Origin of the sequence: Pseudoalteromonas sp. AS84 (assembly GCF_038900255.1) — a bacterium.
GTDB lineage: Bacteria > Pseudomonadota > Gammaproteobacteria > Enterobacterales > Alteromonadaceae > Pseudoalteromonas.
This window is the reverse complement of the sequence record NZ_JBBMQY010000021.1, coordinates 1-57,671: the sequence shown is the minus strand read 5'-3', so window position 1 is coordinate 57,671 and position 57,671 is coordinate 1. Positions and strand designations below refer to the sequence as shown.

Sequence of the window (57,671 nt, the reverse complement as noted above, 5' to 3'; positions counted from 1 at the left end):
CCAATTTTCAGGTATTTTCTTCGAAGATGATCCAGTAGCAAACCCAGGCTCTGTATTTGATGCGGTAAGCCCGTTTTTATCTTCATTCCCACCACAAGGTCGTTTTAGCGCAGGGGATGAAACATTTACGTTTAATGATGCAAACAACCTACAAAACTCATTTAGTACTAATGGTGGCGATGGCGTAGATGCAAATGGTTTTAACCGAAGCGGCGTACGTACAATAGCAATACCTACAGAGCGCTACTTATTCGCATCAAATGGTAGCTATGAGTTAAGTGACAAGCATAGCTTTTTTTATGAAGGCACTTACGCTGCAACAACAACTGTTTCTGAATTAGAGCCGTTCCCTTTTGCTTCTGATGATATTTATGCAAATGGCCAAGTACCGATTGAATTTAATGTAAACGGTGAAATATTACGTAATGCATTTGTACCAGACGATATATATAACGCAGCAACCGACACCGATGGTGATGGTATGCGTGATATCTTTTTTGCAAAACGTTTGAGTGACATTGGTAACCGTGGAGCACGAGCAGAGCGTGATACATTCCGTTTAGCGCTTGGTTTTCAAGGTGAAATAGCAGATGGTTGGTTTTACGATACTTACTACGTATATGGTAAAACAAAAGAGCAGCAAGTTTCTGGTGGTTTAGTCAACGTGCAAAGCTTCCGTCAAGGTTTAGAAGCTGTTATTGATAGCCAAGATTTAGATGGTGATGGTATTACTGACGAGGCTATCTGTATCGATGCGACAGCTCGCGGCTTTAACTGTGCGCCTGTAGACATTTATGGTTTTAATTCGTTATCACAAGGAGCTATTGATTTTGTAAGTGCACCTAGCTCTCTTTCAACGTCAGTTGAGCAAGAGATCATTGGTGGTAATATCTCAGGTGATTTATTTGATTTACCAGCAGGTACGGTGGGTATTGCTGCTGGTTTTGAATACCGCGAAGAATTTTCACGCAGTGAATTTGATGCACTACAGCAAGCCGGTCTTAATGCAGGTAATGCAATCCCAGCAACAGAAGGCTCGTTTGACGTAACAGAGTACTATGTAGAAGCAAACATCCCAGTACTTGATACTGTAACGATGAATGCAGCAGTTCGTTTATCTGATTATTCAACAGTCGGTAACACCGAAAGTTGGAATGTGGGTGTTGATTGGGAAGTAATGGATAGCTTACGTTTACGTGCTACTCGTGCTCGTTCAACGCGTGCTCCAAATATCGATGAACTATTTTCTCCGCCTTCACAAACGTTCCCAAGTGGTTTAAACGATCCATGTTTAGGTGTTACTAATAGTGGCGGTGGTGCTGCTGGTGATGCTTGTCGTACAGATGGTGGTGTTACAACTAATATCGCTTCAAATGGTGAGTTCACGCTTAACCAGTCTGACTTACAAGGTATTAGTGGCTTTAACCGTGGCAACCAAGATTTAAAAGAAGAAGTTGGTGACTCTGTAACAGTAGGTTTAGTATTTACACCAGAAAACCTAATTTCAGGACTAGACATTACGCTTGATTACTTTGATATCGAAATTACAGATGCAATAGTATCAACCCCTCGTCAGTTTATTCTTGACCAATGTTATGGCGGCGGCGATACAAGCTTTTGTGACTTTGTAACTCGTCGTAGTGCGCCATCAGGTAATAATAGTGCTGGTTCACTAGAATTTATCGACAGTGGTGTATCTAACAGTGGTGGTTTAGGCACAGAAGGTGTTGATTTAACACTAACGTACTCTACTGATATTGGTCCAGGTGCGTTTAGAACTCGCCTTGCTTATACTTACCTAATCGATGGTTATAGCATTCCACTTCCAGGCGCTGATAAAGATGAGTTTGCTGGAGAAATTGGTGCATCAGAGCATAAAGCTAACTGGAACTTTGGTTATAAACTTAACGACTTTGATTTTAACTGGAGCTTAACTTACATTGGCGCTGCAGACTTTGATGATCAATTCTTAAGTGGTTTTGGTATTGCTCCAGGTGGAGTAGGGATTGGTTCAGTAACGTATCATGATGTTCAAGCAAGTTACCATATCAGCGATTCAACAGAGCTTTACGCTGGTGCGAGTAACTTATTTGATAAAGAGCCACCGCGCATTTTATCGGGTGTAAGTGGTTCAAGTACTGGTACTGAAACTGATGCAGGTACGTACGACCCAATTGGTCAATCATTCTACATCGGTTTTAGAAGTAAGTTCTAACCAGCAATAACGACACTAATATAGTTACTTAATTAGTTACGTTCACAAAGCCCCAGTATCGCTGGGGCTTTTTTATTGGAAAAAATAATGAGAGCAGTAATGCTCATATATTGTTTATCCCAATATATGAGCATTGTACCCACTTAAACCAAAAACAACGCCACTGGTAACAGGGGCGTTGTTTAGTATTGGGAGCAGGCTAATATAGTAACCGAATCGCTTGATTATTTAACGATTTATCCCTATTTGTGGCCCTCTTCATTGAGGGCTTTTTTTTGCTAGTTTAGTCTAAGTAAGCCTTTAGCATCCAAACCAGTTTTTCTTGCTCTGAGATGTAATCGCTCATTAGTGAGGCAGTACCTTCATCATCTGCATCACCAGCTTGGCTTAAAATATCACGCTGCATGTGAATTAATGTGCTGTAACCAGCAAGTAGGTTTTCTACGGCTGTAACGCCATCACTAATACCTTTAGCTTCTTTAATTTTACTTACTTCAAGGTAATCAGAAAATGCATGTAGAGGCGCACCATCTAACGTTAAAATACGTTCTGCAACTTCGTCTACTTTTAGAAGTAGTAAGTTATAAATTTCTTCAAATTTAACGTGTAGTTCAAAAAAGTTACGGCCTTTAATATTCCAGTGAAAGCCACGCGCGTTCATGTATTGAATCTGGTAGCTACTCAATAATGTATTGAGTGACTTTATGATGTCTTCGCTTTTTGCACTGTTTAGACCAATTGCGTTTACATGTGACATAACTTGCTCCTGAATAACCGTTTGTTTGTGAACTTGTGATAAGTATCGCGGATTTTTATTGTTTAGTAAAATCGTTTAAATATATCTAGTTAATAGCTTTAACCTATTAACTGCTTTTGATATCAATACGCACCTCTAACTATTAATAGAAATGGGTCTGATTAATAAAAATACCACCCCTTAAAAGTAAATAAACTCTAAATAAGTATAAATTATGATCTAAAACAAACTTTATTCAAGGCGATAATTTAGCTATTTTTTTATTGATGCAGGTCAAAAATCATCCACCCTAACGGCGCATAATAAGTGTGTCGAAATAATTAGGAGAGATAACATGCATGCAAAAACAGCAAAACAAAATAAAGCAGAGTTAATAGTGGTAGGTCTTGCAGTCATCGCATTTGTATTAGGGTTAGTAGCCCACTTAGCAGGTGCGAGTTTTGCGAATTCGGATGTTTTTGGCTACATTGCGGCGCCGATTCCGCTTATATTGGCAGTAGTATTTTTAATTAGTTATAAAATAGCAGCCAATGCTGAGGATTAATCGCTTTCGTTTAAGCACTTTAAAATGTAATCGAGTACTTGGCGCGAGTAAATCATACTGGTATGGCTTAAATGAAACACTTTATGTTCGGCCATACCTTTAAGTTTGGTTTCATCTAGTAATACAGTGCCATCTGACTGGCTACCTTTAACTATTAAGGGCATAAGCCCAATAGGTAAATCGCCTGCAATACTGTAAAGCTTAGCTTTAAAAGGCCAATTACCATTTTTAGTGAGTAAAAATTCAACACTATTTTTTAAAAATGATTCAAACCCTTTTTGTTTCATCTTTTGCGCAATATGGCTGCCTTTGTGTGGAGTACCAAGCGTAATTACCTTCGTAACATTCTGGCTAGCAGGGGAGTTTGCCTCTAGGTAAGCACGTGCAATCAGCCCTCCCATAGAGTGGCATACAAGCGCTGCAGGCTCGTTAGAAATACACTCATCAATTTGTGCAAATATGGTATCGCGGTGAGGGTCGAGCGTATTATAGGTAATGTTTAATACTGTCATCCCCGATTCTTCAAGCCGTGAACAAAGTGGGCGCATAACAAAGCCAGACATATACAAGCCATGTAAAACAATAACGTGTTTAACTTTCATATGCTCCCTAATACCAATTTTATTAAAAACATGATCATTCTAGCGTATTAAATAATCCGCTACCTGCGTTAAAAATTATTTATATAGAACAACTATATGTCATAATTTTCGCCTTGTTATCGACTTATTTATTTGTCGCTATAATAGATAACTAATTTAATGCAATTGGTATAACTACCGTAATTACATTAACTGTAGCGGTTTTATTTCAATATTGGTTGTATCGGTATTTACCCATACTTCACCATCTTGAATGGTAATGGCGAGCTTAATTCCACGATCAACTAAAGCAGCAAGTGCTTGTGTTGCTGCATAATCAAGGCTAAAAATACTTAGATTTTTAAATTCATACAATTTAGGTTGATGTTTTTGCCACCAAATTGCTTGATTGTTTTCACCATAAGTATATAGCACTACTTTTTTAGATTTATTACAGGCTTTTTTAAGGCGTTTTTCATCTGGTAAGCCAAGCTCCACCCACAGCTCTATCTCTTCACTATAGCTAACATGCCACAGTTCAGGCTCATCATCAGCGCTTAATCCTTTAGTAAATTCTAGACCATCACAGCTATTTAGAGCAAAAGCGAGTAAGCGAATCATCAACCGTTGATCGGTCTCTGATGGGTGTTGAGCCAAGGTTAAATTAAAATCTTGATAAACGTGGCGGTCCATATCGCTAAGCGATAACTGCACTTTCATAATGGTGGATTTAAGAGCCATAACAACTAATCTGAAAAAATTTGCGTCAGTATAGCGCAATTAAATGAATTGCCAGTTAAAATAGCGGTTAATTATACGTTAGGAGTTAAAAATGGCTATCCAGTGGTTCCCTGGGCACATGAATAAAGCCCGCAATGAAATTAAAGAAATAATGCCACAAATGGATGTGATCATTGAAGTGCTTGATGCGCGCATTCCCTACAGTAGTGAAAACCCGATGGTGGCAACCTTGCGTGAAGGCAAGCCAGTCATCAAAATTTTAAATAAGGCTGATTTAGCTGATCCTAAAATGACTCAAGTCTGGAAAGATTATTTTGAGCAAGAAAACGGTGTTAAAGCTATTTCTTTTGGACATGATAAAGCAGCTGAAGTACACCGTATTAATGAGCTTTGTAAAAAGCTAGTGCCGCATAAAGTGGGCGCCGATAAGCAAATTAAAGCCATGATAATGGGTATTCCTAACGTGGGTAAATCTACGTTAATTAATGTATTGGCTGGACGTATAGTTGCAAAAACAGGTAATGAACCTGCGGTAACGAAAGCACAACAACGCATTAAGCTTGAAGACGGTATTATGCTTTACGATACGCCAGGTATGTTGTGGCCAAAAGTAGAAAACGAAAACTCAGGTTATCGCTTAGGCGCTACCGGTGCTATTCGTGATACTGCGCTTGAGTATGAAGAAGTAGCAAGTTACACCGCTGAGTACTTATTGCGTGCTTACCCTGAGCTTTTAAAAGCGCGTTATAAAATTGCCGAACTGCCTGAAAGTGATTGGGAATTTGTTGAAATGGCGGGTAAAAAACGCGGCTGTATCCGTGGTGGTAATCAAATAGACACATACAAAATGTCTGAAATACTAATCAACGAATTGCGCGATGGTATTATTGGCCGTATTACGATGGAAACTCCGCAAATGCGTGAGGAAGAAGAAGTAATGGTTGCTGGTTTACGCGCCGCTGCAGAAGCTAAAAAAGCAGCTAAAGAAGAAGAAAAGCTTCAACGCCGGGCACGAGCACGTAAAAATCGTCGTTAATTAGTTTAATTTAACCAACTAAATTACAGACATAAAAAAAGCCCGTAAGGGCTTTTTTAGTTTCATATCTACCGTCACCGATATGAGCAATGTAGCAAGTAAAATAGTAGGGCGGTTACTCATCATCAACATCAAGGGGCGTTGCGGTTCATAACAAGTAACCATAGCTGTTTACGTGCGCCACACGTTGTTTCAGGGTCGAGAAACAAATCAATTCATTCCTTAACAAGTGGTATGCAATCCGTCTTGTTGATATTGATTATCAGTTAGATCTAACTGTCTGTCAATACCTAAATGCAAATAATTCTTATTATTGTGGCGCTTGTTTTTTATTCATATATAGATCGGCTAGTTAACACTGCCATTTCATAAAAATACTTATCTTGGTTAAACAATTAAGAATAGGTTTTTAATACTTATTAAATAATTTGATATGGATTTTTAGTATAAAAGCATTGATCTTTCAGAGTTAAAATAAATTCAAGCTAGGAATGATTTTATCGCCTTCCAAGACAGCGACTGCTTTGATATAAAATCAAATAGTCTCTTGTAAAGTCTTAGCCTCCAAAGATCGACAGCCTTTAATTAGTGGCTAAAAATATTCGTACTAATTGGATATTTTAAGCCACTAACGCACTTTATTTGCTGTTATACGTAAATTAATCTGCTCCACTAGTACTTTATCCTGCTTGTTTAGACGCCCTACAATGAGTAAGAAGTCACTACCGTCAGTTTTTATTACTTTTATACTTGTGTTATCAAGCTTGGTTTTACCATACGAGGCTTCTATTTTTTCTATATCTTTAAAGTGACTAAGATCCGATTCAAGCTTACCGTCATCGTTTTTGTAGTAACTAAAAATATAGTTTTCGGTTATTCCGTTACCGTCTTCTCGGTAATCAAATACTGCATCGCTATAAAAATAAAGTATTTCTTCGTTTTCAGGTGTTAGGCGATTACGTTTTAAAAAGTGTACTTGGTAAGGCCATAAACTATCCCCTTTGATAATTGCAGCATTGGGTAAAATATTTACTTCTTGAAGTACGCCCAAAAATAATAGAGGTGCAAACGCAAGCGAGATTAAATACTGTCTAATTCGCCAGTACGAGTTGTAATGTAAGGCTTCTTTACTTGTATCGGTTTGCTCAATGTAACTAACTAGAGGCAACCATAAAAATGGCATTATACAAATCACTATGGTTGCGTATTCGTCCATTCGATAAGCAAAGGCGCTGGCAAGTACCATTAGCCAGAGTGTTAAGGCAGTCCAGTTAGGCATTACTTTATTTTTGTTTAGCTGTTGTTGGCTGTGCTCTGCAAGTGCGAGGTACAAAGGGTAATACCATAAAAATGCAAATATACCTCGAGCAATAGGCATAATACTTGAGTTATCGCGTTCTTTAATGGCTTTAAAGTTACGATAACTCCAATAGTTAACAAATATGCCTAAACTCAAAATACTGTAAATAATAAACTTACTTACAGATACGGCATAAAATGGACTATCTTCAAATTTCACTTTTTTTGCTGACTCTAATCGCCAATCGGCGAAAAAGAATATGAGTACTAAAATATAACCAGCCAACACATATTTAAGCCAGCTATAACCGAAGCTATCTAACACATCAGCTGTTGTTTGAGGCGTTTCGCTCGCCTTTGCATATTTTAGAATAGGGTAATGAGTTGCTGATATTAACTTTTTACGCTGTGCTAAATAATCATCTATTTGAGTGGCTTTTATATGATCTTGTTTTGCGTAATAGCTATAGGTCAGTGTTAAAACGTTATTATTAAATTCAGTGGCTGTTTTTAAATTAAAGTAGTCGTTATCAATTTCTTCTTTTTCGCTATCAAATCCCCAATCTTTTTCTGTAAAATGTAGTTTTATTGTGGTGTTAATTATATTGGGATAGCTGAAGTAAAGCGGGTCAGTTCTGTTTACTTGTTTTGGTTCGTAAACACTGTTTTGTATTTCACTTGCATAAAAACTAGCTTCGTAGCCTTCATCTGTTTTTTCCCAAAATTCATCAATTAAATACGATTCTTTGGTTATTAGTTTACCCGTTTGCTCTTACTCACTAATTGCCATTGTTTCATTTATTGATAAACCATTTAAAAATCCTTGGTAATACTCAAAGTAAGACTTAGCAACGCTATTTAGACCACTGCTGGCTATATTACTTCTTCGGTTAATTGCTTCAAACCCGGCATAAGTGTATTGGGTTTCAAAACGTGATGGCTCAGATACTTTTTCTGCAATAAAAAAGTTATCTTCTACAGATACATTTGTATGTACAGGCTTTTGTGCCATAGAGGTTAAAGCAGTTTCACCTTTATCAATAATTAGGGCATAGCCATAATCAGGTTGTGCTAAATATTCAAGTGTACCTCGTTGGTAGTTCACCGTAGGATCGAGCCAGTAGCGCTTTCCGTCTTGCTTAAGCGTAACAATTACGTGATTAAACACACTTGCAGTAGCCGGTAGTTCTATTAAACGTTTGGTTTCTTCAGTATCGACCAGCGCAGGGAAAGCCTCTATACCCATCGCTTTTAATAACGAAATAAGCAGTACCGTTTTATCTTTACAATCGCCGTATCGTAGCGAAAGCGTTTCTGAAGCTGACGTTGGTTGATGCGAGTTAGTGCCCATTTCAAGCCCTAAATATCGAACTTCGTCTTGGCTAAAGCGCAGTGCTGCGGCAATTTTATCTGATGTTTTTGTGTGTGTTGCTTTTATGTTTTCAGCTACATCCAAAATGCTATTTGGGGTTTCTATGGCTGATTGATAAAGTGGATATGCCCAGTTAACTACCTGACCCCAATCGTCAAACTCAGAAAAGTAAACTTGTGTATATGGGTCATACCACGTTGGGGTTTGAGAATTCTGCTCCAGTAAAGGTTCTTCAAAAAGAGTTATAGAATAATCTTTGCCATATTTATTAAGCGTTTCTTGAATATCGGCTGCGCCGTTTATTGTATTTATATGTAGAGGTGTTTGTTTACCCCAAAGTACACGCATATTTTGTTGCACTACGGGTACCGACCAGTTCAGCGTGCGTCTTGTACTAAATTTATTAGCATATATAGGGTTGCTACCTGTCACTGTGTAGCTGTAGTCAAGTATGTCGCCACTGCGCATATCATCAATAATAATATTGAGTGACAGGCTACCGTTATAAATACGATCTGCTAATTCAGATTCACCTTGTATAACCGTCATTCTCGCGCTACCAAGCTTATCAATGCGCTCGCTATTTCTAATAATTGTTAAGCTGTTTAATGTTAGCGACTCGTAACTTGGATCAAAATCAAGATTAAGCTGGCTTATATAATCAACACCACTTTGATTTAAAGCTTTCATAACTAGGCGGGTATAGCGTTGTTGCTTTTGTTTATTTGGAATATAAGTTTGGTTATCGAGTAACAAATAAAGTGTACCGTCACGCACTTTGGTTATGTCGGAATGCTTGGGTTGCTCAATAATATGTGTATTAACCCAATTAGCTGGTTTATCTATTTTATATTGCTGCGCAAAAATATTATGAGAGAAAATTAATAAGGTAAGTGCAAGTAGCCAAAAGCTGAGTCGAAGAAAGTTCCATTTCATTGTAGGGTCTTATAGTTGTTTTTATAAATACTATCGAGGAAAGAATGTACCAAATTTAGACTTTTTTGACAATGAGATGTTAACAGGCCCGTACGTGAGTAGTTAATTAATAGTATATAAATGAACTGCTATGTAATTGCGAAACGCTTAGCTTCCCCTAAAATGTTCTTGAAATAATTTTTTAGTGGTATTTCCAAACCATAATTAGTTAAACCTACTTTATTACTGGTTTCGTTAGATCTGCAAAAATCCTATCTGTTTATTCGTACGGTAATCATTAAAACCCTTAAAAGTATTTATAAATCAAAATATAACAGCAACTGTTTTTGCTCTTTTTGTTCATGAACTTTATGAGCAAAAAGCACATAACGATCATCAATGCACCTTACCTTCTAAATATTTCGTTAATTTCCCGTTAACAATAAGCTGCGCGTTAGATAGCAGTTTGTCGTCGCTTATCTACCTGACAATAAATATACACACAAGCGTGGAGAAAATAATGAAAGCAAGTAACACACAACTCGCTTTGGCAGTTGCTGCTGCATTAGCAAGTACATCCGTTTTAGCCAATAACGATACGCAAAAACTACAAGAGCAATTAGATGCGCTACAAAAAGAAGTAAGTGCATTAAAAACTACCAGCGGTTTTAATTTAGAGTTTGGTGGACGGGTTCAGCTCGACTACAACTATTTTGACGGTGCTTACAACGCCGATAACGAGGGCTCTGGCGGCAGCGATTTTTTTCCTCGTCGTATTCGTACTTACGTTGAAAGTGAGCACGGAAATTGGGATCACAAGTTATTACTCGAATTTGCTGAAGGCACTGCTGAAATAGTGATGGCGCGTGTTCGTTATGCTTTTGATAGCGGACTTAAAGTTAAAGCAGGTAAAATTCGCGAAGATATATCGCTAAATGCATTAACCAGTTCAAAGCACATTAATACGATTGAGCGTAGTTCGCTAGCCAATACTTTCTCTCCATTTTTTCGTTGGGGCGCTTCTGCTTATCAATATTTTAAAGACTCTGGCTTTCGTTACGCGATAGGCGTTTATAAAAATGATGCATTTGGTGCAACAGGTAGTGATGAAAACGACAAGCTTACTCTTGCTATTACTGGGCGTGCTACATGGTCGAGTGCATCACCTGGCGATGTAATTCATTTAGGCGTGTGGCATTCATATCGCGACATGGGAGGCAATGAATTAGGAGCACGTTTTGCGCGTGGTGAAGTGCGCGAAGCCAATACCCGCCTTGTTGATTATGCCGCCGGTGGTGTAACAAGCCCACTTGATAGCTTATCTCAAACCGGTTTTGAGTTTGCTTATCAGGCGGATTCTTTAACACTTGAGGCTGAATATGCAAGCCGCTCACTTGATGCCGCTAATAGTACTGATTTTTTAGATGGCGAGCGCTTTGATGGTTTTCATGTATCGGCAAGTTACTTTTTAGGGGGCGAGCAGCGCCAATACAAAGCGAGCTCTGCATTATTTGTACAACCTAAAAATATTAAAGATGCATGGGAGTTGGTGGCACGTGTTTCAGAAGTAGACGCTACAAGTAGCTTACAAGGCACAAAAGCAACAACTTATACATTAGGTACATCTTATTACGTAAGTAGTGATATTAAATTTATGGGCAATCTAATTTACAGCGATGTAGAAGGTGCCGGCACTCCAGCACTTGTTGGCGATGAAGACTCTGGCATGGGCTTTAGTGCACGTATGCAGTATTTATTTTAAGGATACACACAATGAAATTATTTAAGTCATTTAAATCGGTAAAAACGACCATAATTGCAGCATCGTTAGTGCTTAGCAGTCCATTGGCAATAGCCGACACTCACTTTTTAATTCCAGGCGGTCCTGGTGGTGGTTGGGATACAACAGCCCGAGGTATAGGTGAAGGTTTAGTTAAGTCGGGTATTGAAGGTAACGCATCTTTTCAAAATATGTCTGGCGGTGGTGGCGGTCGCGCTATTGCATACTTAATCGAGTCGGGTACAAAAAAGGGCGATATTTTAATGGTTAATTCAACGCCTATTGTATTGCGTGCTTTAAGCGGGCGAATTCCTTATAGCTACCGTGATTTAACCCCTGTAGCCAGCATGGTTGCAGATTACGGCGCATTTGTTGTACGTAACGATTCTCCATTTAAAACTTGGGAGGATGTTATTAAATCAATAAAAGAAGATCCAAGTTCGATAAAAGTGGCGGGCGGTTCTGCTCGCGGCAGTATGGATCACTTAGTGGCGGCTCAAGCTGTTAAAGCGGCGGGTATAGATGGTCGACGCTTGCGTTATATTCCTTACGATGCAGGTGGAAAAGCGAAAGCAGGGTTGCTTTCAGGCGAAGTGAATTTACTTTCAACAGGTTTAAGTGAAGCGCTTGAAGTAGCTAACGGTGGTCAAGCACGCATTTTAGCGGTTACATCTGGTAAACCTTTACCTGATTACCCAGAAATCCCTACGCTTAAGTCGCTTGGTTACGATATGGAATTTGTAAATTGGCGTGGTCTTTTTGCTGCGCCTAATTTACCCGCTGAAAAGTTAGCACAGTACACAAAAAAGCTTCGTGAGTTGCAAAGTACTCCTGAGTGGGAGGCTGTGAGAGCTCGTAATGGCTGGCTAAATCTGTTTCAAGAAAAAGATGAATTTATTAAATCACTAGAAGCGCAGGAAGCACAACTTAAAGTGGTTATGGAAGAGCTTGGTTTTATCCGTGCAGCACGTTAATCGAGGTTTAAAATGATGAATCGCGAATTACTAGGGCCAAGTTTATTCTTGGCACTATTTACTTTATATGCCGTGGTTGCATGGCAAATTCCACTATTACCGTTTGAAGAATACGAAACAGTTACCTCAGCGACTCTTCCTAAAGTATATGCTGGGTTTGGTATTGTGGTGTGCTTACTGTCTATTGGTTCAACATTGCTTAAACCAAGAGAAAAAACGAATGCAGGTGATGTTCTTGAAAAATCACACATGCTGCGCACTTTTGGTTTATTAATATTAATGGTGATTTATAGCGCTGCACTTGAGCCAATTGGTTTTTTAATTTCGACTAGTGCATTTTTGCTTGCCGGTTTTTTTGTTATGGGCGAAAGACGTAAGGGAATTTTGCTATTTGCATCGATTCCGGTTGCAGTGGTGTTTTGGTTTTTGATGACTCAAGTATTAGGTATTTACTTGGTTCCGGGCGATTTGTGGAGTTAAGTTATGTTTGATGGAATTATGCTTGGTTTGTCGACCGTGCTCGACTTTAATAATTTAATGTATGTTATTGCGGGTTGCCTTGTTGGCACCTTTATAGGCATGTTACCAGGATTGGGGCCAATTACCGCAATTGCCTTAATGATCCCTATTACTTATAGCATTGGCGCCGACTCGGGCATGATTTTAATGGCGGGTGTTTATTATGGAGCAATTTTTGGTGGCTCTACGTCGTCTATTTTAATTAATGCACCAGGGGTTGCAGGCACTGTGGCTTCTTCCTTTGATGGCTATCCGCTGGCAAAACAAGGTCATGCAGGTAAAGCATTGGCAATTGCTGCTTATTCCTCCTTTATAGGCGGAACAATTGGCGCCATATTATTAATGGTTGCTGCGCCTTTATTAGCAAAGGTGTCATTGAGTTTTCAATCCCCTGATTATGTAGTACTGATGTTTTTAGGCTTAACAGCTATTGCAGCATTTTCAAATAAAGGGCAATTTTTAAAAGCAATGATGATGACCGTGTTTGGCTTAATGCTAGCAACGGTTGGAATCGATCCGTCATCAGGTACTGATCGATTTACCTTTGGACAACCTGATTTACTCGACGGAATAAGCTTTTTATTAGTTGCTATGGCAACGTTTGCATTAGCCGAGGCACTTGTAAATGTTGTAAAGCCAGAGAAAAAAGATGCTAAAAATATTAATGATTCCGACACTCCGCAAATAGGTTCAACCAAGTTAAGTAAAGCCGAGGTTAAAGAAATAGCACCAGTAATTGGTCGCTCGTCTATTTTAGGTTTTATAGTGGGAGTGCTACCGGGTGCAGGTGCAACTATTGCGAGCTTTATGGCTTATGCAACAGAGCGAAATTTAGCGCCAAAAGGTTTAAAAGAAAAATTTGGTAAAGGCTCATTATGTGGCTTAGCTGCCCCAGAATCAGCAAATAATGCCGCGTGTACAGGATCGTTTGTACCGCTGTTAACGCTTGGTATTCCGGGCTCAGGAACAACTGCAATTATGCTAGGCGCTTTAATTGCTTACGGTATTCAGCCAGGTCCAATGCTTATGCAAGAAAACCCAAGTGTATTTTGGGCGGTTATTGTAAGTATGTACTTTGGTAACATTGTGCTGCTTATTTTAAATCTTCCGCTTATCCCTTACTTTGCAAAAGTGTTAGCAATGCCTAAGTCAGTACTTACTGTGATGATTTTGTTCTTTAGCTTAATTGGTGTTTACTTAGTGTCCTTCAATACCTTCGACTTATTTATGATGGTGGGGTTTGCAGTGGTTGCGCTAATATTGCGATTACTGTCGTTTCCTATGGCACCATTATTATTAGGTTTTATATTAGGAGATATGATTGAGCGAAACTTCCGTCGTTCAATGATGATTTCCGATGGTTCATTAAGCTTTTTATGGGATCGCCCGCTAACATTGAGCATATTTATAATTTCAATTTTAGTGCTGTTATTTCCTTTAAAAGATTATTTAATGCAACGCCGTGAAGACAAAGCAAATGCATAATTGAGAATGAAATGAAAAACACCAACAAGCTAAATCCATTGCAAAACATGGTCACAAAACCTAAACGTTTAGAAACACGATTAATTATTTGGGTAACAGGATTATGTGTATTGCAGGCTTTATTATTTGGCGCGTTGGTATATCAACTTACAGCGCAAAGTTTACATAGCCATATTGGCGATAAGGCATTAGCTGTGGCTAGTAGTGTAGCTACACGTACTGATGTAATTAATGCATTGCAAACCCCTAGTGACTTAAACGCTATTAACGTGCAAATTGAAGATTTACGACAACTTGTAGGTGCTGACTTTATTGTTATTGGCGATGAGAATGCATTTCGTATTGTGCATCCAGATGAAGATAAAATTGGCAAAAAAATGGTCGGAGGCGATAGCCAAGCTGCGCTAAAAGGTAAACGCTATATTTCGGTAGCTCATGGTAGTTTAGGTGAATCAATTCGTGGCAAAGTGCCGGTGTACGCAGGTAATAATGAAATAGTAGGCGTTGTGTCGGTTGGTTTTTTAGTACAATCAATCGATCCGCTTATTCTCTCTCGCAGTAGTGAAATTTTAATATGGGGCTTAATACTTGTAGGTTTAAGTATACTGGCGGCTATTTATATTGGACAGCGTGTCAGAAATGCTATTTTTGGCCTGCAGCCAGATGAAATTGCACGTTTGTTTTCAGAGCAAGATGCAATTTTAAATACGGTACGCAGCGGTATTATTGCACTCGACCCGGACGGAAAAGTACGAAAACTCAACCAACGCGCCTGCGAAATATTAGATAAACCAACTTCAATTATTAATCAGAACCTCAGCTTAAACGATTTACTGCCAGAGCACGCAGAGTTTCTATTACGAAATCAGCGGCGTAAAATAGTGGGTTTTGAATTGTTTGCCGCCGATAAACGACTCATTTTATCGAGGTTTTCTTTACAGGTGCAAGGGCAGGCAGATGGTATTTTACTAAGTATGCGCCCCTCTGATGAACTTGAATATTTAAGCCAGCAACTTACTAAAGTTCAGGCTTTTGCAGAGCTTTTAAGGGTACAAACTCATGACTACTCCAATAAGCTCAACTTAATTGGCGCGTTAGTGCAAATGGGGAAAAATGAGCAAGCTATAGAAATTATAGGGCAAGAAAGCCAAGGCTCCCAAGCACAAATTCATAACTTGTTAGAGTGCATACAAGACCCAGTGCTTGCTGGTTTGTTAGTGGGTAAATATCATAAAGCGCGAGAATTAAATGTTGTGCTTGAGCTTAATCCTGACAGTCTACTTGGCGTTATTGCACGCAAAGATATGCTAGAGCGAGTAGTGTCTATTTTAGGAAACTTAATAGACAATGCCATTGAAGCTGCAATTAGAGCATCAGATTCTCGCTCTGCAAAAGTACGTGTAACCGTTGATGAAACCAGTCAAACACTTTTATTTGATGTAGAAGATACTGGCTTTGGGTTAGGCTCTGAGCATGATGTTATTTTTACTCCTCAATACAGCTCTAAATCGGGAGCGGGGCATGGTATTGGGTTATATTTAGTAAAAACAAATTTGGACTCATGTGGTGGCACGTTAGAAATTGGTGAGTCAGACTTGCTTGGTGCAAGGCTAAGTATTTATATTCCAAAATAATAAGAGCATTAAATATGACGTATTCAGTAGTAATAATTGAAGACGAAGTAGAGGTAGCACAGCTATTAGCGCAGTACTTGTTATTACCAAATGGTGTGGCCGGTAGCCAAACGCCAAAGCAGAGCTTAAGACAAGCTCAGTATCAGGTAGTAGGCATTGCCGGTAATTTAAGTACGGCAACAGCTTTGTTGCATGCTATTGAACCCGATTTAATTCTACTCGATATACATTTGCCAGATGGCAATGGCTTAGATTTGTTAAGCGATTTACGACGACGGGCGATTAAAAGTGAAGTTATGTTGTTAACAGCAGCTAAAGAGGTCGAAACCCTTGAAAAAGCAATGCAGTTAGGCGCGTGCGACTTTTTAGTAAAGCCGTTAATGCTAAGCCGTCTTGATCAAGCTCTTGCACGTTTTGAATCACGTCAGCAATGTTTTTCTGATGCGAGTGAAGTAACACAGTCGATGGTTGATACATTATTTGGCTCAAAGCAACAAACCAACACGTCTATTCGTTTACCAAAAGGGGTCGATCAACTTACCCTACAAAAAATACATAATGCTTTTGTAGAGCACGGAACCACTGCATTTACCGCTCAACAAATGGGCGATTTAGTTGGCGTAAGCCGCTCTACAGCGCGCCGTTACTTGGAGTATTTACTGGAGTCAGGCAAGTTAACTGCGGATCAAAGCTACGGTAGTATTGGCCGCCCTGAACGCTGCTATAAAATAACGAAGTAACTTCGTGCATTTGAAGTAAATGCATTAAATTCCATTTATTTCAAGGCCTTGCATGTTTTTTGTTATGTTTGATATTTAATAGATTCTGGCATATAAAAAAATATGTTGAATTGATTGCATTTTAAGCGGCTTGTATGGTGATGTTCGCTTTAAGTGATGTTATACTCCTGCCGAATAATTTATCGACTTTATTAAGAGTAAAATTAATGGCAGATTTATCGAAGTACAGAAACATTGGTATTTTCGCGCACGTAGATGCGGGTAAAACCACGACTACTGAGCGTATCCTAAAGCTTACTGGTCAAATCCATAAAACAGGTGAGGTTCATGATGGTGAATCTACTACTGACTTCATGGAACAAGAAGCTGAGCGCGGTATTACTATCCAGTCTGCGGCAGTAAGCTGTTTCTGGAAAGATCACCGTTTTAACGTTATCGATACACCAGGACACGTTGACTTCACAGTTGAAGTTTACCGTTCACTTAAAGTACTTGATGGCGGTGTTGGTGTTTTCTGTGGTTCTGGTGGTGTTGAACCACAATCAGAAACTAACTGGCGTTATGCTAATGACTCAGAAGTTGCACGTATTATCTTCGTTAACAAATTAGACCGTATGGGTGCTGATTTTTACCGTGTAACTGAGCAAGTACGTAAAGTACTTGGTGCTGTACCACTAATCATGACTCTACCAATTGGTATTGAAGATGAGTTTATTGGTGTTGTAGACGTTTTAACTAAAAAAGCATACGTTTGGGATGACACTGGTCTTCCTGAAAACTACGAAATTACAGATGTTCCTGCAGACATGGTAGAAAAAACTGACGAGTATTATGAAATGCTTGTTGAAACTGCCCTTGAGCAAGACGATGAACTACTTGAAGCTTACATGGAAGGTGAATCACCTTCTGTAGAAGATATCAAACGTTGTATCCGTAAAGGTACTCGTGACCTTGCTTTCTTCCCTACATACTGTGGTTCTGCGTTTAAGAACAAAGGTATGCAGCTTATTCTTGATGCTGTTATTGACTACTTACCGTCTCCTACAGAAGTTGACCCTCAACCTCTTATGGATGAAGAAGGTAACGAAAATGGCGAATTTGCAATCGTATCTGCAGATGAACCTTTCAAAGCGTTAGCATTCAAAATAATGGATGACCGTTTTGGTGCATTAACATTCGTACGTATTTACTCAGGTAAACTAAACAAGGGTGACACTATCCTTAACGCGTTTACTGGTAAAACTGAACGTGTTGGCCGTATGGTTGAGATGCAAGCAGATGACCGTAACGAATTAACTAGCGCACAAGCTGGTGACATCATTGCTATCGTAGGCATGAAAAACGTGCAAACTGGTCATACTTTATGTGATCCTAAGCACCCAGTAACACTTGAGCCAATGGTATTCCCAACTCCAGTAATCTCGATTGCTGTACAGCCTAAAGATAAAGGCGGTAATGAGAAAATGGGTGTTGCTATCGGTAAAATGGTTGCAGAAGATCCATCTTTCCAAGTTGAGACTGATGAAGATTCAGGCGAAACTATCCTTAAAGGTATGGGTGAGCTTCACTTAGATATCAAAGTAGATATCCTTAAGCGTACTTACGGCGTAGACCTTATTGTTGGTCAACCACAAGTTGCTTACCGTGAAACTATCACTCGTGAAATCGAAGATAGCTACACGCATAAGAAACAATCTGGTGGTTCTGGTCAGTTTGGTAAAATCGACTACCGCATCAAGCCAGGTGAAGTTGCTTCAGGCTTTACGTTTAAATCATCAGTTGTTGGTGGTAACGTACCTAAAGAATTCTGGCCTGCAGTTGAGAAAGGCTTTAAGTCAATGATGGGCGAAGGTGTTTTAGCTGGCTTCCCTGTACTTGACGTTGAAGTTGAACTTTTCGACGGTGGTTTCCATGCCGTGGATTCATCTGCAATCGCGTTCGAAATCGCTGCTAAAGGCGCTTTCCGTCAATCGATTCCTAAAGCGGGCGCACAACTTCTTGAACCAATCATGAAAGTTGACGTGTTCACTCCAGAAGATCACGTTGGTGATGTTATTGGTGACCTTAACCGTCGTCGTGGCATGATGAAAGACCAAGAAGCTGGTTTAACAGGCATCCGTATTAAAGCAGATGTTCCGTTATCAGAAATGTTCGGTTACATCGGTACACTACGTACAATGACATCGGGTCGTGGTCAGTTCTCTATGGAGTTCTCACACTACGCTGCATGTCCAGCTAACGTAGCTGAAACTGTAATCGCTGCAGAAAAAGAGAAGAAAGCTGCTAAGTAATTAGCACTTTAACTCTTTAAAAAAACCCGCAACATGTTGCGGGTTTTTTATTGCCTATAATTTAGTTTTTTTTTGTAGTTGTTTATAGCTACATTTTATTATTAAGTAGTCCTATATTATCAGTTAGTAAAAAGGTATTAGAGAGCATTTTATTTACTTCATTTACTTAATCAGTTGGTTTGTAAGGAGTTAATTGTAAATGCTATGTAACCTACTGAATTTTAAGAACTTCTGTTGATGCTTCTATGTGCGTAATGTAGAATACCAGCACTTTTAGACTAGAGCTCTAAAGTCAGATAGGGAAGTCTCCGCAGCAGAGACGTTTACATATTAATTCTATATAAGACGTAACGATCATGAAATCTATTAAATTAGCACCAAACTGGTGGCTACAATTCACAAAATGTATTTTAGCATTCAGCATAATATTTTTAATTCATATTATGTTTACTGTGAACCTAAAAATTGTTTTTCTCACTGTAATGCCAGCTCTACTAATTATCATTGCTTTTAATATTCTTCATCTTCGTTTTTTACATTGTTATAAAGCAGGTATTTGTTATACACGTTTGTGCACAGAGCGCTATATCAATAGTGAGGAAATTAGTTGCGTATCATTTAGTTCGTTTTTTCTTTTCACCATTTTTAAGGTGGAGTTAGATAATGGCAAAAATTTCCATTTCTATAACTGGCAACTTGATGATGAAGCGCAGTCAGCTATTTCTGAAATGTACTGTAATAAGTTAGCTGACAAAGTGGAAAATATTAGCGATAAATGCAACGCTTGATTTTTAATTAAGATAGCAAAAAGGAGCGATTAATCGCTCCTTTTTAGTTTTTGTATTTTATAACGCGCTAATTAAACTTTTTTATAGCCTTAGCTTTTAGCGCTTTCATCTTTAGCCTGCTTGGCTTTTTAAAGGACTGGATAGGCATTGTTACCAATTGCTCTTGTGGTAGTGTCGGTATAGTTTGTGGATAAGCACCTTCCTCAGGTATCGAAATTTCTTTTAGGTGCGTTTTAAGCGCTTCTAGCGTTGAATCGTTATCAACTTCGCTAGGGCAAATAAATATACCTAACTTTCTAAGCTGTACACCGAGCTTAATGCTACTGGTATAACGGATAATTGGAGCGCCTAACACTAAGCCTAATAATATAGGCGATAACCACCAAAAGAACACTGGTGTGAAGTAATAAGCTGTACTACCCCATGCAATAGCCACAATAGTTGAGAATAACGTATAACCAAACGCTTCCTTCCAAGGGACCATGCGACCTTCACGAGGTTGTGCATCCCACTTCACTTTTTTGCCTAAAAACACACAAAGTACAAAGTAAGCATGAAATACCATCATTAATGGGGCAACAATAATAGCAAATACAGTTTCAATGATTGAACCTAGTATTAGCTTAATTGAACCACCAAAGCGTTTGTTTCTATGTATTAGGGTTACTATTATGCCCATTAATTTAGGCATTAATAAAATAATAATAGTTAGATACAAGAGTGAATCAATAAGATCGGTTTTAGCTATTTGCCATGTGGGGAATAATTGGTAAACACGGTTAAAGTACACATCACTATTTAATGCGCGAGTTACTGCATCAATAGTACTTAACGCCAACATTGAGAGCCAAATTAGCGATGAAATATAGGCTGTGGCACCGAGTAGAAAATGCAACTTACTCATTAATTTTAATTTGGATGACGATAGTAAACCTAAGTGCTGAATATTACCTTGCACCCAACGTCTATCGCGTACAGCGTAGTCTAGAATGTTACTTGGTACTTCTTCATAGCTACCTTCAATATCTGATAGCAACAATACATCCCAACCAGCACTATGAAGTAGTGAAGCTTCTACAAAGTCATGACTTAAAATTTCGCCGCCAAAAGGTGCATTACCTTTTAGTGTTGGCAAACCACAGCACGTTATAAATGCCTCAACTCTAATGATTGCATTATGACCCCAATAGTTTGCTTTATCAGTTTGCCAAAAAGCTGAGCCAGTCGCGAGCATTGGGCTATAAAGTACTGACGCAAACTGTAAAAAACGGCCAAAAAAGGTATCTTGACGAACAGGGATCGGAATAGTTTGGATCAGACCTGCTTGTGGGTTGTTGAGCATACTTGTAGTAAGCTCTAACATACATTTTCCGGTCATTACGCTATCTGCATCAAGCACAATCATATGGTCGTACTGGCTGCCCCAGCGCTCACAAAAGTCGGTTAGGTTACCTACTTTACGATGTTTGTTATCTTCGCGACGGCGATAGAATACGTGCTTTGCCGTATCACCTAAACGCTCACACAATGCATGCCACGCACTTAGCTCATTTTTAGCTATTTGTGGGTCTTGGGTGTCGCTTAATAAGTAAAAATCAAAGTTTGCAAGTTGACCTGTTTCTTTTAACGATTGCAGGCTGACTTCAAAACCCGCGATAACACGGTGGGTATCTTCGTTATAAATAGGCATTACAACGGCGGTTTTTTGGGCGTTAATTGCCTCCTCGTCAAACTCAATTGGTTTAATACGTTTCAATGTAAGTGGATCAATTCGTAATAGCTGTAATACAAAGCCAATTGTTCCACTACAAAAGGCCGTTACAATCCAGGCAAAAGTGATTGAGAATAATACTAAAAGAGCGTATTCAAGTAATGTCATACCGTTTGAGCTTAAAATCTCAAACATAATAGATATGCCGTAGCCAGATGTGCCAAGTGCCGCAATAGCAAATAGCCATACTCTTAGTGTTTTGAATGGCATAGGAGTGCCCTTCCCTTTATTACTTGATGTCATTTGGGTACCAAACATAGCTCCATACCTCGCTAATTTCTTTGTCTCGTAGTTTTAACGATAAACGCATATCAACGGGTTGATCGTCCTGTGGTGCAATTTTGAAAGCTACACGCCATCCTCGTGAATCAGGCAGTTTTTGGATATTTATGTCGGTTACTTCGCCTGTTGTAAGTTGAATGTCGGCATCTAATTTTAATTGTTCTGAAAGTTGATTTATTTCCGACCCAGTAAAATCAACAGTAAATTGGCGATGACTTTTTGGTGGTGGGTTGTCTTCACCAGGTAAAGCGGCGCTACCAATCCTTGTACGTAATACTCGCGCTTTTTCGTGCTGAGTTAAAGCTGCATTAAAGGTCGTCATTTTGTAGCTCAGCTTTAATGAATCTCCGGCTTTCATTGGCTTTTCTGGTACCCAGTAACTCACGATATTGTCGTTAGTTTCAGTATCAGTAGGTATTTCTACAAGTTCTACACGACCATTTCCCCATTCACCTTGTGGTTCGATCCATAGGCTGGGGCGGTTGTGGTAATGTGCTTCTGTGTCTAAATAGTTATTAAAGTTTCGATCGCGTTGAGCTAACCCAAAACCTTTTGGGTTATTGTACGAAAATGAAGTAACACTTAACTGCGAAGGATTGTTAAGAGGGCGCCATACCCATTTGTCATCAGTAGATTGAGTTAATAGACCATCCGAGTCATGAACTTCAGGGCGGTAGTCATCAAAAAATTTGGTGCTGTTTTCGCCGTGATAAAACATACTCGTTAATGGTGCTACACCCAGTTTTTTAATATCTTTACGCGCAAATATCTGCATATCAACATCAACTAGCATATTAGTGGTAGGGTCAACACTGAACTTGTATGCACCCGATATAGATGGGCTATCTAATAATGCAAAAATGGTAATTTGTGTTTGGTCGGCCTTTGGTTTAACTAACCAGAATTCTTTAAAAACTGGGAATTCTTCACCCGAATTTTCTGCAGTATCAATGGCAAGGCCTCTAGCTGATAAGCCATAAACCTGTTGAGGGCCAACGACTCTAAAATACGATGCACCCTGAAATACCATTACTTCATCTTTATACTCGTTAGTATTTAATGGGTAATGTATGCGAAACCCAGCATGACCTAGTTGAGTACCCGCAACACTTTTAGCTATTTCTTCTTGTAGTGGTGCCGCTGTGCCATCATATTGGTAAAAGTCAGTACTGAAAGGTAAGCGACTGCGTTTAGAGTCGCTATCAACGGTATTTATTGTCACAGGTGTTTTATATAAAAAACCAGGGTGGAATAATTGTAGCTCGTACAGGCCTTCATCTTTCCATACTGCTTTGTCTTTTTTAAATCGAATTGAACGGTAATCTTGATAATCAATATTGTTAAGTGCTTCAAGCTCAATGTTTTTAGGTGCCACGTATTCTTCGCTTGCTAACTTTTTGGCGCGAGCGCTAATTACATCAAATAAGCTACTTTGTGGGATTGCTACATCAACGGTTGCAGCAATCGCTTGGTTGCTATTGCCCCAAGTCGAAAAAATAATAAGTAGACCCAGTAGTGGTGCTGACTTTTTTTGCCATTTAGGCAGATTTTGGGTTAATTGTTTCATTCTCATTCCTTTATAAAAACACGACTTATTTTTACGTTTAGGGTAAATATTGATTTTGTTTAGTAAGTATCTTTTTAATTATTTAAAGCAAAATGTGAACCCATATAAAAGTTCATACTTTTCAATAGGTAAAACCGATATACATAATAAAAAGAGTTTCATTGTGTAAAATTCACTCAAATGTATGTAGTTGTTACTGGTTAATTACTAGAAGATTCACAGATCGTCTGAACATATTACGGGGGGTTTAATGAAGCTTGTCTGAATTACATTTGTATAAAATAAAAAAGCCGCAAGAGCGGCTTTTTAAATGTTTGGATTTAACTTAGTTATTTCTTTTTAAATCGACGCACTATTGATAGTGGTGCTAAAAGAAGTGATAACCATAATAATGAACCTGCATCATTATCGTCATCTGAGCGTAAGTTATTTACTTTCACAGCTACTTTTTCAACGTTAGATAAGTTACCCACGCTATCTTGAGCTTGCACTGTTAAAGTAATACGATTTTCGAATTCGTAATCAATCTCTCCAGCAACAATTAACTGCCCCTGATTGTTAATTGAAACGCTATCATTATCAGATGTAATAAATTTAACAACAGGTGATTCATCGGCATTTGGATCACTAAAATCGAGCGTGCCGATAACTGTACCAATTGCGCTGTTTTCATCGACTGCAAAAACTTGATCAGCTGTAATAACAGGCGTTTGCTCTTCAGGTGTTAAAGTAATTTCAGATTTAATATCAATAATTACAGGGTCGTGATCTGATGCGCGGTATGCACTTTCAGAGTACAAACTAGATTGTTGACCTTCGCTTTTAAACTCTACATTGTAATCAAGAGAAATAGGTTCATCTGCGTTGATGTGCCAATCTGTTGCTGCAACAATTTTACTAAGTAGTGATTGGGTAGCTACTGCGTGATCTAAACTACCAGCGCGACCAGAAAAGCTGTAAGAGTAACCGCGTGTATCCCCATCAATTTCTGCAACTACATTTTTGTAGCCTTTATCAGCAAATGCACGTATTGGGTCTTCCATTGCGTAAGCATTCATATCGCCGACTAAAATAGTATCTTCGTCGTCAATACCGGTTGGTTTGCTATCAAGCCAATCAGCGAATGCATTAGCACCTTCTGTGCGTATTTCATTCCAACAGCCTTGACCATCACCTGAATCTGCATTATTACCCGAAGCACTACCACAGCTTTTAGATTTAAGGTGTGACACAGCAACTGTAAATACTTCATCAGTTTCTAATGATTTAAAGCTTTGTGCAATTGGAGCACGATTACTAAAATCAAATGGTGCTTCAGTTGTAATGGCAGCAGTACCTACTTCTTCTACTTTGTTAGCACGATAAATTAATGCGGTAGTAATTGCATCTGTACCAATTTGATCTACGTTAAAGTCAACAAATGCGTATTGGTTAGCTGAATCAGCTTCGTTTAATGCATTTACTAAGCTCGCAATAGCGCTAAATTCGCCAAAGCCATCATTTTCTATTTCCATTAAACCAACAACGTCGGCCTGGATAGCGCTAATTGCACTTACAATTTTAGCTTCTTGACGAATAAGTTCAGCTTCTGAATCTGCACCTCGAGCGGTAGGGAATCCTTCGCCTTGGCCATCACCATTAAAGTAATTAAGTACGTTGAAGCTAGCTACGCGTAAATCTGCTTCAGCATTAAGTTCAGGCGCATCTTCACGTGCATTTGTTGCAATAAACTGAGGTGCTAAAGTTGGGTGTATTCTGTAAAGGCTAAAGCTATAAGCAAGTGCACCTGTAACTGTGTTTACAGTGTCACCAGTACGTAATGTATTTTCTGCTGACAAGCCTGGAGTTGGGTACGCTGTTGGGTCTAAGTTTTGTACAGTAGAGCCATCATCTAGTAGGATCTTTTTAAGCAGGTTTTCTGTTTCAACTGCATTAGCCGTATCTCCAGGTAGTGCAACCTGTGTACCTTGATACAAGCGCTCTGTTGCTAACTCAACTTCACCATATCGACCAAGGCCAAAGTTATTAGTTACTACTAATGGTTGCTCCAAAGTAACTAGCATACCTTCAAAAGATTCTAAATCTGTTGTATCAGCTAAAGGTAAAGTAATTTTTGTAGCTGCTACAGGTAAACCTGTATCACAAATTGCTACTTGGCTTACGCTGCCAATTTGTGTTGCATCAAAATACTCTTCAACAGTACCTTGTACGCGCACATGGTCACCAACATTTACATCAGTATCTGCAAAATAAACAAACACACCTTCAGAAGTTAGTGGGTTGGCATCTATGTCTGTAGCAAGTGAGCTAACAAAAAAGCCTTTTAATTGATCATCACCTTGGAAGTCTGCGGTTACCACACCTTCAAGTTCTACTAATGTACCTACAAGTGGGCTAGCAGAGCCGTCACCTTGAATAGCATTTATTAGTGTTTTTTCTGCACCACAAACTAGTGGTTCAAGTGGTTCTGGTTCTGGAATTGGTTCAGGTGTTGTTCCACCATTACCTGCATGTGAGCCTAAGCCGTCAAACTCATCTTGGTCGAACTGTACCCATTCTTCACTTGGGTTAAATGCTGCATCAGGTGTTGTTCTTCCTGTAGTAATTTCATCTTTTCTGCGTAAAGTTTGATTCGCTGTGGTTACTCCGCCTTCTGACCACGATGAACCAGGATCGACACCAACTTGTCCAAAACTATCAACAACAGATCCATCCTTAGTCAATACGATTGCATCATCACCATTAAAGTTAACTACGCTATCTAATAGATCAGCTTTACCTGAAAGGTCGGTAGAAGCTCTAGTGTCCGCATTGACAATTACATAGGTACTATTTGCAGCTAAAGTACCGCTTAATGTAATTTCTGTAGATACGCTAGCAGAGCCATTTGAATAGCGCTGTAATGAGTATTCACTAAGGTCAATGTCTGTTGTTGCATTATTGTAAAGTTCAATGGCTTTATTGTAACCACTTCCTTCTATATATTCAGAAATGATTAGATCAGCGGATGCTGGTGCACTGAGACTGGCTATAACAAGTGCGAGTGGTGTTATTTTTGTTTTAAACATTTTTTTATTATTCCCGTGTATTAATCCCAAAATGGGACACCAGTTTAGAGAATAAATATGACGAAAATAATACAAAAATGTAAACGAATGTAAATAAAAGGCGGTTTAAACGCCTTTTTATAAAACCCTTACTTTTTAGCTAGGTATTGTGCGGCTTGCTTAGCAAAGTAGGTCAATATTCCATCAGCGCCTGCACGCTTAAATGCAAGTAAAGACTCCATTATAGTAGCTTCCTCACTTAACCAACCGTTATCAATAGCTGCTTTGTGCATTGCATACTCGCCACTTACCTGATATGCGAAAGTAGGTACACCAAACTCGTCTTTAACACGACGTACAATATCTAAATAAGGCATGCCAGGCTTAACCATGACCATATCAGCGCCTTCTTGTAAGTCTAATGCGACTTCACGTATTGCTTCATCAGAGTTTGCAGGGTCCATTTGGTAGGTTTTTTTATCGGCACCTTTTAAGTTACCAGCAGAACCTATTGCATCTCTAAATGGGCCATAGTAGCTAGATGCGTATTTAGCAGAGTAGGCCATAATACGGGTATGCACAAACCCATCAGCTTCAAGCGCTTCACGAATTGCAGCAATACGGCCATCCATCATGTCTGAAGGGGCAATTACATCAGCGCCTGCTTCTGCATGTGAGAGTGCTTGTTTAACTAAAATTTCGGTGGTTACGTCGTTTATCACATAGCCAGTGTCATCAATAATGCCGTCTTGACCGTGCGTTGTGAATGGATCAAGTGCACCATCAGTAATTACACCCAACTCAGGAAATGCTTCTTTTAAAGCACGAACAGTGCGTTGGACTAAGCCATCATCATTATATGCTTCTTCGGCAAATAATGATTTTTTATCCGCAGGTGTTACCGGAAAAATAGCTAAGGCAGGTACACCAAGTTCAACAAGTTCTTTTGCTTCAAGCAACAGCAAATCTATTGATAAACGCTCGATACCCGGCATTGATTCAATTGCTTCGCGGCGATTTTTACCTTCAAGTACAAATACAGGGTAAATTAAATCGTTTACGCTAAGTTGATTTTCAGCCATTAAGCGGCGAGAAAAGTCGCTGCGGCGCATTCTGCGCATGCGAGTATACGGGAAAAGGTCTAATCCTGATTGGGCCATATTAATATGCTCCTACTGTGGTAATGGAAAAGTAATTACTTGATTACGGCCATGTTGCTTTGCGTAATAAAGTGCTTTGTCGGCGCACTCAGTAAAAATTTGAGGATTGCTAACATCATCAGCAATGCTGGTGTATACACCAGCGCTAATTGTAAATTGAATATCATTATTGGCAACCGTTACTGTACTGGCTGAGATAGCTGCTCGTATTTTTTCAGCTATGTCTTGTGCGCCTTCATTGGGGGTATTAGGTAATAGCACCACAAATTCCTCACCGCCGTAGCGGGCAACTTCATCTAGTGGGCGCTTTAAATGATCTTTTATTAGGTCAGATACAGCTTTAATAACTTGATCGCCAATTATGTGTCCGTACGTATCATTAATGCTTTTGAACCGGTCTATATCAAGCATAATAATGCTAAGTGGTGTTTGCTCTCGGCGAGACCGACGAAGTTCCATGACGAGTTTCTTATCAAAAAAACGTCTGTTTTTTATTCCGGTTAAAGCGTCTTCGGTATTGAGTAACTCAAGTGAACGATTTTTTTCTTCAAGTTCTCTAAGTGTAACTTGTAATTCAAAGGTGCGTTCGTCGACTTGTGATTCGAGTTCTTGACGCGTTTTTTCTTGTAACTTTAAGCGCTCTTTAAGCAGTGTATCTTGGGCTGCATTTTCAGCAATCAAGGTTTGCTGAGCTATTACTTCTTCATCGCGTTGTAAAATAAATAGCTTCATTACACTGTAACATAGACAGAAAGTGCAGCTAAAAAAGCATGCAAATACAAATGCTAATGTACTTCTGCTAAAGGCGTATAGCCCCATTACTGCCACAATAAAATAAAGCATTACCACCAAGAAAAAAACTAATACGAGCAATAGCGCTTTATTAGGTTTAGAAGGCGCTAAACGCATGCACGTAAATGTAGTTGCAATATAAAAGCCTAAAGCGATTGGGGTAGCCGTTAAGCAAAATAGTGTCACTATATGGTTTGGAAATAACCAAATAAATAATAACGAGACACCTAATACGTTAACCACTACCTTTTGAACCGTTAATAAAAAAGAGGGCTTTGGATGGCAAATTTTCTTTTGCAAAGGCAAAAACATTAAAGTAATAAGCATAAGTAGTATAGGGATCATAACTTGCTGTAATGCCGGCAAATTAGGGTGAATATATCTTAAGCCAAAGCCACAAAGGTAGGCTAAGACCCCCCCCAATGTGAGTGTGATTAAACCAGCACAAATAAAATAACGTTTACGCGAAAAACCATATAAAACTAAGCAGCTCACACCTAAAGAAAATATAAAACCAATCAATAAGCCATAGAGTAAATTAAGTTTACCTTTATGCGCTAAATAAGCTTCTGGTTGCCACAAAGTTAAAGGGACTCGCAAGCCTGAGCTATTCATCACCTTCAGTATAATAATCGTTTCGCTATTTGCAGGGCTAATTAGTTTAACTAATAAAGATTCACTTCTGATCGCACGCTTATCAAGGGGGTATGCATCGCCAATTTGGGTGTAAGAAAGTAATTGCGAGTTATGTAACTGATATACTTGAACGTCGTTTAGCAGAGGGTTGTTTAGCGACAACAGTTGTTCGGTATTATAACTAAGCGTGTTTTTTATTTTAAATTTCACCCATACAGAACGTTGCTCAAGACCTAGGTTAAGAGGTTTGCCTAAGGTTTTTTGCCAGTCTACCTTGCTACTTTGTTGTGCATGTAATAGCGACGTTGGTTCAAAAGAGTAATACAGGTTATTGATGTTTTGAGAGTTGAAATCGTGTTTTATTATTACCGGGTTTGCAAATGAATAAAAAGTGCAAAGAAGCATTAATAGACTTAGTAATGCCTTTGCGCACGCCATTAGCAGCTCTTTAAACCAAAAACATTGTAAAAGTTTTCTGTTGTTTTTCGGGCTATTAATTCTTCATCTGTTTGATAAAGTTGCGCAACTGTTTGGCAAATATAAGGGAGCAGAGCGGGTTCATTTTTACGCGATTTAGGTTTTGGCTTAACTGTTCGTGGAATTAAAAATGGTGCATCAGTTTCTATTAATAATCGATCTAGAGGAATACTAGGTACTAGCTGTTGTAATTCTTTGCCACGCCTTTCATCACATACCCAACCTGTTATACCAATATACAGACCTAAATCTAGATATTGCTTAAGGGCTACAGAGTTACCCGTAAAACAATGAAGTACACCGCGAATATTAAACTCTTTTAGAATACTTAACATATCGTCACTTGCATCACGTTCATGTAAGTAAACCGGTAAATCTAATTTTTCGGCAAGCGTTAGGTGGCGTCTAAAAACGCTACGCTGTACATCGCGAGGTGAAAAGTCACGGTTATAATCAAGGCCGCACTCACCAATCGCTATAACTTGCTTATTGTTTGCAAGTGCAGTTAATTGTGCTTCTAATTCATCCGTCGCCGACTTAGCATCATGTGGGTGTATACCCGCTGTAGAATATTGAAGATGTTTTATTGCAAGTTCAAGTGATTGCTGACTGCTTGCAATATCACAACCTATAATAAGCATATTTGTAACACCGGCTTCGCTTGCGCGGGTAACTACATCACGATGCTGGTCATTAAATTGATGATTGGCTAAGTTAACCCCAGCATCAATTAACGTATATGACATTATTTAGTACGTTTAACGCGAATAGAGCGGTTTTTACCGTCTTGTTTCAGTAAAAAAGAGTTGAATGCACCACGGCTAATTACAATTGTATCGTTTTCTTTTAAACGCATGCTGTCAGAGCCAATTTGACGCCATTGTTGGCCGTTATCTAGAGAGATAATTAACTCGCCATAAGCGGCTTCTTTAACTGAAGTAACCATAGCTTTAATTTCAGTCTCTTTTTCTACCTGTGATTCTTTGTACTCTAAGCCAAAATCGTCAGCTTTTGCCTTTGCTTGAATTGGTGCAGCAGCTACGACTTGAGGTACATTGTTAGCCGTTGGTGGAGTAAGCGTTTTTGTTACTGTTGGCTTTGTTAGTGATTTACCAGCAACTGTATTGTCATAGCAAAGTAATCGGTTAAAGTCATTTTCAATAAAGCTACATGCTTGTAACGCTTGAGTATTAAATTGTGTTTGCGCAGCAAAAGTAGGCGCACTTAATAAAACCAATAGTGAGAGTAGTTGTTTTTTCATTTTATTCCTCAGATTCTTTTTGTGGTTTAGCGGTATAGAATTTTGCTAAAATTAGGCCTAGCTCAAACAAAAGAAGCATCGGAAATGCTAGTAAAGTTTGTGATAACACATCGGGCGGTGTTAAAAACATCGCCACTACAAAAACGCCTACGACAATATATGGGCGCTTTTCTTTTAAGCTTTTTGTTGTTGTTGCACCACTCCAACATAGCAGCATAATTGCCACAGGAATTTCGAAAGCGACACCAAATGCAAAAAACAGTTTTAATACAAACCCTAAATAGCTACTTATGTCGGGCGCAAGAGTCATCATCTCTGGACCAGTACTTGTAAAAAAGCCTAAAATAATTGGCAGAACTACAAAATAACAAAAGGCTATACCGCCATAAAATAATACTATACTTGAAGCGAGAATAGGCATGAGCATTTTCTTTTCATGCTGATATAAACCCGGTGCTATAAACCCCCAAATTTGATGCAATATCCACGGAATTGACGCAAATAAAGCGACAAATAAAGTTAGTTTGAAAGGTGCAAAAAAGGGGGCAGTAACGTCGGTTGCAATCATAGTTGCAGTACTTGGCAAATGCGAAACTAACGGCTGTGCAACAAAGGCATAAATGTCATTCGCAAAATATACTATGGCAATAAAAATAATGAAAATGCTCAATAGTGCTTTTATTAGCCGATCACGCAACTCAATTAAATGAGCTACAAATCCCGATTTTACTTCCTCAGCCATTATTTTTTATACCATGTAATAAGTTGACCACAAAGTGAGAGATAAATTTCACTTTTTTTCATCAAGTTGTTGGTTATTTGATGTATCAGGTTGTTTTTTCTTGTAGCTGTGAGTAACTGACTCAGCCGCTTTTTGTAACTCTGTTAATGAACTTTGTAACTCAGGGCTTAAATCTTTTAGTTCTTGTTGTTCTGCTTTTTTAAGGTTTTCGTGAAGTTCGTGAATACGCAGTTCCTCACTTACTTCGGCTTTTACCGAGTTGGCAAGTGACTTAGCTGTTTTAACCCATTTACTTACTGTTCTAATAGCAACAGGTAAGCGTTCTGGGCCAAGCACTACTAAGCCAACAATAAAAATAACAACAAGTTCCCACATCCCCATACTAATTAAACCTTATTGCTATCTTTGTTTTTTTCAGTATTGGTTGAGCCGTCAACGGTGCTTTTTTCTGATTGTTGAATTTGCTCTGACTTTTCTTGTTCACTCGCTGTGTCGTCTGACATTGCTTTTTTAAAGCCTTTAACAGCGCCTCCAATATCACCACCCATACCGCGTAGTTTTTTTGTACCGAAAAGTAAAACTATGATCGCTAAAACAATTAATAATTGCCAAATACTAATACCACCAAAACCCATGGTTTTCTCCAATATATAAACGGTTAAATGTATATTTTAAATACTAATTATACGCCCAATAGCGCAAATAGCACTCAGTTTATGCGTTGCGCCATGCTGTTATAAAACTAATAGCCGATAAGCTTATAGTAATACCTGCAGCTATTAAATCGTGCTGTAAATAACAAAGTGTTGCCATAATCATTGTAGCACTACCAAATAAACTCAATATTAAAGGTTTATGAGATACCTTTTGTTCTTGAGGTTTATGAGCGTGTGGTGCACGCTTTAAATTCTGGTAAATTAGATCAGGTAGTTCAGGCATTTTTTCAGCCCAAAATGGCAAGTTAGCATACATTTGCTTCAGTACTGATAGCGGTCCAACTTGCTGCTTAACCCAATCTTCTAAAAAGGGTTTAGCTGTTTTCCATAAGTCGAGTTGTGGATATAGCTGACGCCCTAATCCTTCAACGTATAATAAGGTCTTTTGCAGTAATACTAATTGCGGTTGAACCTGCATGTTAAAACGACGTGCGGTATTAAATAGATTTACGAGCACGTGACCAAATGAAATTTCAGCAAGCGGTTTATTGAATATAGGCTCGCACACTGTGCGAATCGCAAATTCAAATTCTTCAATACTGGTATCGTGTGGTACCCAGCCAGAATCAACGTGTAGCTGTGCAACTTGGCGATAATCACGATTAAAAAAGGCAATAAAGTTTTCAGCTAGATAACGTTTGTCTTCTTTGCTCAAAGTACCAACAATACCGCAGTCAATACCGATATACATTGGATTTTCAGGATGCTCGCGAGAGACGAATATATTACCCGGATGCATGTCGGCATGAAAAAAGCTGTCTCTAAACACTTGCGTAAAAAACACTTCTACGCCGCGCTCAGCAAGTAATTTCATATTCGTGTTTTGCGCCAGAAGTGAATCGGTATCAGAGACGGGTATACCGTAAATACGCTCCATTACTAGGACATTACTACGGCTATAATCACTGTAAACTGCAGGAATATACAATGATTCAGAGCCTTCAAAGTTGCGCTTAAGTTGAATGCCATTGGCACCTTCGCGCATTAAGTCGAGCTCGTCTAGGAGTGTTTTTTTATATTCTTTAACTACTTCAACGGGGCGTAGACGTTTTGATTCGTTATGGACTTTTGCAAGTACCTTAGCGAGCTTTTCCATTAACGCTAAATCGGCATTAATTTGCTCGTAAATATTTGGTCTAATAACCTTAATTACTACATCTTGCTCAATGCTTTGCTCATCAATAAGCTTTGCTGTATGCACTTGCGCTATAGATGCAGAGGCTAGAGGTGTTTGTGAAAACTCACTAAACAATTCACTTATATCGTTAATTTCTAGCGCTTTTTCTATGATTTTTTGTGCAAGCTCGCCTTCAAATGGCTGAACTTGATCTTGTAAAAAGGCAAGCTCTAAAGCGATATCATGAGGGAGTAAGTCACGACGAGTAGAGAGCATTTGGCCAAACTTAATCCAAACAGGGCCAAGCTCTTGTAGTGCCAAACGTAAACGTAGTCCTGCAGGTTTTTCTTTGTGCTGATTACGCAGCCAAAACAAACTGCCACGAGCTACTTTACCAAACCAAGGGATCTTATGTTTAGGAATTAGCTCGTCTAGCCCATAGCGAAGTAAAGTTTTGGTGATGTTATACAAACGTGCAGTCGACACAAAAAATCCTTAGCGGGTGTTTGAAGGTAAAAAAGAGTTTAACAGGGTATTTATACGCTGCTCAACAGCAGCTACTTGGCCTTTGAGTTCTCTATTTTTTTGTTTAAATTGCTCAAGTTCTAATGGGTGAATAGTAATTGAGAGCTCGTCTTGGCATAAACTTGTAAGCATGGTACTTATTTTAGTATTGGTTTTGCTGCTCTTTTGTTTTAGTTTTTTTAGGTGTAGATATAACTGCTGAGCGGGGGTATCGCCAATGTATTTAGAAAGCTGTTCAGGCCAATCAATATCAATGCCTGAAAACGCATTACTATAAGTTTGCGCAATATTTAAATCGCCTTGTAAGTCGAGCTTATCTTGGCGAATTAACTGGGTAAGCATAGCTGGGTTTTTAAGTGCTAAAAGCGTGTCTATATCTGCGCTGATCATACAATCTGCGTTTTCGTTACTTTGAGCACTGTATAAGTGCAATTGCTCAGCGCTATAAACAAGTTGGATACTTTGTTGCCAATCTCTTACTTCAACCACTAAGCGCTGATGTTTAACTGCGCTTAGTTTTTGAGACAATTGTGGGTCAAGGCTGAGAGCTTGATTTAGTACACGCTCAATAAGCGAAAGCACAAAATTAGGTAACATAAAAAATTCAGATGCCATTGCATCATTATTATTTTTTGTTATTTTCTCAAGTGCCATAACCGCAAGCCTTAATATTTAAAACCACGATGCAGCGCAACAATTCCGCCTGTGAGGTTTTGGTATGTTGTTTGCTCAAAGCCTGCATCTTCCATCATCGCTTTTAGCGTGTCTTGATCTGGATGCATGCGAATAGATTCAGCTAAATACTTATACGATTCACTGTCGTTAGCAACTAGCTTACCCATTGTAGGCAATAAATTAAATGAGTAAAAATCGTAAGCTTTACTAAGTACGTCATGCTCTGGTTTTGAAAACTCTAAAACAAGTAAACGACCACCTGGCTTTAAAATACGGTACATAGAGCGCAATGCTTTGTCTTTATCGGTAACGTTACGTAAGCCAAAGGCAATAGTGATCACATCAAAGCTATTATCTGGGAACGGCAGCATTTCTGCATTCATTTGTACGTAGTCGATATTGCCAACTAACCCAAGATTATGTAGTTTTTCACGACCAACTTTAAGCATAGATGAGTTTATATCACCTAAAACAACTTGACCCGTTTCGCCCACTAATTGACTAAACTTTGCCGTTAAATCGCCAGTGCCGCCGGCTAAATCGAGTACATGATGGCCTTTACGAACACCTGAGCTTGCAATAGTTTGACGTTTCCATAAACGATGCACACCAAAAGACATTAAATCATTCATTACATCGTATTTTGCAGCTACTGAGTGAAATACATCAGCAACCATAGAAGCTTTATCGTTCTCGGCTACTGTTTTATAACCAAAATGCGTGGTCTTTTGTTCGGTTTCGTTCATGACTAATCTCTATCGTGACAATAGAGGTTAGTGTACTTTATTGTACACAGTAGGTGCAATTTGAATATGATTTATCAGGTAATTTATTGCCCTGCAGTGTAACTACTTTGCCCTAATGAACGTGCTTTATAAGCCGCATGAGATGCTTTTTTAGCTAGCTGATTAAAATCATCTTCTTGTTGATGCTGAGCAATTCCTAGTGATAAGCCAATACTAGGTAGTTTAATCCCTGTTTTTGAACTAACAAAGCGCAGCTTTTCGACACCATTTCGTACTTTCTCGGCTATTACATTGGCCGTATCTGGATCGATGTCGGCGAGCAAAACAGTAAATTGATCTTTAGCTGTGCGACCAGGTAAGCCACTTTGAAAAACATATTTTTGAACTTGCTTAGCTACTTTATTCAAAATGACTTCACCAATAATATCACCATAATTTTCAGTAAAATGATCAAGGTTGTCTATTTGAATCGCTATTGCGCAAATAGACTTTTGTTGATTAGTCCACACTTGCGTTTGTTGCGTTAAATAATGGCGCTTATAAAGCCCTGTTTGACTATCAATAATATGTTGTTTACGAAGCTGAGTAAGTTGCTTTTGTGTTTTTTCGTGTAGTTGTTTAGCTTTACTGAGTTCTTGCTTAAATTGCTTATGTTGGTTGAGTAATTCGGCGGTTTGATTATGGAGTACTTCAAGCGCTTGACGGCTTTGTTCTATGTTGTTCTCATTAAGCGAATGTACGCACTCGCTTACTTGACCCGCAAAACGAACTATTTGCTTCTCAGTAGCATGAGAGTTTTGAGAAAGTGAATTTATAACACCATCAACGTTTTGAATCATGTTGACTTGAGCTAAGTGGCCGGTATTTAAAAACTCAGAATGTAGCTGTTCAATTAAAACGCTATCTATATTATCTTCAACAGCAATAGCACGATCTAAAGCTTTATTTAGCTTGAGATTAGTTTGACTGGTATAAGTATAAATAACTTGATAATTCAGCGGCGTAGGTGGGAGCGCATAACGCTCTAAAAAAACACACACTTTGGTCATTTTTTCTTGTGCAATAGCCATGGAATCATGGAACATCATTTTTTAAATACCAACTAAGTACGCATAAGTGCAAATTCGAATATCTCATTCCATGAGGCGGTTATGCGTCCGAGCTTTTTATTATTTTTTACTACAGTAATCGTTATGTGCGCCATTTAAAAGTAAAAACAGAAGTTAGGGAACTTAAATTTTACTTTAGCGGCTTGATAGCTGTTTTTCTCATCAATTAAGCTTGCTATTGGCAATGTTAGAGTCGTTTCTTAGGTTAATACACTTGTTTTTAGTAAGGTTTATTTATTAAAGTTGGTCTCATTTACTTGCTATTTATTTAGCCTGCGATAGTTTTATGAAATTAATAACACTGCTAAGTTACATTATAATGAATCACTTTTTAGTTAAGCCACTTCGCCAATCTTTATTTGGCATCACAATTTTATGTTCATTGAGTGCATGCCAAATAACAACACCAAATGCCAATAAACAATTTACACAAGTAGCAAAAAGTATTGTCGATTATAGGCAAAGTACTAATCCTTATAGCAATTTAGAGGGAGTTGAAGGTTATTTATTACCAAATTTATCGCCCAAATTTTTAGCACAAGAATATAAAAATAAAGCGAGTCTACTTGCTGAGCTAGACGCAGTTAATATTGCAAAGTTAAGTGATGAAAATCAAATAAACTTCAATATTATTCGAGCTCAAGTACAAAACAGTGTTGATGAATATGTATTTAATGCGCACTATATGCCGCTTACCTCAGAATATGGTTTTCATTCTGGTTTATCGTACATAGTAAACAGCTCTCAATATAAAAATCAGCAAGACTACCAAGTATATTTGACTCGATTAACGCAAGTCCCACGCTTTTTTGAACAAAACATCTATTGGATGAAAAAAGGGATCGAAACAGGCCTTACCCAACCTAAAGCAGTGTTAGAGGGTTATGAAGACTCAATTAATGCTTACATTGTTGACGATGTAACTACATCTGAGTTTTATAAACCTTTTTTAACTAATACAGCAGGTTTGAGTGACGATAAATTTAAAGCGTTACAACAAAAAGCTAAAAACATTATAAAAGACGATGTTATACAGTCTTATAAGAATTACTTAGCGTTTTTTACGCAGCAGTATCGACCTAGTGCACGCACAAGTATTGGCATATCAGAGACGCCTAATGGCGAGGCATTTTATAAAAACAGAGCTAAGTATTACACCACTACCGATATGACACCTAAAGAGATTCACGAACTTGGATTGAAAGAGGTTGCTCGAATCCGCAGTGAAATGGAAGACGTAATAACAGAAGTAGGTTTTAAAGGCACGTTTGCCGAATTTATTCACTTTTTACGCACTGATCCACAATTTTACGCTACGACACCAGAGCAGCTTTTAAAAGAAGCCTCTTATATTGCTAAAAAAATGGATGCACAACTGCCTAAGTTATTTCATACCTTACCGCGTAAACCTTATGGCGTAGCACCCGTGCCAGCCAGCATTGCCCCTAAATACACAACAGGTCGATATTCTGGTTCTAATCGAGATGATGAAGCAGGGTATTACTGGGTAAATACTTACGCTTTAGATAAGCGCCCTTTGTATGTTTTAGAGGCATTAACTTTGCACGAAGCCGTGCCAGGTCATCATTTGCAAATCTCACTCAATGCTGAGCTTGAAAATTTGCCGAGTTATCGTCGTGATGCTTACCTTTCGGCATTTGGCGAAGGTTGGGGGCTTTACTCTGAGTATTTAGGTTTAGAAGCAGGCTTTTACCAAGACCCATATAGCCGTTTTGGTCGCTTGACCTATGAAATGTGGCGAGCAGCCCGTTTAGTTGTTGATACGGGTATGCATATGTATGGCTGGAGCAGAGAGCGTGCCATGAATTTTATGAGTGAAAATACAGCGCTTTCGCTGCATAACGTTAAAACAGAAACTGATCGTTATATAACATGGCCTGCACAGGCGCTTTCGTACAAAATAGGTGAATTAACTATTAAACGTTTACGCTCTGAAGCAGAGCAAGCACTTGGGCACGATTTTGATATTCGTGAGTTTCATCATCAAATATTACGTCATGGTTCAGTGCCTTTATCGGTACTTGAAACGCAAGTACGCATTTATATTAAAAAGGAATCAGTTAAGCTGGAAAGTAAATAAGTATAATTTTTTAAAGTGGGTACTGAGTTGTTTTTTAGCTATTTAAGTTACAGGTTTGCTGGTAAGTACTTGTATTTATTTTAAGCTAGCAGATTAATAATTATGATGTGCCATTTAGTTCATTAAAACGGTCAGTACTTATTAGCTATTATTTTAAAAATCACCAAGGGTCATAAATGAGCAATTTTATAATGTTTAGTATCGATATATTTGCAAGTATGTTTATAGTTGTGCTCGGGTTCGTTGTGCTTACTGTTATTATTTTTTATATTCGAGATGTAACGCAAACAAAGCATGCTATTAGGCGTAATTACCCTGTAATTGGTCGTTTCCGGTATTTTTTTGAACGCCAAGGTGAGTTTTTTAGACAATACTTTTTTGCTCAAGATAGAGAGGAAATGCCATTTAACCGCGCAGAGCGAAGCTGGGTTTATCGCGCTGCTAAAGATGTTGACCGTACTGCTGCATTCGGTTCAACACAAAGCTTAGAAGTAACAGGTACAGTTATGTTCATGAACTGTGCGTTTCCGACTTTAGATGAAGAAGCACTCGACCCGAGCAATGTCACTTTAGGTCCATACTGTAAAACACCTTACACCACTAATTCGTTATTTAATGTATCGGGTATGAGCTTTGGTGCGCTCTCAAAGCCTGCGGTTCGTGCTTTATCAAAAGGAGCTAAATTAGCAGGTTGCTGGATGAACACCGGTGAAGGTGGGCTAAGCCCATACCATTTGGAGGGGGGCGCCGATATTGTTTTTCAAATTGGTACCGCTAAATATGGTGCACGAGACGAGCATGGAAATTTAAGCACCGAAAAACTTAAAGAAATAGCGGCTCACGAACAAGTCAAAATGTTCGAACTAAAAATGAGCCAAGGCGCTAAACCAGGTAAGGGTGGAATGCTTCCAGGGCGTAAAGTTAATGCCGAAATAGCTAAAATTAGGGGTATTCCAGAGGGGCAAGACTCTATTAGTCCCAATGGCCATCCTGAAATTAAAAACCCAGCCGATATTCTAGATATGATTGCCACGGTACGTAACGCGACAGGTAAGCCTACAGGCTTTAAAGCGGTAATTGGTGCCTACGGGTGGTTAGAAACGTTGTTCGCTGAAATAAATCATCGTGGTATAGAGTCTGCACCTGATTTTATTACCATAGATAGTGCTGATGGTGGTACGGGGGCGGCACCACAACCGCTTATGGACTCAGTCGGTTTACCACTACGTGAAAGTTTACCGCTGGTAGTTAACATGCTTGAAAAGCATGGGCTGCGAGATCGTATTAAAATAATCGCATCAGGTAAATTAATTGTTCCTTCCAAGGTTGCTTGGGCATTGGCACTGGGTGCTGATTTTGTTGTGTCGGCTCGAGGGCATATGTTTGCACTGGGCTGTATTCAGGCAATGCAATGTAATAAAGATACCTGTCCAACGGGGATCACTACACATAACGAGCGTTTGCAACGCGGTTTAAATGTAGCTGATAAAGCGCAGCGAGTAGCTAACTATAATAAATACATTCATTACGGAGCGGGACTTATAGCTCATTCTTGTGGTGTGACTAGTGCACGCGAATTGAGGCGTGAGCACGTACGTATAGTGCAAGAAAGTGGTTTATCGGAGCCGCTTGATAAAATTTATGAAAATTATAAGTAAATTTTAATAATAGAAAAGGCGCTGATAGCGCCTTTTTTAATGTTTTTTAGTTTAATTGGCTTATTAATAAACTAAAAAATGCGTCTTTGTTGTCGCATGTTTGGGCATTCAAAATAAGTTGCTCGCCTAGCGCTAATGTTTGTTTTTGCACTGTAAGGCGCGCAGCCTCATCACTAATGCTATCTATATCGGTTACATGTGCGAGCCCTATGGTGCGCCTAATTAATTCAGCACCACAATAACCAATAGTGTCTTGTAGTACGCTTTTCATAAAGTACTCACTATAACCTGTAGCCTTTAGCGCAGCTTCAGTAGTGTGCTCATTGATAAGCGTAAGCCAATGTTGTTCAAATAAGGTATAGCATTCAACAAGAGTGCTTAATAAATGAGTTTGGTAATTACGACGAGCCAAAAAATCTTCAATACGCCCGTATTGCGCACAATAATTTAAAAGTAAATTACCAATAAAAGAGCCAATATCGAACCCAATAGGACCAAAAAAACCAAACTCAGGATCGATCATCTTTGTATTATTACAATCAACAAAAATACTGCCGCTATGCATATCACCATGAAGTAATGTTTGCGGGTTAGATAAAAAATTAGCTTTTAGTTTTGCTATTTCTAACTTTAATGCGCTGTTTTTTTGTATTGCATCAACTTCGCTTTGTAGTTGCTTTGGGTAGTTATTGCGTTCGTGCTCAATGTACGGATCGCTAAAAAATAAGTCTTCAGTAATTTGGCAAAGCTCGGGATTAGTAAATTGGCTAACAAGTGCTTTTTTAGTTTGTGCGGTTAAATAAAAATCTGAATTATAAAAGCCAGTATGACTTAAGTAGGTAGCTACATGCTGCGCCAATTTAGGAAATTGTTCCGCATTATTTTGCGCAGTACGCAGTATTTGTAAATTACCTAAATCTTCTAAAATAGTGAGCGCTTGCATTTCACTATAATGTAAAACCCTAGCTGTATAAGTTGGGCAAATAGCGCCATGATTAAGCAAAACTTGTGCTTCTATACGAGCTCTATCAAGCGTTAATGGCCACGACTCACCCACGCAACGGGCGTAAGGCAAAGCTTGCTTTAAAATAACGCTATTATTTTGCTCATCAGTAATTCTAAATACTAAATTAAGATTGCCATCACCAAACTCGTACGCCGTTAAGGTTTGTCCGTGGGCAAAAAAATTACATTGGTTAGATTCAATTAACGTCGACACATAATCGATAGCGCGCTGTGCATTAAAAGCAACATAGTTAGTCATGGTTTAAATCTCAAAAATCAGCTTTTAAGCATTCTATACCTTTAAATGTTTAGATGTCTACAAGTCCAACTTGAGAGTTATTCAAAGTGGTGTAAAATAACGTTACGCATTTTTAATATCTTAAGCATTATGCAAAATTTAATCGCAAGCAGTTTAAAATATGAAAACGGGTCGCTTAGTGTGCTCGACCAGTATTTACTACCTCACCAGCAGGTATGGCATCAGTGTCATGATGTAGAAACCATGAAAGATCTGATCATTAACTTAAAAGTGCGTGGAGCTCCACTTATTGGCTTAAGCGCGAGCTTGTTAGTGGCGTACTTAGCTGAGCAAGGGGTAGTTAAAAGCGAGCTTGAAAAAGCAATAAACGAACTAGAAGCCACTCGCCCAACGGCGGTTAATTTAATGCATTGTATGGCGGCACTACGTAAAGCTTTAACACAAAGCGATTATGTTACCGGTATTGTTACCACTGCTGAGCAGTTGTTTGTAGAAGATATAGCGCTGTGCGAGCGAATGGCAAACCGTGGCGCTGAACTAATAAATAGCGGCGACAACATATTAACCCATTGTAATACTGGGGCGCTTGCAACTGCGGGTATTGGTACGGCACTGGGTGTTATTTATAAAGCGCAGCAAAAACATGGCAACGTACATGTGTGGGTTGACGAAACACGACCCTTATTACAAGGCGGTCGCTTAACTGCTTTTGAGCTTGATCGCTGGCAAGTACCTTACACACTAATTTGCGATAATATGGCGGCAAGTTTAATGGCTGCAGGCAAGGTAGATAAAATAGTAGTTGGGGCTGATCGTATTGCCGCTAATGGTGATTTTGCCAATAAAGTGGGCACCTATAATTTAGCTGTACTTGCGCATTTTCATAATATTCCATTTTACGTAGTCGCGCCTGTTACTACGCTTGATACAAACACTATTTGTGGCAATGATATAGAAATAGAGCAACGTAATCCTCAAGAGGTACGCGGAGTTAGCGGTAGCTTTGGCGAGGCTTTATGGGCACCCACTAATGCTAATGTATATAATCCTGCATTTGATATAACACCAGCAAAGCTGGTTACAGGGTGGGTGTTAGATACTGGCGTTTATAACCAAAGCCAAGTAGAAAGTGGCGAACTTTTAAAGCTTAAATAATTTTGCGATGTTTTGGTCCACATTATGTTTATTAGTGTGGACCAAGGTTTTGAATGAATGGCTAACTTACGATAATAACGGAAATTGCTTGGCAATAGATGACTCCGTACTTTTTGCTACCCAGCCCTCTGTATTGTTAAATAAGCGAATGGCAGTGAACTCAGGGTCGCTTCCCATATCAAACCAATGCGGGGTAAGCTCTGGCACTGAAATTAAATCGCCTTGCTGGCAAAGTACCTGATAAACCTTATTGCCTAAATGCAGGCAAAATAGTCCTTGCCCTTTTACAAAAAAACGCACTTCGTCTTCACTATGAGTATGTTCAAATAAAAACTTTTTGCGCAGCTCTGATGCAGTAGGGTTTCCTTTAGCCAGTGATATTACGTCTACAGTTTGATAGCCATTTTCGGTTTTTAACCGATCTATATCGTTTTTGTACGCACTAATAATTTGCTCATGAGTAGTGTGCTCATTAATCTCTGCATTTGCTTGCCACTTTTCAAAACGTACGTTTACTTTAGCTAGTTGCTTTGCAATATCATCAGCATTTGATGAGCTTACGAGTGCTTTGTTTGCATTGTTGTCGGCATACACGGTTAATTGGCTCATACTAATTGCTCCAATGTAAATTGGCTAAAGTCATTAATATAAGGGTGCGCTTTAGTGCTTGCTTGTCCATCACGAATTAAATGTAGTGTTTTTAAGCCCGCAGCTTGTGCGGCATCAAGCTCGCCGGCTACATCACTTAAAAAGAGTATTTCTGCTGCTTTAAACGGTAACAACTCAACAATAGTGTTATAGGCTGTTTGCTCTTGTTTTGCGCCAACTTTGGTGTCAAAAAAATCAGTAAATAAGCTGCGAATGTCGCCATAATCACTGTATTTAAAAAGTAGCTGCTGCGCTTTTACCGACCCTGACGAGTACACATATAAAGCAATATCGTTATTGTACTGAGCTTGTAAAAAATCAAATGCATCTGGGTATAAATGACCTTTAAAATCGCCGTGTTCATACCCAGTTTGCCAAATTAAGCCTTGTAACTGCTTAAGTGGAGTGATTTTTTTATCTTCGTCAACCCAGGTAAGTAAGGTGCTAATAATTTCCTCTATATCGGCGTTTGGCTTTTCGATAAGCGCTTTTACAGCACTGATTTGCTCGGCTACATCGGGCTTGTTAGCATTGGCGCGTACAAAGGTCGGTAACTGTTTTGCCGCGTAAGGAAACAATACCTCTTTAACAAACGAGATGCGGGTAATTGTGCCTTCAATATCGGTTAAAATGGCTTTAATCATTTAGTCACTCCCGCTTGAATACCTATTATTTTTAAGCGCTCTAGCTCGCAGCTAAATAAAAATTCTAAGGCTTCTAGGTGGCGACGAACTTCATCAATATTGCGTCCTACTGCATATAAACCATGACCACGTATAAGTACGCCATGCTCTATAGGTGTATGTAAATGATGGTCACTGACCAGCAGGCTTAATCGGTCAATATCTTGATCGTTATCGAAAATAGGAATGCTCAGCGTTTCTAAATGCGAAGTAAAGCCGCTCAGTGCTTTTTGCATTTCATAGCCTGTTAAATCAAGCTGATGACTTTGGGTAATTTGCGACAGTACGGTGGCGGCTACAGAATGAGTATGTAAAACACACTGTGCATCAGGGATAAGCTGATACAAACTTAGGTGTAATTGTGTTTCTGCCGATGGTTTTACAGCTCCACTTAGGCGCTCGCCTTGGTGGTCTAATTGCAAAAAATGCTCTTGCGTCAGTGAGCCTTTATCGTGCCCACTTGCCGTAACAACAAAGCCAGTGCTAGTACGAGCTGAAAAGTTTCCGCCTGTTGCGGGTACCCAGCCTTTTTGGCTAACCCATTTTCCGGCTTCAATAAGTTGTGAAATAGCGGTATTGTTTTGCATACATTCCTCACTAATGAGCGTAAAGTTAATTGTTTTTAGACGGCTATACTTCTGTTTTAAGCAATGATAGCATCGCTTTAAGCGCAAAACCATCATTAAGGGCATCACGTGTTTGAAAGTAAATTACCAAATTTAGGCGTTAGTATATTTAGCCAAATGAGCGGGTTGGCTAATGAGTTTTCGGCAATTAATCTCTCTCAAGGCTTTCCTGAGTTTGATGCTCCAGAACTTTTAAAAACGCAGCTAAATTATTATGTTCAGCAGGGCGTTAATCAATATTCACCTTCAAGTGGTGTACCACGATTACAGCAACAAATAGCTAATTTAGCAAAGCGTAAATATGCCGCTGATATAAACGCGGCTGATCAAATTACTGTTACCTCGGGTGCAACAGAGGCATTGTTTGTGGCTATTCAAACAATCGTGCGCCCCAGTGATGAAGTAATTGTATTTGACCCTGCATATGACTCCTACCAGCCGGCAATTGAACTTGCTGGTGGAAAGTCGGTACACATTGCTTTAAGTGCGCCAAATTACACTATTGATTGGCAAATAGTAAGCCAAGCAATTACTAAAAATACCCGTGCCATTATTATTAATACGCCTCATAACCCAAGCGGTAAAATATTACAGCCACAAGATATAAAAGCACTTAAAGAGTTAGTTGGTACTCACAATTTATATGTAATAAGCGACGAGGTATATGAGCATATTACGTTTGATGAACAACCGCATTTAAGTGTATTACGCGATGATGAGTTATTTGCCAAAAGTTTTGTTATATCGAGTTTTGGTAAAACGTTTCACAGCACGGGCTGGAAAATGGGCTACTGTATTGCGCCTGCCGATTTATCTATCGAATTTAGAAAAATTCATCAGTACGTTACGTTTTCAAGCTTTACCCCCGCACAACATGCGCTTGGCGATATGCTAGAGCAGCAAGGCGAGCATATAGATGAGCTAAGTAGGTTTTATCAGCAAAAGCGTGATTTATTAGCGAGTCATTTAAGTAACAGCCGTTTTAAAATTTTACCTAGCCAGGGCACTTACTTTTTATTGTTAGATTACAGTGATGTATCGGATTTAAACGATGTTGAATTTTGCCATTGGTTAGTTGAGCAAGCAGGTGTTGCGGCTATTCCGTTAAGTGTGTTTTATCAAAAGCCACCAACCGATAAAGTAATTCGTTTATGCTTTGCTAAAAACGACAACACTCTCATAGAGGCAGCGCAAATATTATGTCAACTTTAACTATTACAGCATTGCAAAGCTCGCTTCACTGGCTTGATAAAGACGCTAATTTAGCCATGTTTAATAAACAGCTTGAAGCAATTACTAATCAGCCCGATCTTATTTTACTGCCCGAAACATTTTCGACTGGCTTTGCTATTAATTTAGATTGTGCAGAGCCCGAAAGCGGTAAAGTACTTACTTGGTTAAAGGCACAGGCTCATAAACATAATGCGGTTATTGCCGGTTCGGTACTGGTTGCGCAAGGCAATAAAAAAGCCAATCGGTTTTATTGGGTAAAGCCCGACGGTGAGGTGAGTTATTACGACAAACGCCATTTATTTCGCTTAGGCAGTGAGGGCGATTACGTTGTAGCAGGGCTGGCGCGCAAAGTTTTTGAAATCAACGGTTTTAAACTATTACCGCAGGTATGTTATGACCTGCGTTTTCCGGTATTTCAACGTAATAATAATGACTACGATGTAATGATAAACGTAGCAAATTGGCCAGCTGTGCGCCGCCACATATGGGATACGCTACTTATGGCGCGTGCAATGGAAAACCTGTGTTACGTAGTAGGCGTTAATCGCGTAGGGGATGATGGTAATGGTGCCGCGCACAATGGTGGTACAGCGGTATACGACTTTAAAGGCGATGCCTTGACTAAAGCGCAAGATGACACCGAACAACTAGTTACTATAACACTTGAAAAAGCACCACTGGATGAGTTTAAAGCAGCGTTTCCTGCCTATTTAGATGCAGACTCTTTTACATTAATATAAACACGTTAATTTAGCGCAGAGCCAATAAAGTGTTAAAATAGCCGCTGATATTTTTTGTTGGCGGCAAATTTCGTAATGAACACTTTAATCACTCCTGTAATTTTAGCAGGTGGCATAGGCTCTCGCTTGTGGCCGCTTTCTCGCCAAGCAATGCCTAAACAATTTTTACCACTACTAAATGAAAACACGTCATTGCTACAAAGTACGTTGGCGCGTGTTTCTGATGGGTTGTTCGATAATGCTATTTTAGTGTGTAACGAACAGCACCGATTTATTGCCGCCGAGCAAGTTGCAAGCTTAGCTCCTAGTGCATTATTACTTGAGCCTAACGGTAAAAATACCGCGCCTGCTATCGGATTAGCGGCGCACTACGCACTACAAAATGGTGTTACTGGTCCGCTACTAGTGATGCCTGCCGATCATCATATTGAAAACTTTGATGCATTAACAGCTAAGCTCCCAGAAGCTGTAAAATTTGCTGAGCAAGGGAAGTTAGTGACGTTTTCGATTACACCTACAAAGCCACATACTGGCTATGGCTATATAAAACAAGGCGCGGCTATTGCTGGAACAGGTTGTTACGATGTCGCTCAATTTAAAGAAAAGCCTGACTTAGATACAGCGAACCGTTATTTAGCTCAAGGAGGTTATAGCTGGAATAGCGGCATGTTTTTATTTACCCCAGCAGCCTATTTAAAAGAGCTAGAACGATTTGCGCCAAAAATAGCAACGAGTGTCGCTGCAGCCGCACAGTTTACTAAAGATTTAGGGTTTACCCGCCCAAGCAACAGTGCGCTTGAGCACTGCCCAAGCAATTCAATTGATTACGCCATTTTAGAGCGAAGCGATAACGTAGTTGTTATGCCTGTTGATTTAAAATGGAGTGATGTAGGTAGTTTTTCATCCCTTGATGCGCTTACAAAAAAAGATGAAAACGGTAATAGTTTAAATACTAATTATATGGCTCAAAAAAGCACTAATAACTTAGTTATTAACGAGGCTGAACACACTATTGCCACGCTTGGAGTAAGTGACTTAGCGATTATTCATACTCATGATGCCACGTTAATCGCAAATCAAAATGAGCTGGATTCTCTGCCTTTGTTGCTCAAGCAAATTGCGACAACACAGGCTGATAAACTTAACCATCATCAAGTGGTTTTTCGCCCGTGGGGAAATTACCGTACTTTAGTTGAGGGCACTGGCTTTAAAGTTAAAAAAATTACTGTTAACAGCGGTGCTAAGCTTTCGACGCAGCGCCATCAGCATCGCGCTGAACATTGGGTTGTGGTTTCGGGCATTGCAGATGTATGCATTGATGAGCAGGCGTATACGCTAACGCAAGACCAATCGTGTTATATCGCCGCAAAACAAATTCATAACTTGGCTAATAATCAAAAAGAGCCGTTAATAGTCATTGAAGTGCAAACCGGTGCTGTACTTGATGAAAGCGACATAGAGCGATTTGATGATAAATATGGAAGAGGCTAATAATTAGCTGTTTTTAAAGCTAATTCACTATTACTCTAACTGCCCACGCACAAACTTTAAATATTGCTCTAAGCTTCGTTGCCACAGATCTAACGCTTCATCAAGCATATCGTTGTGTGGTTTTTTATCGAGTAAACGGCGCTCTATTTTTTTAAGCTCAATACCATAGCGATTAAAGCCAAGTTGCAGAGCAGTGCTTGCTTGTCGATGTAAAAGCTTAATGCATTGCTCTGGTTGTTGATCAATAAGCTTTTGACAGCGAATTAGCTTGTTACGCGCCGAAAGCACAAACTCATTATAAATCGACGACACTTCATCTTCACTAAACGAGCTGGTGAGTGTTTCGGCCGCTGTTTTGTCATACAAGGTATCAATAAGCTCTACTGCAATACTCGCAGTTTGATTAGATTGAGAGTCGCTAAGTGCTTGGCGAAGCTTCTCGTGCTTAATAGGCTTACCTACAATGTCTTTTATACCTAATTCTAAATACTCTTTTACTTCGTCAGGGCTAAGGCTTGCAGTAAATGCGAGTACTGGCGTTCGTTGATTTTTATGATCAATGCGTTTTAGCCGTTTAAGTACTTCTTGGCCTGTTAAATCAGGTAAGTTCATATCAAGCAAAACAACATCGAAGTGGTGAGCTTGCATGAGCTCTATTGCGCTTTTCCCATCTTTTGCGAGCTTAATTTTGTGCTCATCGTCGGCCATAAATTCTATAGCAATTTTTTGATTTAAATCTAAATCTTCAACCAGTAGTACATCAAGACCTGTTAAGTAATCCTTAGTTTGATGGCGCTGCTCTACAAGGCTTAATTCACCTAAGGTAAAAGTAACGGTAAAGCTAAATACACTGCCGGTTCCAAGCTGGCTAGCTATTTCGAGTCGGCTACTGAGCTTTTCAAGTAGGCGACTGGTAATAGCTAAACCAAGGCCGGTCCCACCTTTCTCTTTTCCTGCACTGCTTTGTACGTAGGGCTCTGTTAAGTAAGCTATCTCATCATTTTCTATACCTGGCCCTGAATCTTTTACACTAATTTTTATAGTGTGCTCAAGTTGCTTTTCTAAAACTAAATCAACCTGAATTTTAACGGTTCCGTGGTCTGTAAACTTAATGGCATTACCCACTAAATTAATAATTATTTGCCTAAGTTTTTGCTGGTCGCAGTAATAACAGGCTTGCTCAGGAATATTACATATTAGTTCAAACTTGAGCTGTTTTTGCTCGGCGAGAGGACTTAGTAATAAGCATAAATTATTAAGCCATGTTTTAAACTCGACATCTTCTTCGTAAAGCGCTTCGTCACTTTGATCCAAACTTGCATAATCGAGTACTTTATCTACCAATAAATTAAGAGATTCGGCAGAATTTATAATCGCCTCGCAATAGGCTTTATTGCGAGTATCACTTGTTTGGTTCATAACAAGTTGAGCACTGCCCAAAATACCGTTAAGCGGAGTGCGAATTTCGTGGCTTATAGTTGATAAAAAGAGCCCGCGTATTTCTAAATCTTTTTGTGCTTTATCGGCTAACTTATTGAGATGCTGCTCTCTGCGCTCATTACACAATAACGCCATACCTGCAGCATAAAACATGGGCGCAATTACGCCATTTAAAAATAGCAAAGAGCTAAACCAGCCGTTTACTAAAAGGTTTTTTTGTTCAATGTTATTCATAAATAACGAGCGGCCAATAAAGCTTAAAGCAACAAGCGTTAAAATGGTTATGTATACAATGCTGCCATTAGGATAGGGTTTGCGGGCACATTTAATAAATATAAACAGTAAAAAACCGGCTTCTGCTATGTGTTGTATATCGGATGCAATTACTCTTTCGTGCAAAGATGGGTCAAAAAAGGTGTAATAGCCAAGCATTACAGTGCAAAAAACGGTCACTGAGCAAAGTAATTTAAAACCAATACCGTGATAATTTAAAAACTGACTAAGTGAAAGGCAGTGCACTATTGATGCGGCAAACATCATGCTACTGGCAGCGCTAATAATTACTAAATTATGTGTATCACCAACAAGAGTAAAGCCAATAACTGAGCCTAATAGCAATATGGGATAGAAAATATAAAGCAATGTGCCTGGAATTTGTTTGTTTGTTCGCCACGTCAAAAAGTTAAGTAAAGTCATTACAACCATGATGGCGATGCTGGCAAAATAAAGAGTGAAAGAGTCGAGCATTAATAGTCCAGCAAAGTAGTTTTTAAACAAATATTATTAAAAGTATACACTTATACCAATTTTCAAAACAGATCACTTAAGTAAGCAAATTAGTATTAAATAAGTATGCAACACATACAAAAACAGACACCTAAGTGTCTGCTTTTAATTTTAAACTAAATATTTGATTAACGAATTTCATCAGGAATATTTTGCTGTGCCCAAGATAGGAGCTCAATACGGTTACGACATTTAGTTTTTCTAAATGCGCTATATAAATGTGTTTTAACAGTGTGTGGACTGATACTTAAATCTTCTGCGATCTCTTTATTCTTCGAACCTTTACTCATTAGTGAGATTATTGCTTTTTCTCGTTTAGTGAGTTTAACAGGCTCAATATCACCTTCAGTTAATTTATGCAGGGCATCTTTATTAAACTGAAGCATACGATTTAATGCATTACACATTATATCGCGGCGATACCAAAGTTGATCTTCAAGTAGTAAGCGAATACCTTTCATTAATACATCGGCGTTATCTGTTGTGTAAAACACGCCACGAATACCGCTCAACAATGCACGGTTAGCAAGTTCAGGGTTTTCGTCTAGATTAAATAATATGATATCGCATTTAATACGTAGGTTTACTAGTTGTTCTTTTAGTTTTCCCCATGCATCCTTGCTTGATGTTTCAATAAACAAAAGTCGAGTCCCTTCAGGTATGTCTAAAATATTAGTACCTGTGGTTACGTCAAGGCCTTGCGTTTTTAACAAAGGTTCTAAAACGTTAATACCAATAGTGTTAATTGGCTCTTGATCTAATAACAAAAAGGCTGAACTGCTCATGTTTTTATACTCTTTTATAAAGCTGACTGACTGAGTTTATCACGACTTCCACACCTTTTGTATTAGAAAGTCGTTGATGTTCTCAATAACAAATACGATATTACGATTATTTAAACATAAAATGTTGCAAATAAGTAACTATTTATTATTTATAACCATGAAAAACCATAACATTTGTAACTAATTAGTTGAGTGGAATAGTTTAGTGAAAAATTTTAATTAATTTACTTTTTTTACATTTTGATAAGGTGGCCACCCCATCTCTTTACCGGCAAGCATGTGTAAATGTATGTGATAAACAGTTTGCCCACCATGTTCGTTACAGTTCATAACTACGCGGTATCCGTCCTCAGCAAAATTATGTTGCTTAGCTAATTTAGCTGCGGCTACGTATAAGTTGCCTACTAAATGTGAGTTTTCAGGATTTATATCATTTATAGTAGCAATTGCTTTTTTTGGGATAATTAATACATGAAATGGCGCTTGTGGGTTTATATCTTTAAATGCGAGAGTGTTTTCATCTTCGTAAATAATATCTGCCGGAATTTCACGATTAATTATTTTGGTAAAAATAGTTTCTTGGCTCATAGTGTGTTCCTAATTAGGTGTTGTGAATTTTAAGCTCACTAATGACAAACTTTCAAAGCAGTGTCAAACTGAAATCAAATAAAGGAGTTAATATGCTTAAACCAATTTTAATAAGTAGTGCAGTTGCATTATTAGTTAGTTTTTCGGCTAATGCTGAGAATATTCACTTTCCAGAAGAAATTGTACCACTGCAAGTGGGCGATAAAATGCTAGAAAGCTCTTTGTTTAGTCGTATTGACGATGTCGAGCTTGCTCCAGGGACCTATCTGCTTAGGCTAAAGTACACCGATTTATATGAAGATGATTATGACACGCATGAAGTTATAGAGTCGGAACCATTTTGGGTAAATGTAACTGTTGAAGCAGGTAAAGATTATACCTTAGTGTTTAATCGTGCTGAAAATGCGGTATCTGCAAAAGTATTTGCAGAAGCCCCTCAAGTGAGTTTAAAAGCAAAAAGTAGCGCTGTTGCTAAACCTTTAAGTGTTATTTCTAACACGCAGCTAGCAAGCAATAAACCGGCAATGCAAAATACAATGCCTGCAGGACCTTCTCGTCCTAGCCAACCAATAAAGCCAATAGCACCAATTACAGGTAAGGGCATGCCAAGTGCGCCGCAAATGCTTGATTTTTGGTGGCAGCAAGCCACGGCTACGGAGCGTAAAGCTTTTTTAGAAAAAGTGACAAAGTAAAAAACAGAAAAACAAAAGGGCCAAATTTGGCCCTTGTTAGTTTCTAATTAACGCTATTTATTCAAATAATGCGTCAATAGTACCTTGTGCAAGAGGGTGATACCCAGGGCGTGCTTTTAAGTACACGCTTTGTGCCCACTCTTTTTTACCGTTAGTGATAAGTGATTTGTATAACGGTACAATTAACTTACGACGGCCAATACCTGATAGGTGCTTATTAAGCGCAGGATAAATTGGTTGATAACCATTACCTACTGCTAGCATAAACCAAGCAAATGCACGTTCAGCATTCGTTGATTGCGTTAGGTTAAATTCACTATCAAGCTCGCTCATTTTCTCTATGCTTAAATCGCGTGGTAAGTTATTTAAAAAGTGTAGCCACTCATGCACAGACCAATCAGCCGTTGGTAGTTGAGCTGCTGTTGTGTCGCCTTTCAACCATGCTGCTGTTGCAGTATCTACTTTATCAAATGCATCAGAAGTAGGGTTTGGCGCATCACTTGGTAAGCCAGGCTCAAAAATCCATTCGTTTACTTTATCCATACTTACAACACCGGGGTACTTCTCAATTAAGTTAGCTTTTAAGTAAGTAACAAATTGCGCGGTAGTAAGTGATTTAAACGAAAACTCTTTAAAGTACGCTTTTACGAAAGGGTCAAACTTATCGCGGCCATATTTGTTTTCTAGGTAAATTAAAAATAACTGACCTTTAGTGTAAGGCACTGAGCTAAACGCATCATCTGGGTCGCGCCCGTTAAGTTTTAAATTAAGGCGTGTATCTGGTGCATCAATTGTTTTAATTTGTGCGCGTAAAGACGCTGCATCAAGTGCTTGTTCCATAACCGCACGGTCACGACCAAATACTTCTTCCATAATGCGGTTTTCAACGTACGAGGTAAAACCTTCGTTTAACCATAAATCTTCCCACGTTGCGTTAGTTACTAAGTTACCAGACCAAGAATGAGCAAGCTCATGGGCAATAAGGTTAACTAAGCTTTTATCACCAGCAACAACTGTTGGAGTTATGAATGATAAGCGTGGATTTTCCATGCCACCAAACGGAAAGCTTGGCGGTAGCATTAATAAGTCGTAACGACCCCATGCATATTCGCCGTACATCGCGTTTGTTTTGTCGATCATGGCTTGGGTGTCATCAAACTCAGCAACTGAGGCATCTAAAATTGTAGGTTCAGCAAATATGCCCGTTTGGTGCGACATTGCTTTAAATTCTAAGTTACCTGCGCCAATAGCAATTAGGTAAGGTGAAATTGCTTGTGGCATATCAAAAATGTAGTCGCCATCTTTATAAAGCGCATCTTTGTTATCTGCACTCATTACAGCACGTATATCTTTTGGTGTATGAATTCGTGCAGAGTAAGTTACACGCATTGCGGGTGTATCTTGCACTGGGATCCAACTACGTGCATGAATTGCTTGCGATTGGCTGTACATAAATGGATGCGTTTTACTTGCCGTTTGCGTGGGTGTTAACCATTGCAGGCCTGAAGCTTCTGGACGACTGTTGTAGTAAATACGAACTACTTCAGCTTGGTTTTTAAACACAATAGTAAGCTTTGAACCTTTAACGTCATCTCGCTTAGCTAAATCAAAAGTCGCCTTTTTCCAGTTACCACTTTGATCTTTGTACATTACTTTATCAATGTCTAAGTCGCGGGTATCAAGTACAAGCGTTCTACTTTTGCTGTTGTTCCACTGAAGAGTATGCTCAACAAAACCTTCTAACTGCTTGTCGGCAAAGTCGACATCTAAATCAAGGTTTAAGTGAGTAGTAACAACATCATCAAGGTTAGCATACGAGTTTTGGTCAATCGCATTAGCCATTGCTTGCGAACACATACCCGCCATAGCGAGGCTTAAAAAAAGAGGTTTAATTTTCATCATTACTCTGAACACAAATAAAAAAGTGCTGGTTTTATATCACGATTGGCACGGTGGGTTGAGTGATTTTTACAATCTAGTGCCACATTTGCGACGATGAGGTAAACTATTGCGATTAGTTACCGGTATTTTTAGAGAGCTTTGTGGCGCATTCATTACACTCCTTACATACATTCGCATTAAACAGCCAATGCCAAAATTTTGTTGAAATTACTCAGCTTGAGCAACTTAAAACGCAAAGTTTTAGTACACCGTTTTGTTTGCTAGGCGAGGGCAGTAATACCGTATTTTTAAATGACTACATGGGTACGGTTATAAAAATAGCCTTAAAAGGGATTAAAATTACTGATCGTGAGAACGACACACTAATAACTATTGCCGCAGGCGAAAACTGGCATCAACTAGTCAGTTATTTATTAGAGAAAAATATACCCGGGCTTGAAAATTTAGCACTTATACCGGGCACAGTGGGTGCATCGCCGGTACAAAATATTGGTGCTTATGGCGTTGAGATAGCTAAATTTATTGAGTTGGTAGAATACTTTGATATAACCACTAAAACTATGCACTCACTAAATAACGAGCAATGTGAATTTGCTTACAGAGACTCAATATTTAAACATGCCCTTAAAAATAAAGCGGTGATCACGCAAGTGCATTTAGCGCTTCCAAAAAAGTGGCAACCAGTATTAAGTTATGGCCCCCTGCAGCAGCTCTCAAGCATTACCCCGCAAGCAGTATTCGATCAGGTTATAAAAACGCGCAATAGCAAATTACCTAACCCATATACACTTGCCAATGCGGGTAGCTTTTTTAAAAACCCAATAATTACTAACCAGCAGTTAGCTGAGCTATTAAAGCAGTTTGCAGATTTACCTCATTACGAATATGGGCAAAGTCATCACAAGGTCGCAGCAGGTTGGTTAATCGATAAAAGTGGTTTAAAAGGGCACCGCGAGGCCGGTGTAGAAGTGCATGAACAACAAGCATTAGTGCTTGTTAATCACGGAAATAGTGAAGGTAGTGACCTAATAAAAATGATTAAACACATTCAGCAAGTGGTTTATACGCGCTACAACATTATGCTTGAGCACGAAGTACGTTTGATAGATTCGTGCAGCGAATGCCATATTAACGCGGAGCCTGAGCAATGAAAGCACCTGATGGAAACAAACTCGCTATTTTAAATGCACTCAACCAAGGAGGCTTTGTATCTGGGCAAGCCTTGGGTGAAAAGCTAGGAATTAGCCGAGCTGCGGTTAGTAAACATATTAAAACGTTACAAGAAATGGGCTTGGATATTTTTAAAGTGACTGGCAAAGGCTATTGTTTGAATAGTCAGGTGGGCCTTTTAAATAAAACGCAAATTGATCAACACTACAAAGCGCTAGGTGATAATACGGCCAATGTAGAAGTACACCCTATTATAGATTCGACCAACAGTGAGCTTATGCGCCGTATACAGGCTAAAACAGCGCTTGAGTCTGGGACTGTTATTGTTGCTGAAATGCAGCAAGCAGGGCGCGGCCGACGCGGCCGTGTTTGGCAATCCCCATTCGGCGCTAATTTGTATTACAGTTACTTTTGGCGTTTAGATGACGGGCTTCAAGCTGCAATGGGTGTATCAATTGCAGTAGGCCTTGCAGTTTATGATGCAATTAAAGCGTTATACCAAATTGACGTAGAGCTTAAATGGCCTAACGATATTTATATAAATAAGCAAAAGCTTGCAGGTGTATTAGTTGAACTCGACGGACAGCCGCAAGGTCCTTGTCAGCTTGTGATTGGTATAGGTATCAACTTACAAATGCCAGACAGCTTTAGCCAACATATAGACCAAGCGTGGACCGACTTAAATCAACATACCCAACAGCTAGATAAAAACCAGCTGGTGGCATCGCTTACTCATCATTTAGAGCAGCGTTTAGTGCAGTATCGTCAAACAGGTTTGCAAAATATGTATGAGCAATGGAATTCACTCAATGCATTTGCTGGTGATTATGTTGAGCTTAATACAGGGCACCGAAGCTGGCGTGGAATATGTGAAGGTATTGACCCACAAGGTGGAATACGAATTCGCCAAGATGGTGAAGTAAAAAGTTATTACGGTGGGGAAGTCTCCCTCAGAAAGGCGCAAGTATGAGATTACTGATCGACGTAGGAAATACATCACTAAAAGCTGTGCTGTGGGGTAACGAGCAAGCACAACCAGCAGATATAAATAACCTACCTTGGTTGCAAATAACCGAAGTGATTTATGCGTGCGTAGGGCGCAGTGATTTATTAAACGATATTCTAATGCAAGCGGCTAGCAATAATATTACTTGCTTTGAAGCCAAAGTAACCAAAACGCTTGGAGATCTTGTATGCGCTTACGAGCACGTAGGTAACTTAGGTATCGATAGGTGGCTTGCGCTTATTGCAGGCTTTACATTATACCCACATAAAGCATGCATTGTTATTGATGCAGGTACTGCCACCACAATTGACGTGCTTGATAGTGAAGGCCTACATTTGGGTGGCTGGATTTTACCTGGGCTTGATTTAATGACCTCATCGCTTACACAAAACACCCAACGTGTTTTTGATGACGGTAAAACACCATTTACTAATGAATTGGGTAAAAACACGCCAAACGGTTTAAAAAATGGTGCTTTAGTGGCAACCATCGGTGCAATTGAGCAAGCTAAGCTGAATTTAACGGCTCAAAAAACAGAACAAGCACCACAAATTATTTTTGCTGGTGGCTATGGCTCGCTATTGCAACAGCAATTTGCAGGAAGTATTTTTGATTCATTGTTAGTAATGAAGGGCTTAAATTATTGGTATGAATTAACCGAAACAGTATAAAAAAGTGCAAAAAACGTGTTTTCGCGTGAATATTGAGCATTTAAACTAAAAATTTACACTTTTTTTAATTTTATTGTTGCATCCCAATAAACCTTACTCTAATATCTCGCCCCGTACTAAAGCAGTGCCGACTTAGCTCAGCTGGTAGAGCAACTGACTTGTAATCAGTAGGTCAACCGTTCGACTCGGTTAGTCGGCACCACTTTCCTTTTACCGGAAGTGAATTAGTAGAGAATTATCGTGGAGGGGTTCCCGAGCGGCCAAAGGGATCAGACTGTAAATCTGACGGCTCAGCCTTCGCTGGTTCGAATCCAGCTCCCTCCACCACTTTATTCTTGACGGTTAGAGGTAGTTTAAGAACAGATTTTTATGCGGGCATCGTATAATGGCTATTACCTCAGCCTTCCAAGCTGATGATGCGGGTTCGATTCCCGCTGCCCGCTCCAGTTCTTGTGTTGCTGATATAGCTCAGTTGGTAGAGCGCACCCTTGGTAAGGGTGAGGTCGGCAGTTCGACTCTGCCTATCAGCACCAGTCCTAAGAATCTCCTTGATTACTTCCTTTATCTGTCAGAAAATACTATTTGAAAAAATTAACTTAATCTACCTCTGGTGGATTATTTTCATATGTAATTTAGATACACAAAACTGATAGGTTCCGTCATGGCAAAAGAAAAGTTTGAACGCGTAAAACCGCACGTAAACGTTGGTACAATCGGCCACGTTGACCACGGTAAAAC

At 39.1% G+C, this 57,671-nt stretch carries 48 protein-coding genes, 4 tRNA genes and 1 pseudogene (1 of these 53 running past the window's edge); 26 read left to right on the top strand and 27 right to left on the bottom strand.

Annotated elements, in window-relative coordinates:
* Positions 1–2,215: the 3' portion of a TonB-dependent receptor gene (locus WNY79_RS17435; RefSeq protein WP_076925878.1), read on the top strand. 728 nt of this gene lie to the left of the window's left edge; 2,215 of the gene's 2,943 nt are visible here — the last part of the coding sequence; the start codon falls outside the window, past its left edge; its stop codon occupies positions 2,213–2,215.
* A 283-nt stretch (positions 2,216–2,498) separates the two neighbouring features.
* Here WNY79_RS17435 and WNY79_RS17430 read toward each other — a convergent pair whose 3' ends face one another.
* Positions 2,499–2,972 carry a Dps family protein gene (locus WNY79_RS17430; protein WP_004334993.1) on the bottom strand — a complete coding sequence of 158 codons (474 nt, stop codon included), beginning with the start codon at positions 2,970–2,972 and terminating at the stop codon, positions 2,499–2,501.
* A gap of 334 nt (positions 2,973–3,306) precedes the next feature.
* On the opposite strand from WNY79_RS17430, the gene WNY79_RS17425 reads away from it, so the two are divergent.
* Entirely contained in the window at positions 3,307–3,516 is a 210-nt protein-coding gene (locus WNY79_RS17425) for a hypothetical protein (protein WP_024599694.1), read from the top strand.
* Here WNY79_RS17425 and WNY79_RS17420 read toward each other — a convergent pair.
* Entirely contained in the window at positions 3,513–4,118 is a 606-nt protein-coding gene (locus WNY79_RS17420; RefSeq protein WP_024599695.1) for an alpha/beta fold hydrolase, read from the bottom strand. The two genes, WNY79_RS17425 and WNY79_RS17420, sit on opposite strands and share 4 nt — an antisense overlap.
* A 183-nt stretch (positions 4,119–4,301) precedes the next feature.
* Positions 4,302–4,838: a YaeQ family protein gene (locus tag WNY79_RS17415; RefSeq protein ID WP_024593828.1), complete on the bottom strand. Its 537-nt coding sequence runs from the start codon at positions 4,836–4,838 to the stop codon at positions 4,302–4,304.
* A 91-nt stretch (positions 4,839–4,929) separates the two neighbouring features.
* Between WNY79_RS17415 and ylqF the strand changes: the two genes are divergently transcribed.
* Positions 4,930–5,874, top strand: coding sequence for a ribosome biogenesis GTPase YlqF (ylqF, locus tag WNY79_RS17410; RefSeq protein ID WP_342876490.1), 945 nt, complete (start codon positions 4,930–4,932; stop codon positions 5,872–5,874).
* A gap of 628 nt (positions 5,875–6,502) precedes the next feature.
* Here the strand turns inward: ylqF and WNY79_RS17405 are convergent.
* Together WNY79_RS17405 and WNY79_RS17400 are read right to left on the bottom strand one after the other, a co-directional pair.
* Entirely contained in the window at positions 6,503–7,498 is a 996-nt protein-coding gene (locus WNY79_RS17405) for a hypothetical protein (protein ID WP_342876489.1), read from the bottom strand.
* A 447-nt stretch (positions 7,499–7,945) separates the two neighbouring features.
* A complete protein-coding gene (locus WNY79_RS17400) occupies positions 7,946–9,481 on the bottom strand; it encodes a DUF3857 domain-containing transglutaminase family protein (RefSeq protein ID WP_342876488.1) in 1,536 nt (511 codons plus the stop codon).
* A gap of 499 nt (positions 9,482–9,980) precedes the next feature.
* On the opposite strand from WNY79_RS17400, the gene WNY79_RS17395 reads away from it, so the two are divergent.
* From WNY79_RS17395 to WNY79_RS17360, 8 genes are all read left to right on the top strand, one after another.
* The gene (locus WNY79_RS17395) at positions 9,981–11,222 is read left to right on the top strand and encodes a porin (RefSeq protein WP_342876487.1); all 1,242 of its coding nucleotides are present in this window, start codon (positions 9,981–9,983) and stop codon (positions 11,220–11,222) included.
* Positions 11,223–11,233: 11 nt separating this feature from the next.
* Positions 11,234–12,214, top strand: a complete 981-nt coding sequence (locus WNY79_RS17390; RefSeq protein ID WP_024599699.1) for a tripartite tricarboxylate transporter substrate-binding protein — start codon at positions 11,234–11,236, stop codon at positions 12,212–12,214.
* Between the two features lie 12 nt (positions 12,215–12,226).
* Complete coding sequence (locus tag WNY79_RS17385; protein ID WP_024599700.1) at positions 12,227–12,694, top strand: tripartite tricarboxylate transporter TctB family protein; 468 nt, start codon at positions 12,227–12,229, stop codon at positions 12,692–12,694.
* Between the two features lie 3 nt (positions 12,695–12,697).
* Positions 12,698–14,218 carry a tripartite tricarboxylate transporter permease gene (locus WNY79_RS17380; RefSeq protein ID WP_342876486.1) on the top strand — a complete coding sequence of 507 codons (1,521 nt, stop codon included), beginning with the start codon at positions 12,698–12,700 and terminating at the stop codon, positions 14,216–14,218.
* Between the two features lie 11 nt (positions 14,219–14,229).
* Complete coding sequence (locus WNY79_RS17375) at positions 14,230–15,852, top strand: sensor histidine kinase (protein WP_342876485.1); 1,623 nt, start codon at positions 14,230–14,232, stop codon at positions 15,850–15,852.
* 14 nt (positions 15,853–15,866) lie between these two features.
* A complete protein-coding gene (locus WNY79_RS17370) occupies positions 15,867–16,592 on the top strand; it encodes a response regulator (RefSeq protein WP_170072783.1) in 726 nt (241 codons plus the stop codon).
* Between the two features lie 206 nt (positions 16,593–16,798).
* The gene (fusA, locus tag WNY79_RS17365) at positions 16,799–18,883 is read left to right on the top strand and encodes an elongation factor G (protein WP_342876484.1); all 2,085 of its coding nucleotides are present in this window, start codon (positions 16,799–16,801) and stop codon (positions 18,881–18,883) included.
* Between the two features lie 356 nt (positions 18,884–19,239).
* Positions 19,240–19,671, top strand: a complete 432-nt coding sequence (locus WNY79_RS17360; RefSeq protein WP_342876483.1) for a hypothetical protein — start codon at positions 19,240–19,242, stop codon at positions 19,669–19,671.
* A gap of 67 nt (positions 19,672–19,738) precedes the next feature.
* Here the strand turns inward: WNY79_RS17360 and mdoH are convergent, their stop codons facing one another.
* The 14 genes from mdoH to WNY79_RS17290 form a co-directional block, all read right to left on the bottom strand.
* On the bottom strand, positions 19,739–21,700 hold the full coding sequence (gene mdoH, locus WNY79_RS17355; RefSeq protein WP_024599705.1) for a glucans biosynthesis glucosyltransferase MdoH: 1,962 nt from the start codon (positions 21,698–21,700) through the stop codon (positions 19,739–19,741).
* Positions 21,672–23,291 carry a glucan biosynthesis protein G gene (locus WNY79_RS17350; protein WP_024599706.1) on the bottom strand — a complete coding sequence of 540 codons (1,620 nt, stop codon included), beginning with the start codon at positions 23,289–23,291 and terminating at the stop codon, positions 21,672–21,674. The genes mdoH and WNY79_RS17350 overlap by 29 nt, the downstream gene beginning before the upstream one ends.
* Before the next feature lie 329 nt (positions 23,292–23,620).
* Complete coding sequence (locus WNY79_RS17345; protein WP_342876482.1) at positions 23,621–26,359, bottom strand: ExeM/NucH family extracellular endonuclease; 2,739 nt, start codon at positions 26,357–26,359, stop codon at positions 23,621–23,623.
* Between the two features lie 128 nt (positions 26,360–26,487).
* Positions 26,488–27,498 carry a porphobilinogen synthase gene (gene hemB, locus WNY79_RS17340; RefSeq protein ID WP_024599708.1) on the bottom strand — a complete coding sequence of 337 codons (1,011 nt, stop codon included), beginning with the start codon at positions 27,496–27,498 and terminating at the stop codon, positions 26,488–26,490.
* Between the two features lie 12 nt (positions 27,499–27,510).
* On the bottom strand, positions 27,511–29,364 hold the full coding sequence (locus WNY79_RS17335; RefSeq protein ID WP_342876481.1) for a diguanylate cyclase: 1,854 nt from the start codon (positions 29,362–29,364) through the stop codon (positions 27,511–27,513).
* Positions 29,364–30,149 (bottom strand): TatD family hydrolase, encoded by a 786-nt coding sequence (locus tag WNY79_RS17330; protein ID WP_170072780.1) that lies wholly within the window; start codon positions 30,147–30,149, stop codon positions 29,364–29,366. Before WNY79_RS17330 ends, WNY79_RS17335 begins: the two co-directional genes overlap by 1 nt.
* Positions 30,149–30,664 (bottom strand): hypothetical protein, encoded by a 516-nt coding sequence (locus tag WNY79_RS17325; RefSeq protein ID WP_024599711.1) that lies wholly within the window; start codon positions 30,662–30,664, stop codon positions 30,149–30,151. Before WNY79_RS17325 ends, WNY79_RS17330 begins: the two co-directional genes overlap by 1 nt.
* Before the next feature lies 1 nt (position 30,665).
* Positions 30,666–31,406, bottom strand: coding sequence for a twin-arginine translocase subunit TatC (gene tatC / locus WNY79_RS17320; RefSeq protein ID WP_024599712.1), 741 nt, complete (start codon positions 31,404–31,406; stop codon positions 30,666–30,668).
* Between the two features lie 48 nt (positions 31,407–31,454).
* On the bottom strand, positions 31,455–31,787 hold the full coding sequence (gene tatB, locus WNY79_RS17315) for a Sec-independent protein translocase protein TatB (protein WP_024599713.1): 333 nt from the start codon (positions 31,785–31,787) through the stop codon (positions 31,455–31,457).
* A gap of 5 nt (positions 31,788–31,792) precedes the next feature.
* On the bottom strand, positions 31,793–32,041 hold the full coding sequence (gene tatA / locus WNY79_RS17310; protein WP_024599714.1) for a Sec-independent protein translocase subunit TatA: 249 nt from the start codon (positions 32,039–32,041) through the stop codon (positions 31,793–31,795).
* Between the two features lie 79 nt (positions 32,042–32,120).
* A complete protein-coding gene (gene ubiB / locus WNY79_RS17305) occupies positions 32,121–33,725 on the bottom strand; it encodes a ubiquinone biosynthesis regulatory protein kinase UbiB (protein ID WP_197186242.1) in 1,605 nt (534 codons plus the stop codon).
* Between the two features lie 9 nt (positions 33,726–33,734).
* Entirely contained in the window at positions 33,735–34,418 is a 684-nt protein-coding gene (locus WNY79_RS17300) for an SCP2 sterol-binding domain-containing protein (RefSeq protein WP_294119097.1), read from the bottom strand.
* A gap of 11 nt (positions 34,419–34,429) precedes the next feature.
* A complete protein-coding gene (gene ubiE, locus WNY79_RS17295; protein WP_024589468.1) occupies positions 34,430–35,185 on the bottom strand; it encodes a bifunctional demethylmenaquinone methyltransferase/2-methoxy-6-polyprenyl-1,4-benzoquinol methylase UbiE in 756 nt (251 codons plus the stop codon).
* Between the two features lie 83 nt (positions 35,186–35,268).
* The gene (locus WNY79_RS17290) at positions 35,269–36,255 is read right to left on the bottom strand and encodes a GGDEF domain-containing protein (protein ID WP_024599717.1); all 987 of its coding nucleotides are present in this window, start codon (positions 36,253–36,255) and stop codon (positions 35,269–35,271) included.
* Positions 36,256–36,613: 358 nt separating this feature from the next.
* Between WNY79_RS17290 and WNY79_RS17285 the strand changes: the two genes are divergently transcribed.
* Together WNY79_RS17285 and WNY79_RS17280 are read left to right on the top strand one after the other, a co-directional pair.
* On the top strand, positions 36,614–38,395 hold the full coding sequence (locus WNY79_RS17285; RefSeq protein WP_342876480.1) for a DUF885 domain-containing protein: 1,782 nt from the start codon (positions 36,614–36,616) through the stop codon (positions 38,393–38,395).
* Positions 38,396–38,571: 176 nt separating this feature from the next.
* Positions 38,572–40,053: an FMN-binding glutamate synthase family protein gene (locus WNY79_RS17280; protein WP_024599719.1), complete on the top strand. Its 1,482-nt coding sequence runs from the start codon at positions 38,572–38,574 to the stop codon at positions 40,051–40,053.
* A gap of 46 nt (positions 40,054–40,099) precedes the next feature.
* Here the strand turns inward: WNY79_RS17280 and mtnK are convergent, their stop codons facing one another.
* Positions 40,100–41,317: an S-methyl-5-thioribose kinase gene (gene mtnK, locus WNY79_RS17275; RefSeq protein WP_342876479.1), complete on the bottom strand. Its 1,218-nt coding sequence runs from the start codon at positions 41,315–41,317 to the stop codon at positions 40,100–40,102.
* Positions 41,318–41,446: 129 nt separating this feature from the next.
* On the opposite strand from mtnK, the gene mtnA reads away from it, so the two are divergent.
* A complete protein-coding gene (mtnA, locus tag WNY79_RS17270; protein WP_342876478.1) occupies positions 41,447–42,472 on the top strand; it encodes an S-methyl-5-thioribose-1-phosphate isomerase in 1,026 nt (341 codons plus the stop codon).
* Between the two features lie 66 nt (positions 42,473–42,538).
* Here the strand turns inward: mtnA and WNY79_RS17265 are convergent, their stop codons facing one another.
* Genes WNY79_RS17265 through WNY79_RS17255 form a run of 3 tightly spaced genes read right to left on the bottom strand, consistent with a single transcriptional unit; the run spans position 42,539 to position 44,390 of the window.
* Positions 42,539–43,081, bottom strand: coding sequence for an acireductone dioxygenase (locus WNY79_RS17265; RefSeq protein WP_197186238.1), 543 nt, complete (start codon positions 43,079–43,081; stop codon positions 42,539–42,541).
* On the bottom strand, positions 43,078–43,764 hold the full coding sequence (gene mtnC, locus WNY79_RS17260; RefSeq protein ID WP_342876477.1) for an acireductone synthase: 687 nt from the start codon (positions 43,762–43,764) through the stop codon (positions 43,078–43,080). Before mtnC ends, WNY79_RS17265 begins: the two co-directional genes overlap by 4 nt.
* Positions 43,761–44,390, bottom strand: a complete 630-nt coding sequence (locus WNY79_RS17255; protein WP_024599724.1) for a methylthioribulose 1-phosphate dehydratase — start codon at positions 44,388–44,390, stop codon at positions 43,761–43,763. Before WNY79_RS17255 ends, mtnC begins: the two co-directional genes overlap by 4 nt.
* A 108-nt stretch (positions 44,391–44,498) precedes the next feature.
* Between WNY79_RS17255 and WNY79_RS17250 the strand changes: the two genes are divergently transcribed.
* From WNY79_RS17250 to WNY79_RS17240, 3 genes are all read left to right on the top strand, one after another.
* Positions 44,499–45,641, top strand: coding sequence for a methionine aminotransferase (locus tag WNY79_RS17250; protein WP_342876476.1), 1,143 nt, complete (start codon positions 44,499–44,501; stop codon positions 45,639–45,641).
* The gene (locus WNY79_RS17245; RefSeq protein WP_342876475.1) at positions 45,629–46,402 is read left to right on the top strand and encodes an amidohydrolase; all 774 of its coding nucleotides are present in this window, start codon (positions 45,629–45,631) and stop codon (positions 46,400–46,402) included. The genes WNY79_RS17250 and WNY79_RS17245 overlap by 13 nt, the downstream gene beginning before the upstream one ends.
* A gap of 75 nt (positions 46,403–46,477) precedes the next feature.
* Positions 46,478–47,893 carry a mannose-1-phosphate guanylyltransferase/mannose-6-phosphate isomerase gene (locus tag WNY79_RS17240; protein ID WP_342876474.1) on the top strand — a complete coding sequence of 472 codons (1,416 nt, stop codon included), beginning with the start codon at positions 46,478–46,480 and terminating at the stop codon, positions 47,891–47,893.
* A gap of 30 nt (positions 47,894–47,923) precedes the next feature.
* Here WNY79_RS17240 and WNY79_RS17235 read toward each other — a convergent pair whose 3' ends face one another.
* The 3 genes from WNY79_RS17235 to WNY79_RS17225 all read right to left on the bottom strand — a co-directional run bounded on the left by WNY79_RS17235 (position 47,924) and on the right by WNY79_RS17225 (position 51,492).
* A complete protein-coding gene (locus WNY79_RS17235) occupies positions 47,924–50,080 on the bottom strand; it encodes a response regulator (RefSeq protein WP_169044553.1) in 2,157 nt (718 codons plus the stop codon).
* Positions 50,081–50,247: 167 nt separating this feature from the next.
* Complete coding sequence (locus tag WNY79_RS17230; RefSeq protein WP_004334929.1) at positions 50,248–50,904, bottom strand: response regulator transcription factor; 657 nt, start codon at positions 50,902–50,904, stop codon at positions 50,248–50,250.
* 219 nt (positions 50,905–51,123) lie between these two features.
* Positions 51,124–51,492: a histidine triad nucleotide-binding protein gene (locus WNY79_RS17225; protein WP_024597062.1), complete on the bottom strand. Its 369-nt coding sequence runs from the start codon at positions 51,490–51,492 to the stop codon at positions 51,124–51,126.
* Positions 51,493–51,584: 92 nt separating this feature from the next.
* Here WNY79_RS17225 and WNY79_RS17220 point away from each other — a divergent pair, with 92 nt between their 5' ends.
* A complete protein-coding gene (locus WNY79_RS17220) occupies positions 51,585–52,184 on the top strand; it encodes a DUF2057 domain-containing protein (protein ID WP_342876473.1) in 600 nt (199 codons plus the stop codon).
* A 57-nt stretch (positions 52,185–52,241) separates the two neighbouring features.
* Here the strand turns inward: WNY79_RS17220 and WNY79_RS17215 are convergent, their stop codons facing one another.
* Positions 52,242–54,083, bottom strand: coding sequence for a M1 family metallopeptidase (locus WNY79_RS17215; protein ID WP_342876472.1), 1,842 nt, complete (start codon positions 54,081–54,083; stop codon positions 52,242–52,244).
* 143 nt (positions 54,084–54,226) lie between these two features.
* Here WNY79_RS17215 and murB point away from each other — a divergent pair, with 143 nt between their 5' ends.
* The 8 genes and pseudogenes from murB to WNY79_RS17175 form a co-directional block, all read left to right on the top strand.
* A complete protein-coding gene (murB, locus tag WNY79_RS17210; RefSeq protein ID WP_342876471.1) occupies positions 54,227–55,237 on the top strand; it encodes a UDP-N-acetylmuramate dehydrogenase in 1,011 nt (336 codons plus the stop codon).
* The gene (gene birA, locus WNY79_RS17205) at positions 55,234–56,226 is read left to right on the top strand and encodes a bifunctional biotin--[acetyl-CoA-carboxylase] ligase/biotin operon repressor BirA (protein ID WP_024597284.1); all 993 of its coding nucleotides are present in this window, start codon (positions 55,234–55,236) and stop codon (positions 56,224–56,226) included. The genes murB and birA overlap by 4 nt, the downstream gene beginning before the upstream one ends.
* Positions 56,223–56,933: a type III pantothenate kinase gene (locus WNY79_RS17200; protein ID WP_182197737.1), complete on the top strand. Its 711-nt coding sequence runs from the start codon at positions 56,223–56,225 to the stop codon at positions 56,931–56,933. Before birA ends, WNY79_RS17200 begins: the two co-directional genes overlap by 4 nt.
* A 126-nt stretch (positions 56,934–57,059) precedes the next feature.
* Positions 57,060–57,135 (top strand) — tRNA-Thr (locus WNY79_RS17195).
* Positions 57,136–57,175: 40 nt separating this feature from the next.
* Positions 57,176–57,260, top strand: a tRNA-Tyr gene (locus WNY79_RS17190).
* Between the two features lie 44 nt (positions 57,261–57,304).
* Positions 57,305–57,379: transfer RNA gene (locus WNY79_RS17185), tRNA-Gly, on the top strand.
* Between the two features lie 11 nt (positions 57,380–57,390).
* Positions 57,391–57,466, top strand: a tRNA-Thr gene (locus WNY79_RS17180).
* Positions 57,467–57,594: 128 nt separating this feature from the next.
* Positions 57,595–57,671 (top strand): annotated as a pseudogene (locus WNY79_RS17175) (elongation factor Tu); the annotation flags it as partial.

What these genes read in the sequence shown, in the direction of transcription:
- WNY79_RS17430 (WP_004334993.1), bottom strand. Translation starts at nt 2,972, where the DNA reads ATGTCACATGTAAACGCAATTGGTCTAAACAGTGCAAAAAGCGAAGAC.
- WNY79_RS17425 (WP_024599694.1), top strand. Translation starts at nt 3,307, where the DNA reads ATGCATGCAAAAACAGCAAAACAAAATAAAGCAGAGTTAATAGTGGTA.
- WNY79_RS17420 (WP_024599695.1), bottom strand. Translation starts at nt 4,118, where the DNA reads ATGAAAGTTAAACACGTTATTGTTTTACATGGCTTGTATATGTCTGGC.
- WNY79_RS17415 (WP_024593828.1), bottom strand. Translation starts at nt 4,838, where the DNA reads ATGGCTCTTAAATCCACCATTATGAAAGTGCAGTTATCGCTTAGCGAT.
- ylqF (WP_342876490.1), top strand. Translation starts at nt 4,930, where the DNA reads ATGGCTATCCAGTGGTTCCCTGGGCACATGAATAAAGCCCGCAATGAA.
- WNY79_RS17400 (WP_342876488.1), bottom strand. Translation starts at nt 9,481, where the DNA reads ATGAAATGGAACTTTCTTCGACTCAGCTTTTGGCTACTTGCACTTACC.
- WNY79_RS17395 (WP_342876487.1), top strand. Translation starts at nt 9,981, where the DNA reads ATGAAAGCAAGTAACACACAACTCGCTTTGGCAGTTGCTGCTGCATTA.
- WNY79_RS17390 (WP_024599699.1), top strand. Translation starts at nt 11,234, where the DNA reads ATGAAATTATTTAAGTCATTTAAATCGGTAAAAACGACCATAATTGCA.
- WNY79_RS17385 (WP_024599700.1), top strand. Translation starts at nt 12,227, where the DNA reads ATGATGAATCGCGAATTACTAGGGCCAAGTTTATTCTTGGCACTATTT.
- WNY79_RS17380 (WP_342876486.1), top strand. Translation starts at nt 12,698, where the DNA reads ATGTTTGATGGAATTATGCTTGGTTTGTCGACCGTGCTCGACTTTAAT.
- WNY79_RS17375 (WP_342876485.1), top strand. Translation starts at nt 14,230, where the DNA reads ATGAAAAACACCAACAAGCTAAATCCATTGCAAAACATGGTCACAAAA.
- WNY79_RS17370 (WP_170072783.1), top strand. Translation starts at nt 15,867, where the DNA reads ATGACGTATTCAGTAGTAATAATTGAAGACGAAGTAGAGGTAGCACAG.
- fusA (WP_342876484.1), top strand. Translation starts at nt 16,799, where the DNA reads ATGGCAGATTTATCGAAGTACAGAAACATTGGTATTTTCGCGCACGTA.
- WNY79_RS17360 (WP_342876483.1), top strand. Translation starts at nt 19,240, where the DNA reads ATGAAATCTATTAAATTAGCACCAAACTGGTGGCTACAATTCACAAAA.
- mdoH (WP_024599705.1), bottom strand. Translation starts at nt 21,700, where the DNA reads ATGTTTGGTACCCAAATGACATCAAGTAATAAAGGGAAGGGCACTCCT.
- WNY79_RS17350 (WP_024599706.1), bottom strand. Translation starts at nt 23,291, where the DNA reads ATGAAACAATTAACCCAAAATCTGCCTAAATGGCAAAAAAAGTCAGCA.
- WNY79_RS17345 (WP_342876482.1), bottom strand. Translation starts at nt 26,359, where the DNA reads ATGTTTAAAACAAAAATAACACCACTCGCACTTGTTATAGCCAGTCTC.
- hemB (WP_024599708.1), bottom strand. Translation starts at nt 27,498, where the DNA reads ATGGCCCAATCAGGATTAGACCTTTTCCCGTATACTCGCATGCGCAGA.
- WNY79_RS17335 (WP_342876481.1), bottom strand. Translation starts at nt 29,364, where the DNA reads ATGGCGTGCGCAAAGGCATTACTAAGTCTATTAATGCTTCTTTGCACT.
- WNY79_RS17330 (WP_170072780.1), bottom strand. Translation starts at nt 30,149, where the DNA reads ATGTCATATACGTTAATTGATGCTGGGGTTAACTTAGCCAATCATCAA.
- WNY79_RS17325 (WP_024599711.1), bottom strand. Translation starts at nt 30,664, where the DNA reads ATGAAAAAACAACTACTCTCACTATTGGTTTTATTAAGTGCGCCTACT.
- tatC (WP_024599712.1), bottom strand. Translation starts at nt 31,406, where the DNA reads ATGGCTGAGGAAGTAAAATCGGGATTTGTAGCTCATTTAATTGAGTTG.
- tatB (WP_024599713.1), bottom strand. Translation starts at nt 31,787, where the DNA reads ATGGGGATGTGGGAACTTGTTGTTATTTTTATTGTTGGCTTAGTAGTG.
- tatA (WP_024599714.1), bottom strand. Translation starts at nt 32,041, where the DNA reads ATGGGTTTTGGTGGTATTAGTATTTGGCAATTATTAATTGTTTTAGCG.
- WNY79_RS17300 (WP_294119097.1), bottom strand. Translation starts at nt 34,418, where the DNA reads ATGGCACTTGAGAAAATAACAAAAAATAATAATGATGCAATGGCATCT.
- ubiE (WP_024589468.1), bottom strand. Translation starts at nt 35,185, where the DNA reads ATGAACGAAACCGAACAAAAGACCACGCATTTTGGTTATAAAACAGTA.
- WNY79_RS17290 (WP_024599717.1), bottom strand. Translation starts at nt 36,255, where the DNA reads ATGGCTATTGCACAAGAAAAAATGACCAAAGTGTGTGTTTTTTTAGAG.
- WNY79_RS17285 (WP_342876480.1), top strand. Translation starts at nt 36,614, where the DNA reads ATGAATCACTTTTTAGTTAAGCCACTTCGCCAATCTTTATTTGGCATC.
- WNY79_RS17280 (WP_024599719.1), top strand. Translation starts at nt 38,572, where the DNA reads ATGAGCAATTTTATAATGTTTAGTATCGATATATTTGCAAGTATGTTT.
- mtnK (WP_342876479.1), bottom strand. Translation starts at nt 41,317, where the DNA reads ATGACTAACTATGTTGCTTTTAATGCACAGCGCGCTATCGATTATGTG.
- mtnA (WP_342876478.1), top strand. Translation starts at nt 41,447, where the DNA reads ATGCAAAATTTAATCGCAAGCAGTTTAAAATATGAAAACGGGTCGCTT.
- WNY79_RS17265 (WP_197186238.1), bottom strand. Translation starts at nt 43,081, where the DNA reads ATGAGCCAATTAACCGTGTATGCCGACAACAATGCAAACAAAGCACTC.
- mtnC (WP_342876477.1), bottom strand. Translation starts at nt 43,764, where the DNA reads ATGATTAAAGCCATTTTAACCGATATTGAAGGCACAATTACCCGCATC.
- WNY79_RS17255 (WP_024599724.1), bottom strand. Translation starts at nt 44,390, where the DNA reads ATGCAAAACAATACCGCTATTTCACAACTTATTGAAGCCGGAAAATGG.
- WNY79_RS17245 (WP_342876475.1), top strand. Translation starts at nt 45,629, where the DNA reads ATGTCAACTTTAACTATTACAGCATTGCAAAGCTCGCTTCACTGGCTT.
- WNY79_RS17240 (WP_342876474.1), top strand. Translation starts at nt 46,478, where the DNA reads ATGAACACTTTAATCACTCCTGTAATTTTAGCAGGTGGCATAGGCTCT.
- WNY79_RS17235 (WP_169044553.1), bottom strand. Translation starts at nt 50,080, where the DNA reads ATGCTCGACTCTTTCACTCTTTATTTTGCCAGCATCGCCATCATGGTT.
- WNY79_RS17230 (WP_004334929.1), bottom strand. Translation starts at nt 50,904, where the DNA reads ATGAGCAGTTCAGCCTTTTTGTTATTAGATCAAGAGCCAATTAACACT.
- WNY79_RS17225 (WP_024597062.1), bottom strand. Translation starts at nt 51,492, where the DNA reads ATGAGCCAAGAAACTATTTTTACCAAAATAATTAATCGTGAAATTCCG.
- WNY79_RS17220 (WP_342876473.1), top strand. Translation starts at nt 51,585, where the DNA reads ATGCTTAAACCAATTTTAATAAGTAGTGCAGTTGCATTATTAGTTAGT.
- WNY79_RS17215 (WP_342876472.1), bottom strand. Translation starts at nt 54,083, where the DNA reads ATGAAAATTAAACCTCTTTTTTTAAGCCTCGCTATGGCGGGTATGTGT.
- birA (WP_024597284.1), top strand. Translation starts at nt 55,234, where the DNA reads ATGAAAGCACCTGATGGAAACAAACTCGCTATTTTAAATGCACTCAAC.
- WNY79_RS17200 (WP_182197737.1), top strand. Translation starts at nt 56,223, where the DNA reads ATGAGATTACTGATCGACGTAGGAAATACATCACTAAAAGCTGTGCTG.